This window comes from Staphylococcus microti (genome assembly GCF_000934465.1).
In the GTDB taxonomy this organism is placed as follows: Bacteria; Bacillota; Bacilli; order Staphylococcales; family Staphylococcaceae; genus Staphylococcus; species Staphylococcus microti.
In genome coordinates this window covers 1-57,669 of the sequence record NZ_JXWY01000007.1, presented here as the reverse complement: position 1 = coordinate 57,669, position 57,669 = coordinate 1, and the positions used below count along the sequence as shown (strand labels likewise).

The window sequence follows — 57,669 nt, the reverse complement described above, 5'->3', positions numbered from 1 at the left end:
ATTTTTATTCTCTATATCTTGAATATTGTTTAAACATTATATATAGCTTATTTTAGGCTTCAAAAAACAAAAAAATTAAAAAGATTTTAAATTTAGGGTTGACACATCGCCAACAATAAAAGAGAGACATCACAATTTTTATCACTTTGTGACATCTCTCAATTTATAATTTCTACCACAAACTACGATCACTTGTTGTGATATAAGTCGCACCACTGACAATGGCGCGTTGTACTTCCTCTTCCGTACTAATTAAACCACCCGCAATGACACGAGCGCCCGTTTGTTGCTGAATTTGTTGAATGACTTTATCTGCAATGCCGGGTAATACTTCCACGTAATCTGGTTCTAAACGTTGAATCAATTCGATACTGCGCTCTAATGCGTGGCTATCAATAATAAACACACGAAAAATTGTTGCGACGCCGAGTGCTTTTGCTTTTTTAATGACTTTCATTTTTGTAGATACAATGCCTCTCGGGCGGTACTGTTGCACAATGTATTCACAAGCAAATTCATCGTGACTCATCCCTTTAATTAAGTCGATATGCACGTAAGGTTGTAATTGTCGTTTTTGCATAAATTGCATAATGCCTTTGAGATGCCCAATATGTGTGTCCAATAACACACACGTTTGATAATCTGTTTGAGCCAATTTTTCCAAGTCTTTCATTGATCTAATAGCTGGTAAAATATGTGGTTTCACGCGTCGTTGATTCCTTTCAATTATGTTTACTGCACGCGTTTAAATAAGCGTTCCAGTTCATAGTTTGTAAAGTTAATAATAATCGGTCGCCCATGTGGACAAGTAAATGGATCTTGCATGTCTCTCAATTGATCAATTAAATCTGCCATCTCTTCTTTTTTCAAATAATGATTGGCTTTAATCGATTTTTTACAACTCATCATAATCGCTGCTTCTTCTCGAAACTTGGCGATATTAATAGTTTTATGGGACAGTACATACTCAATCATATCTTTAATAATCTCTTCTGCTTCTTGTTGTGGGAACCAAACGGGATAACTATTCACAATATAATCATAGCCGCCAAATGGTTCTAAAAAGATGCCTGCCTTTTCCAATTCATCTCGAAATTGTTCAATAATCAACTGCTCATCTTTTGAAAAATTAAATGTGAGTGGAATGAGCAAACTTTGATTTTCGTTCGTTACTTCGCCAATTTTATCTCGGAAGTATTCGTATTTAATTCGTTCTTGTGCCGCATGCTGATCGATTAAATACATACCTGTATCATTTTGTGCCACAATATACGTCCCATGCACTTGACCGACAACTTCCATATATGGCACACGGGGTTGTGCTTGTGTTGTTTTTGGTTGATCCGCTATTACACTTGGTTCATCTTGTTCGTCAATCATTGGCGCCGGTTCATGTGTTGATTCCATATCCTGTAATAATGCGCGTTGTGCTTCGGCAAAATCATCGTTAGTCCTTGTTGAGGTGTCAGACGTACTTACCTCTTGCTGTGGTGCTGGATTGTATGTTGGCGCCGTTTCTTGAATAGCTGTTGGCTGTTCTAAATCAAATGCTAACGTTTCCGAATGGCGTTGCGCTTCACCATTTGACGTGTCAGTTGAAACTGCAGATTCAGCATGCGTTTGCTGGCGTTGCTCAAATGCCATTTTTTGCTGTTCAAATTTTTCAAGGACTTTTTTCGGTTGTTGTTTATCAAAGTCATTTTTCGGAATTAAAACTTTATCTTTAAAAGCTTCACGGATTTTTTCAACTATCAGTGCATACAATTGTTCTTCTTTCGATAAACGCACTTCTAATTTGGTTGGATGGACATTTACATCGACTAAAATCGGGTCCATTTTAATGTTAAGATACACTATTGGATAGCGCCCTATCGTCAATAATGTGTGATATCCTTCAACAACCGCTTTATTTAATACAAAGTTTTTAATATAACGTCCGTTAATAAACAGTGAAATGTAATGACGGTTGCTGCGAGAATGTTCTGGCTTAGCGATATAGCCTTCAATTTCATAATCGCTTGTTTCCCCAGTAATATGCAGTAAATCACGTGCCACTTTCATACCATATATTTCTGCCATTACTTCATTCGTACGACCTGACCCGTTCGTTTGAAGTATTTTCTTACCGTCACTCATTAATGACATACGTATATCTGGATGACTCATCGCCATACGATTCATAATATCTGTAATCTTACCTAATTCTGTATATAAACTTTTTATATATTTTAATCGTGCCGGCGTATTGTAAAAAAGGTTGCTGACTGTAATATCTGTCCCTTGGCGTGCTTTCGCTGGTTTTTGCGACAAAATTTCGCCTTCTTCAGCGTACACTTCATAGCCTTCAATACCGTCTGTTGACGTTTGCATCGTTACTTTGGCGACAGAGGCAATACTTGCCAAAGCTTCACCACGGAAACCGAGCGTTCGTATATGAAACAGATCATCGTCATCATATAGCTTGCTTGTCGCATGGCGATGAAACACGAGTGATAAGTCATCCGCTTCAACGCCTGAACCGTTATCTACAACGCGAATTGACGTTACACCGGCTTCTTGCACTTCTACATTGATTTCTGTTGCACCTGCATCGATACTATTTTCAAGCAACTCTTTAACAACCGAACTCGGACGTTCAACCACTTCACCTGCCGCAATTTTATTGGCAAGTGAGGTTTGTAATGCTTTAATTTTACCCATCGTGTCACCTTCTAATTCAATCGATTTTGCAGTTCACTTAACTTCACTAAAGCGTCTAATGGCGTCATTTGCGAAATATTGAGTTTTTTAATTTCTTGTTCAATTTCACTCTGTGCTGCTGGTTCAAATAAATCAAATGTCGGTTGTTCAAATAATGTTTCTGTCGTTTGTTTTAAAGGTGTTTCTGTCTCACGTTCAGAGCCAGTCGTTGTTTCTTCCGCTTGTACGGAGACGATGGCTGTTGGCTTATCGTGTGACTCGAAAGCATCAAGAATGACTTTTGCACGTGCAATCACTGGCTCTGGCAAATCCGCCAACTGTGCAACTTGTATCCCATAACTATTTGCGACCGCACCCTCTTTCACTTTATGCAAGAAGATGAGCTCGCCTTTATATTCGTTTGCTGCGACATGGACGTTTTTCAAGCATGATAATGATTGATCTAATTCTGTTAATTCATGGTAGTGCGTTGAAAAGAGTGTTTTCGCTTGTGACGTCTCAGCAACATATTCAATCATCGCTTGCGCAAGTGCTAAACCGTCATATGTCGATGTCCCACGCCCAATTTCATCAAAAATAATTAAACTATCAGCTGTCGCATAACGCAATGCTTTTTGCGCTTCCAACATTTCGACCATAAACGTACTCTTGCCTGATACAAGGTCATCCGCTGCCCCTATACGTGTGAAAATTTGGTCGAAAATAGGCAGTTGGGCAGACTTACAAGGAACGAATGCCCCCATTTGTGCCATAATGCTAATAATCGCCACTTGTCTCATATATGTTGATTTACCAGACATGTTCGGCCCTGTAATTAAATAAATATACGTATCATCATCTAAATGACAATCGTTCGGCACGTAGTCATTATAGTCCATCACACGTTCTACAACTGGATGACGTGAATCGACAAGTGATAATGTACGATCTTCGCTAAATGTCGGACGTACATAATTGTATTGTTGTGCAATCTCAGCAAAACTTTGTAAACAGTCTAGTTCGGAAATGATTTTTGCTTGTTGTTGTAAACGTTCTGTATATTGCTTCACATATTGACGTAACTCTGTAAACAATTGATATTCTAGTTCGATTGCTTTATCTTGTGCGCCGAGAATCATACTTTCTTTTTCTTTTAATTCATCAGTGATAAAACGCTCGGCATTCGATAATGTTTGTTTACGTTCATACCCAAAAGCTGCCGGATCAAACTGTGTTAAGTTTGCACGTGTAATTTCAATATAATACCCAAACACTTTATTAAAACTGATTTTTAGCGACTTGATACCTGTACGTTCACGTTCTCTCGCTTGCAATTCTGCCAGCCACTTCTTCCCATTGCGTGACGCATCTAGATAACTATCAAGCTCTTCATTAAAGCCTGTTTTAAATAGTCCACCTTCTTTAACTGACAGTGGTGGCTCATTAACAAGACTTTTGTCTAAAACTTGTAACAAATCATCCAAAGGCTCCAACGCATTAAAATGCGCGATGGCTTCATGATCAATGGATTGAAGCAATGCTTTAATTGATGGGATTTGCGCAATCGAGTGTTTCAACTGTACAAGATCTTTTGCATTCACATTACCGAAACTCACACGGCCGACCAAGCGTTCAATGTCATACACTTCTGTTAAGTAGTCTCTTAACGTAGAACGCTCGATAAAATAATTTAAAAATTGTGAGACGGCTTCGTGACGTTTTTCAATTTCTGAACGCTGAATCAGTGGGCGATCAATCCACTGTTTCAAACGTCTTGCGCCCATCGGTGTTTTCGTCTTATCCATGAGCCAAAGCAATGTCCCTTTTTTCGACTTCAATCGGATACTTTCCGTTAGCTCCAAATTACGTTTCGCATAGTAGTCCATCTTCATATAGTCGAGTGCGCGATATACAGCTGCTGATTCAATGTGTGACATATCACGCTTTTGCGTATCATAAATGTAGTCCAATAAAATTTGAACTGCTTGTTGCATTTTTGGATGATCTAGTTGATTCACCACGTATTGTGTTTCGGATAAAGTTTCTCGCACAGTAATTGTTTCAGTAATCATACTGAACTGGCGTTTTAAACTATCCGATAATGGTTGTGTTACAACAATTTCATTCGGCTTAATCGTTGTCACTTCATTAATTAACGTACTTTCATCTTCAAAATGCGTGACTTTTAATTCACCTGTTGAAATATCACAGTAACTGAGCGCATAATCGCCATCATACACAAAACTTAAAATATAGTTATTTTGTGAATCATCCACACCGCCTTGTTCCATCACAGTCCCCGGTGTCACAATGCGGACGACTTCCCGCTTAACCATGCCTTTGACTTGTCTTGGGTCTTCCATTTGTTCGCAAATTGCCACTTTATAACCATTTTGAATCAGCGTTTCGATATAGCCGTCTGCTGAATGAAACGGAACGCCTGCCATCGGAATTGGGTTCGCTTTTTTCGCATCGCGTTTTGTCAAAGTGATTTCTAACACACGTGCTGCCGTAATCGCATCATCGTAAAACAATTCATAGAAATCGCCTAATCTAAAAAACAGTAATGCATCTTGATGTTGAGATTTTATAGAGAGATACTGTTTCATCATCGGTGTAACATTTGTCATTTTTATCACAATCCTTTAAAGCTCTATTTTTATATTCTGTGAGACATTTTAAACAGATCTCATCAATTTTATGTATAAAGGCTAGACGATACGCAATATTCGATTCGCCTAGCCTATTCGTCATTTTGACTTATGTTTCGTATATTTTTGTAAACGACTTAACAACCCACGTTTTTTTAGTACGATGAGCATGCCGTAACTGACCGCTGCACCAATCATACTTGAGACGATAAACGCCGCCATCAAAGGTTTGATCAAAAAGCCGTCAATATGCAGTATCCAAGCGAGTGGAATACAGACTAAACTGCCGATAATCCCTGTTCCAATGACTTCCCCAATCGCTGCGACAAATAGATGGCGATTGATGTAATAGAATAAGCTCGCCAATAACACACCAATCATACTGCCAGGAAATGCGAAAGCCGTACCTGTTCCGAACATAACACGAATCGTCGATGATAAGAATGCTTGTGCGAGTCCATACCAAGGTCCTAACAACACCGCACTGAGTACATTGATAAAGTGCTGAACGGGTGCTGCTTTAATCGGGCCAACTGGTATGATGATTACCGTACTTAAAACGACATTTAGCGCAATAAAAAGTGCTGTTAATGTCAACTTTTTATGATTCATTGCCATCCTCCTCACTGTCGTGTGATGTCGTTGATTGTGCGACATCAATCCCATCTGTGAGTGTCTCGATGATAAATTGAATCGTATCATTGGCTTCTCGCTGTGCATGGCGAAACTCTGAAACAATCGGGATATGATCAATTTCCGTTTGAATAGATTGGATCGTCGCTTCAGAACGTTCATACGCAATCGGCTTATGATAGTTTTGTAAGTTCACAGATTGTTTTTGTTGTTGTTTTAATGTCTGCATATGTTGCGCAATTTGCTCATTTTGATGAATTTGTTGTTCGACTTGTTGATAGTATCGAACGGGCTCGAGCGCTTGAATTGCTTGTTGCAGTTCACGTGCCTTTCGCAATACATCATCTTTGCGCGTCATTATTGACTCACCAATGCTGTATCACTCACACCGACAAATTCACCATTTAAAGAATATTGTTTTGCTTCAACAATTTTGACATCTACAATTTTACCAATCATTGATTTAGGCGCACGGAAGTTTACAAGTTTATTACGTTCTGTATAACCTGCTAACACTTCTTCGTCTTTTTTACTTGCACCTTCGCACAATACTTTGACTGTTTTGCCTTCATATGCTTTCAATGCTTGTGCGGAATATGTGCCTACTAATTGGTTCAAGCGTTGTAAACGTGCTTTTTTCACTTCTGTTGGTACGTTATCTTTCATTTTTGCCGCTGGTGTACCGTCACGTTGTGAGTATAAATATGTGTAAGCATGCTCAAATTGCACTTCTTCATATAAAGAAAGTGTTTCTTCAAATTGTTCTTCCGTCTCATTCGGATAACCGACGATAATATCTGTTGTAAGTGCGACATTCGGAATCGCTGTTTTAATACGATTAACAAGATCTAAATAGCTTGCACGTGTATATTTACGTCCCATAATTTTCAACACTTGGTCATTCCCAGACTGCACTGGTAAATGAATATGTGGCACGATATTACCGCCTTGCGCGATCACTTCAATCATACGATCTGTGAAATCCCAAGGGTGGCTTGTTGTAAAGCGTACACGTGGAATATCAATTTTCGCAATATCTTCTAATAAATCACCAAGCCCATATTCAATGTCATCAAGGTCTTTACCGTAAGAGTTAACGTTTTGACCGAGTAATGTTATTTCTTGATAGCCTTGACGTGCTAAATCACGCACTTCATCAATAATATCTTGTGGACGACGGCTACGTTCTTTCCCACGTGTAAACGGCACGATACAGTATGTACAGAATTTATCGCAACCGTACATAATATTCACCCATGCTTTAATACGGCCTTCACGTACTTTTGGCAAGTTTTCAATAACGTCCCCTTCTTTAGACCATACTTCTACGACCATTGCTTTAGAAAGATACGCTTCTTCTAAAATTTGCGGTAAGCGATGAATATTATGTGTTCCAAAAATCATATCGACATTTTGGTAAGATTTTAAGATTTTGTTAACGACAGACTCTTCTTGCGACATACAACCACATACGCCAATTAAACAATCTGGACGTTCTTGTTTAATATGTTTCAAGTTACCGATTTCACCGAATACTTTGTTCTCCGCATTTTCACGAATCGCGCACGTGTTTAATAAAATAACGTCTGCCACATTTACATCTTCAGTTGGCGTATAACCGAGCGCCGTTAAAATACCCGCCATCACTTCCGTGTCATGGGCGTTCATTTGACAACCATATGTTTTAATTAAAAACGTACGACCTTTCCCCATACCACGATATTTTTCGTCGATTTGGAAGTCACGATTATAAACAGTTTCTTCTTTACCACGTTTTTTCGCTTCTTTTAAACTTGGTGGTTGATAAACGTGATCAAAATATTTACTGTAGTCTTTTTCCGTTGCTTTATCTTTACGATTTGCCAGTACGTCTAACGTCCCAGCTTTTCTTTGTTCTTCATTCACATGCAAAACCCTTTCTGCCTTATATCATCTCTACATTATATTAAAAAAAATCGCAAAGTGCAATTTGTCCCATACGTCCTGTGCCCAATTCAAGACGCGACACCTACTACACAACGACTATAAGATAAAAAGCCGAAGCACCGTCTTTTTGGCACTCCAGCTTGATGTTTTTAGACAAATTGTTTCGTTAATGATTCAAATTGTGCTTCTGTTAATTCGATGTTTTGATGTGCTAATGGCGTTTCACCTAACGTCTCAATTTGTGACTCGTATGATGGTGTTTCAGTGTCTTGGTATACAATACCTTTCACTAGCGAGTTATGTTCAACAACTGTTTGAATCGCACGTTGTTTATCAGACGTGTCGTAGTCTTCAATCTCGTTCAAGTCAGTCAAATGTTCTTTAAACCAGTCATACGTATTCACTTTGTTATAAGTGACACATGGTGAGAATACGTTGACGAAAGAGAAACCGTCATGATTAATCGCGTCTTCAATCATTTTCGTTAACGCTTTAATATCACTTGAGAAACCTTGTGCGACAAATGTTGCACCTGATGATAACGCAAGCTCAAGCGGTGCGACATTTTGTTCGATGTTGCCTTTTGGCGTTGTTTTCGTTACAAATCCCGGTGCTGATGATGGCGATGTTTGCCCTTTTGTTAAACCATAAATTTGGTTATCCATAACAATGTATGTGATGTTCATGTTTCGACGTAACGCATGAATCGTATGTCCCATACCAATCGCATAGCCGTCGCCATCGCCACCAGATGCGATAACAGTTAAGTCACGGTTTGCCATTTTAACACCTTGCGCAAGTGGTAACGCACGACCGTGAATCGAATGCACACCATATGAATTAACATAACCTGAAAGACGTCCAGAACAGCCTATGCCAGTAATGAGTGCAACTTCGTCAGGCTCTAGGCCAACGTTCGCTGCTGCTTTTTGAATCGCTGCTTGAACTGAGAAATCACCACACCCTGGACACCAGTTTGGTTTGACATTATTTCTAAAATCTTTAAATGTAGCCAATTAGAGTCTCTCCTTTTGTGAATTTAAAAGTGTTAAACCTTTCGTTTCGATTTCATGTGGTAAAAATGGTGTACCATCATATTTCGTTTGGTTTACTAATTTATCGCCTAAATTCACGTTCATTTTAATAATATTTGCGAGTTGTCCTTGATAGTTATGTTCCACGACCACAACTTTATGTGCACGATCAACCGCTTCTTGAATCACATCTGTTGGGAATGGATGCAATTGACGAATTTGTAAATGCTCTACTTTATGTCCAGCAACTTCTAAACGTGCGGCACCTTCTTGAATGGCACCTTTCGTTGAGATAAAGCCGAGATAAAGAATATCAGCTTGTTCGTGTTTTAAAGTGCCTTCAACTGGTTGTTCGATGCGTAAGTTCGCTGTTTTACGCATACGTTTGTCCATTTGATCTTGGCGGTTTTGTGCCGCTTCACTCGGCTTACCTTGTTCATTATGTTCAACACCTGTGACGTGGTGAATGCCACCTTTAACACCCGGTACAGGTCTTGGTGATACACCTGATTCCGTCACTTCATAGCGTTTAAAGTAGTCTTTATCTTCTGGATCACGCGTGATATCTTCTAATACCGTTGCGCCACGGTTAATTTTAATTTTATTGTAATCTAATTGTTTCACCGTTTGTTTACCAAGTGATAACTGTAAGTCACTTAATAAAATAACTGGACATTGATACATTTCTGCCAAGTTAAAAGCTTCAACAGTAAGATAGAACGCATCTTCTGCGTCAGTTGGTGCCAACACAATTTTCGGGATATCCCCGTGTGTGCCATAGATCATTTGCATTAAGTCAGATTGTTCTTGTTTCGTTGGTAAACCAGTTGATGGACCCCCACGTTGTGTATTCATAATCACAAGTGGTGTTTCAGTCATACCGGATAAACCGATTGCTTCCATCATCAATGATAAACCAGGACCTGCAGACGCAGTGAACGCTCTCACACCGCCATAGTTCGCACCAATTGCCATCGTCGCTGCCGCAATTTCATCTTCTGTTTGAATAACTGTACCGCCCACTTCTGGTAAATGTTCAATCATGTATTCCATAATTTCAGATGCTGGTGTAATTGGATATGCCGCCATAAAACGTGAACCACCTGCAATGGCACCTAGACCAATTGCGTCGTTACCAATCATATAAAGATGTGGTACGTTTTCGCTTTCAGCCAAATCAAAATCACCATTGATGTTTGATAATTCATCTTGCATTAAGCGATAACCTTCATGCAATGCTTGCACGTTCAATTCAACAACTTTATCGCCTTTTTTCTCGAACATATTCGTAATCAACGCTTCAAATGGTGCCGTATCTAATGACATCAATGCAGCAGTCGCACCAATCGCCACCATGTTTTTCATTAACGTCGTGCCCAGTTCTTTTGCAGTTTCTGTAAATGGCAATACAATTAACTGTGCTTTACAGTCTTCTGGCTTTTCTGGTTTTGCTTTACTATCCGCTAAAATAACACTATCTTCGCGCATTTCATGATGATTTAATGCGATCGTTTCTTGATCAAATGCAACTAATATATCTAAATCATCACTAATCGCATGTACTGGTGTTGTTGACACACGAATTTTATTATTGGTATGTCCACCTTTAATACGGCTAGAAAAGTGACGATACCCGTATAAATAATAGCCTTTACGGTTCATGGCAGTGGCAAAGATTTCACCCGTAGATTCAATTCCTTCACCTTGTTGTCCGCCCACTTTCCACGATATTTGTGATTTCATTCGTTTAGCCTCCTACACGTTTAACTTCATTGTTTATCATATCAAAATAACCCACTATATGTGCAATAAAATAGTGGGTTTTATTAAAAATCATACTAATGGACGATAGTCTCATTTTTAGAAATTCACCTAAAAACGTGCTGGGTGATCTTCGTTAATCAACACACGCTCAATATGTTTCGCTGTTCCATCAGGACGTAATTCAACAAAGACACCTGATAACACACTGCGCCCTTCATCTGGCACAACATGGCGTTGTGGCAAACTCGTAATAAAACGCTCAATCACTTCATCACGATTAATGCCAAGAATCCCATCGTAATAGCCCGTCATTCCGACATCTGTAATGTAAGCTGTGCCTTGCGGTAAAATACGCTCGTCTGACGTTTGAATATGCGTATGCGTGCCAACGACAGCCCCTACACGACCATCTAAATACCAACCCATCGCATTTTTCTCTGATGTCGTCTCCGCATGGAAATCGACGAAAATATAATCCGTTTCTTGTTGGGCTACTTTAATCAGTTGATCCGCTTTTTTAAATGGGTCGTCAATATCTTGCATAAACGCACGACCTTGTAAATTGATCACCGCAAGCTTTTTATCGTTCAGCTGAATAATACGCATTCCGACACCCGGTGCTTCATCTGGAAAGTTTGCAGGTCTTACCATGCGTGTTGCATCTTGAATAAAATCATAAATTTGACGTTGACCATATGTATGGTTACCCATCGTCATAAAATCGACACCTTCACGCAAAAGTTCTTTATATATCTTTTCGGTAATCCCTTTGCCGTGTGCCGCATTTTCAGCATTCACAATTGTAACTGTCGGGCGATAATGCTGCTTCAATTGCGATAGATGATCCGTAATTGCCTGTCGCCCTATCTTACCGACAATATCTCCAATAAATAAAATTCTCATTCCTTACGTCCTCTCTATACATTGACACACATCATAACAGTCCATTGGCAATGACAAAAAGCTTTTGTCGCCTCACTTCGTAACTGGAAGTTTGCTAAAGTGCAGTCTCATTTCTGACATCTAACGTCTTCCCATGATTTACTTTATTGCGTCAGCTTTTGCTATGTTACAGTCCCAAATGAAGTTAATGTCATATCGCTTCAACACTACTTGTCTTGCCGACCAAACATCACGTGCTACTGTTATCTATGCATTGTGTCATATGTCCGTTTACGATACTCACTTGTCTATTTTAGCGTGCTGACATATGTTGTCAATGCTACGAGACATCTTTCACATATAAAAGACGCATTGCATTTAACGTTACAAGAAGCGTCGCACCCATATCAGACATAATTGCAATCCATAACGTCAACCAACCTGGGATTACCAACAGTAATGCAATCACTTTGAGTCCAAGCGCAATAGCGATATTCCATTTAATCGTGCGCATCGTTAAATGACTCAAACGTATCGCATACGGTAATTTTGACATATCATCGCTTAACAACGCTACATCAGCCGTTTCGAGCGCTGTATCTGTACTTGCACCGCCCATCGCAATTCCTACATTTGCACGTGCGAGTGCAGGGGCATCATTGACACCATCTCCAACCATTGCAACTGGATGTTTTGCAGAAAGTTGTTCAATATGTGTCAGTTTATCTTGTGGCATCAAATCAGCATAAACATCTGTAATCCCGACTTCATCAGCAATTGTTTGTGCTGTAAATGCATTATCCCCTGTTAACATCACGCGCGATGTCACACCAAGTTCTGCTAATTGCGTAATGACTTTTTTAGATTGTGGACGTACTTTATCTTGTAGTGCAATTAATAATTGTAAAGTGTCGTCTGCCATGACGAGCACCACCGTACGTCCTCGTTGCTGTTGATTTTCAATCAATGTGCGTGTTTCAGGTGTTAAAACTGCTTCAAATAGTTGCGGTTGTCCAATTGTCATCGTTTGCTGTCCGAACGAACCTCGAATACCTTGTCCAGTTAAGGTTTGAACATTTTCGACCGGCTCTGTTAAGTCGATGTTTTGCATTTCCGTATAATGAACGATTGCACGTGCTAACGGGTGTTGTGTCGTTTTCTCTAATGTAGTGACACGTCCTAATAGCTGATTATGATTTACATCTGAAGTTAAGTTAATGACATCAACAACACTCGGTGCCCCCACCGTCAACGTTCCTGTTTTATCAAAGGCTATTGTTTTGATATGACTTAACTGTTCGAGATGAATACCACCCTTAATCAACACACCATTTTTAGCAGCGGTACTAATACTCGACACAATAGAAATCGGTGTTGAAATAATAAGTGCACACGGACAACCAACAACGAGTACAGATAACCCTTGATAAATCCACGTGTACCAGTCAGCACCTATCAATAAAGGCGGTATAATTGCAACACCAGCCGCAATCAACATAATCAAAGGTGTATAATAACGTGCAAAACGTTCAATAAATGCTTGTGCAGGCGCTTTTTTCAGTTGTGCGGCTTCAACAAGTTCAATGACTTTTGCAATCGTTGTATCATCTGCCGCTTTCGTCACTTCAACTTCCAATAAACCGTCGTTGTTTAACGTTCCCGCAAACACGTCATCACCGATTGCTTTATCTACTGGAATAGATTCCCCTGTTATCGCTGCTTGGTTCACAGACGCCTGTCCTGAACGTACAATACCGTCTAACGCAATTTTCTGTCCTGCTTTAATATATAAAATGTCGCCAACATATACCTCTTCAACAGGTAATTCAACATGTTTGCCGTGACGCAATACAGTCGCTCGATCCGGTGCGATACTCATTAACGATGCCATCGCATCACGTGCTTTACGCATCGAAAACGCTTCTAACGCCTCACTCAATGCAAATAATACGACGACAACTGCCACTTCACCCCATTGACCAATTAAAATACCACCAATGACCGCAATCGTCATCAATGTACGCATATCGAACTCCAAATGTACTAAGTTTTTGAATCCTTCTTTCAGTAATGTCACACCACTGATAAGCACCGCAGATACAAATAGTATCGGTGTTAAAATCGAACCATCGCCATGCAACCATTCTGAAATATAGCCAAAAACGATAAGCAATGTCGCAAACCATAACGTCTGATTTTTAACAAAAAATTGCTTCATTTTTTCAAATGTTGTTAAAGTTTCTAATGACTCACCATCATCTTGTTGCTTCGTTTTTTGATCATCATAAACCGAAATATTTTCAAATGCCCCTGCTGCTTCGATTTCTTCTTTTGTCGGTGTACCCGTTACATAAATTTTAGATGCGCCAAAATTCACTGTCGCTGATGTTACAGATGGCAGTGCCGCAACATTACGCTCAAACTTGGCAGCACAGTTAGCACAAGACATCCCTTCAACACGATACGTCGTTTGTTTATTCGTCATCATTCATCACTTCTTCCTTATGCGCAATTGAAATCATCATAATTTGACGAATATGTTCATCATAAATACGATAAAACGCACGTTTGCCCTCTTTGCGATAAGTAACCACACCATTTTTATATAACAAACGTAAATGATGCGATGTATTCGCAACGGTTAACTGTAAAATTTCAGCTAAATCGCAGACACATAACTCGTCATGTACACATAACAAGTATGTGATTTTGGCACGGTTAATATCCGCAATACTTTTAAACATGAGGCTCACACTCTCAACATTCTTTTGCGCTAACGTTTCTTTCACCTCACGCACATGTGCTTCGTCGATCATAAATGCATCGCACCCCATTGCTGAATTTGTCATTTTAACACCACACCTTCATTCAAGTATTTACTCGAATATAATATAACGCAAAAGCGATTATTATTCAAATATTCACTTGAATGATATGACAGAATTTGAAAAACAGTATATCGTGATTTTTAGCGTATTAATGGCTAACTAATCAAGAAATTCAGAAATGCTTAATTTAAGCGTGGACATCGCGAAACCTACTCAGCTATTTCTACGCATAGGAAATAATAAAACTAGGTACTTTTAATGATTTATCCACCACAGAAGATGGACGCCTTTATTAGTTCGAGCGAGGCCTGCAGGAAAGCGAGCAATAAAGTAACGATGGTACCTGAAAAAGCGCACACCCCATCAAGATTGTACACTTCGACATGCCTAGCTATTTCTACGTATATGAAATTATAATAAAAAACAACCCCAATAATGAGGTTGTTTTTTATTATTTTGCATATTCAACTGCTCTCGTCTCACGAACAACTGTCACTTTAATATGACCTGGATATTGAAGTTCTCCTTCAATTTGGTCTTTAATATCTCTTGCTAATCGATGAGATTGTAAATCATCAATATCTTCTGGTGATACAATGACGCGAATTTCACGTCCTGCTTGAATCGCAAATGCTTTTTCAACACCATCGTAGTTTTCTGAAATGGCTTCTAAACGTTCTAAACGCTTGATGTAGTTTTCTAATGTTTCTTTACGTGCGCCTGGACGTGCTGCTGATAATGCGTCAGCTGCCGCCACAAGAATTGAAATAATCGATGTCGGTTCAACATCACCATGATGCGAATGAATCGCATTGATGACAGTTGCTGACTCGCCATATTTTTTAGCAAGCTCCACACCAATTTCTACGTGACTACCTTCCACTTCATGATCAATTGCTTTACCAATGTCATGCAATAAACCTGCACGTTTCGCGATTGTTACATCTTCATTCAATTCAGCTGCTAGCATACCTGATAAATGTGCCACTTCGATTGAGTGCTTCAATACGTTTTGACCGTAACTTGTACGATAATGCATACGACCTAATATTTTAACGAGATCCGGATGCATATTATGCACATTCAACTCAAACGTTGCATGTTCTCCTGCGTCACGAATGATTTCATCTACTTCACGTCGTGCTTTGTCAACCATATCTTCAATACGTCCCGGATGAATACGACCGTCTGATACTAAATTGATCAATGCCGTTTTTGCAATTTCTCGGCGAATCGGATCAAAACCAGACAAGATAACTGCTTCTGGCGTATCATCAATAATCAAATCAATACCCGTTAATGTTTCTAACGTACGAATATTACGGCCTTCTCGACCAATAATACGCCCTTTCATTTCATCGTTCGGTAAGTTGACGACTGATACTGTAGACTCTGATGTATGTTCTGCTGCAAACCTTTGCACAGTCGTAGCAAGTAATTCTTTAGCCGTTTGGTTGACTTTCTCTTTCGCTTCACGTTCTTTTTCCTTAACAAGTACTGCAATATCCTGTGACAGTTCATTTTCAACACGTTCCAGTTGTTCATTACGTGCTTCTTCTTGAGTGAGACCGGAGATGCGTTCTAATTCTTGTTCGTGTTTCATTATTATTGATTGAACACTACTCTCTTTTGCATCTACTTGTTGTTGTCTTTCTTCAAGTTTAGATTCTTTTTGCTCTAAAATCTCATCTTTCTTGTCTAATAGATCAGATTTACGCTCCAAGTTTTCTTCTTTTTGAAGAAGTCGGGATTCTTGTCGCTGAAGTTCACCACGACGTTCTCTGAGCTCGCTTTCCGCTTGCTCACGAATTCTTTGGTTTTCTTCTTTCGCTTCGAGTAACTTCTCTTTTTTTAGATTTTCGGCGTCTTTCTTCGCTTGTTCAACAATATCTTCAGCTGTATTTTTCGCTTGCACTTGCTGTTGATATATGAAATTTTGAGCGATAAAGTACCCCGCAACAACTCCTAGAATAATACCCAGCAAAATGAGTAAGAGGGTTAATAAATTCACACAAACACCTCCTTTTCTAGGATTTGATTCTGTATATTAACAAATCAATATGATTATATGAATATAACTTAAAATCATACATGTCTAATTGTACGTTTTGAAGTAAGAAAAATCAAGACTTGTGTCATGAATAGAACACGTTCCTTAGAAACATAAAAGTGCAAGAAATATGCTTACAAATCATAAAAAAGACGGAACAGCCGTATGCCATTCCATCTTTGATTATCTTTCACAAATGACTATGCATCAAAAAGCGTCTCTGCTTCTTTTGATGTTTCTTCGTTCGCTGTTGCATCTTCATCGGCGATACCGAGTTTCTCACGCAATTTACGATCAATTTCTGCTTCAAGTTCTGGATTTTCTTTTAAGAACAGTTTTACATTTTCTTTACCTTGACCCATACGCTCGCCATTGTAAGAATACCAAGCACCTGACTTGTCCACAATATCATGTGCGACACCTAAGTCGATTAATTCACCTTGACGTGAAATACCTTGTCCGTACATAATGTCTACTTCTGCGACTTTGAATGGTGGTGCAACTTTGTTTTTAACAACTTTAATTTTCGTACGGTTACCAACAATATCTTGACCTTGTTTCAGTTGTTCTGCACGGCGTACTTCTAAACGTACTGAGCTGTAGAATTTTAGCGCACGTCCACCCGGTGTCGTTTCAGGGTTACCAAACATAACGCCGACTTTTTCACGAATTTGGTTAATAAAGATGGCTGTTGTTTTAGACTTCGAAATGGCAGCTGAAAGCTTACGTAATGCTTGTGACATTAAACGCGCTTGTAAACCGACATGTGTGTCACCCATTTCGCCTTCAATTTCAGCTTTTGGTGTTAATGCAGCCACTGAGTCGACAACGACAATATCAACGGCACCACTACGTACAAAGGCCTCAGCAATTTCTAAACCTTGTTCACCGTGGTCTGGTTGCGAAATATATAAGTTGTTAATATCCACACCTAATGCTTCGGCGTACACTGGATCTAACGCATGCTCAGCATCAATAAACGCCGCAACGCCACCATTTTTTTGTACTTCAGCAATGGCATGTAGCGTCACTGTTGTTTTACCTGAACTTTCAGGACCGTATACTTCAATAATACGACCTTTCGGATAGCCGCCCACACCTAGTGCGTGGTCCAATGTCACTGATCCTGTTGAAATCGTAGACACATTGCGATCTTTATTGTCGCCCAACTTCATAACGGCACCTTTACCGAAAGATTTTTCCATATTTTTAATAACTGTATCTAATGCTTTTTGACGTTCATTCTCCAATGATTGTACCTCCTACTATCATCTATCTCGTTAAATATATGTTTCACATGTTCATTGTGTTGTTTCCATTGATTTATTTATACTATACAAGGTTCAGCTCAAAATTACAAGCATTTTACCGAATATTTGTTCGCTTATTTTTAGATACACTTCTACTTTTTACGAACAAACGTACTTTTACTTATTTTGATACCTGTTGCCGTTTCAACCAATCGAGCCACTCAATAAGTACATAGTTTTGGCTACGGTCTCTCATAAGATTGCGTTCTGTTGCCATCTTAAATGTCGTCATCTCAAAGTGATCGTCATTTAAAAATCCGACATACACTGTTCGATCCATTGCTAAAAGACTAACAGCTTGTTGCGTTTCATACAATGATTGTACAAACATTGCTGCTATGCGTAAATTGTCTTCTACCGACAAGTCTGCTTGTAAAAATGAATCGTGATGTAACATATATCCTTTTAATGTTTGATGGCGATCTGCTTGTTTCAAACGTGCATTTAATAAGCCATCTGTGACAGCATCGTAAACCGCAAACGACGCATGTTGTGCGTTCATTACTGCCTGTTCTGGCGTTATATTATCGGATCCATAATAGTAATGTCCTACGCGCGAAAGAATTTCTGCTTTGATAGGTGCAATGAGCGTTTGACACGTTGCTGTATCTTTCCCACTTGCCGTTAAGCGAATCGTCACTTCATGCTTACCTGCTAATGGTGCAATCGTTGGATTCGTTTGTGCTTCAATGAGATCTAACAGCTCCGTCTCAACTTGTGACTCGCCAATGCCACAAAAACGCAGTACTTCTGAAAAAATGGTTTGGTCAGATTGCATAAAGTATGGCATCAACTCATTATCTACCATTGGACGCATTTCACTCGGTGGTCCCGGTAACATCACAACATGCGTCTCTTCATGAACGACATACATGCCTGGTGCCATACCGACACGATTCGCCAACACATGCGAACCTTCAATAACAAGTGCTTGTTGCTTATTATTCGGCGTCATGATTCTATCTTGTGCCGCAAAATATGACTCAATATAATTTAATGCCGCTTCATCCATCACAAGTTCCTTGCCTAAAATTTGTGCCACCGTCTGCTTTGTGAGGTCATCTTTGGTTGGTCCCAAACCACCCGTATAGATAACCGCATCGTATTGTGCCAACGCACGCTCCGTAACACGTGCTAAACGTTCTGGGTTATCGCCGACTACAATATGTTCTAGCACATGGTGCCCTGCTTCATTTAACACACGTGAAATATATTGCGCATTCGTGTTTACAATTTGTCCTAATAATAATTCTGAACCGACAGCGATAATACATACTTTCATTGCTACTTCCTCCCAAACAAAAATCAGACGTATACATCATTATGCCAAACATATTATACCCTACAACGCGCTTGAACAATCAATATATGCCCAAATTCCATTCATTACTTCCACAAAAAATGGTACACCAAACCTTTATAGCAAAAGATTTGATATACCACTTTGACTTATAATTGCTCAAGACGCCGCCATTCTTATTGTTTGTCTTGTAAGAAAACGTCGCGTCCTTTATAGAAATATTCCACACCGGATAGAATTGTAAAGAAGACACCGATGTATAATAAAATTTGACCGAGTGAGAAACCGATCCATTGACTCAACGGTTCACCTAATAAAATAAAGACGAGTGCCACCATTGTAACAGCCGTTTTAATTTTACCGAGTTGTCCAGCCGCACTTACAAAGCCTTGCTCGATTTGTAATAAACGTAAACCTGTAACGGCAAATTCACGCGCGATAATAATAATCGCTACGACAGAGTTGGTTAAACCAAGTTCTACTAATACAATTAATGCAGCTGATACGAGTAACTTATCTGCAAGCGGGTCTAAGAATTTCCCCATGTTTGTAACAAGTTGCCATTTGCGTGCTAAGTAGCCGTCAACAAAGTCACTAATGGACGCTAAAATAAAAATGAAGCCACTGATTAAAAATTCAATGCGTACTTCTTGTCCTCCAAGCAATGCGACTTGTCCCATACCAAAGTCAACAAGTGCAAATAACATAAAGAGAGGAATTAATATCACACGAAACAGCGTGATTTGATTTGGTATATTCATTATTCATCCTCATTTCACTATTTCTTTTTATACCGACTTATTATAACACAAGACTCAAAACAGCCCAAAGCCCTGCAGACGCCAAGATAAAACCTGCAATAACAACCGCCACTTGCTTCGGCTCATTATCGCGTTGCTGATATGCGAGCGATTGGTTAGACGTTGCTAATTGATGCAATGCTGTAGACACAAATTGATTTGTTTCAGGTAATTCCTCCTGATGTTTTTCAATTAAATGTGTGCCATCCAAATTAACCGCTTGTGCATATTTACGTATAAAACCAACAGCATATGCTGGCTGATTGAGCGTATCAAACGCATTCCGTTCAATCGCAATCAATGTATCACGTTGAATATGCGTGCGCGTTTCAAGTTCAGTCAGCGTCATACCTAAACGCTCTCGCTTACTTTGTAAAACTTCTCCGATCAATTTCAATGTGTTAACCTCCTAGCTAAAATCCACCAAAGCCGTCTCCAAAACCACCGAATGGATCGCCGCCACCAAAATCTAAATTATTTTTACTGCGTACCGTTTGTTGTTTCATATCATCATAGGCAATTTCTTGATTTTCTTCCGCACGCAACTCGATAATATAATCAAAATCTTCCATTTGATAGTCACCAGATTCTACAAATAAGTCTGGATGTTCAACCACTTTAATAGACGGTAATGCCATCACTTCTCTTACAAGCTGCTGATGTTTCGGATCTCGTTCACGAGCAGTCACTGCACCATCAATAATATACACATGATCGGCGTCATATTCCCCTTTGATCAATGAACTGCGCACCGTTTGTTTAATCAGTGTTGAACTAATAAACAACCAACGCTTATGTGCCGATACACTGCCTGCTACGATAGATTCTGTTTTACCAACACGCGGCATCCCACGAATACCGATTAACTTATGTCCATCTTCTTTAAATAACTCTGCCATAAAGTCGACGAGTAATCCAAGATCATCGCGTTCAAAACGAAAGATTTTTTTATCTTGCTTGTCTTGTTTTAAATAACGACCGTGCCGCACTGCCAATCGGTCTTTTAATTCTGGCGGTCTTAAAACACGCAATGAAATATCATCAATTTCTTTTAATAATGTTTCAAAGCGTTTCACCTTTTCTTCACTATCTGATTTGATAATAAATGCACGTCTTGATGTCTTAATCCCGTTAATCGATCCGATATTAATGCCCATCATACCGAGCAAACTCGACACGTCTCCAAGCAAGCCTGCACGGTTCGTGTTAATATCATACTCCAAATACCATTCTTTCTTTTCAGCTGTCGACATATGTGCTCACCCCTTCAAGCGCTTATCTCTTTGTTCGTATTATAACAATTATAAATACCAGCCACCATTAATACGTTGCACGGTTCCTGTAATACTTTGGGATAATGGCGATAGTAAATGACCGACAACATGTGCCACTTCTTCAGGTTCTACCAAGCGATTTTGTGGCAGTTCTGCTAATAAGGCTGACAAATCTTCATCACTCAGTTGATTGCTCATTGCACCTGCAACAGCACCCGGTGCAACAGCATTCACTGTCACATTCGTCAGTGCGAGTTCTTGACTCAACGCTTTTACAAAGCCAATTTGCGCTGCTTTCATCGCAGAATAAACCGTTTCAAAACTCGCCCCAGTTTCACCCCAAATAGAAGAAATCACAATGATGCGACCGTGTGGACGTGCCATCAATTGCCCGACAAAATGTTGACTCAGCTTAATAAAATTAAAAACATTGATACGGTATGTTTCATCAATTTGTGTATCCGTCATATCTTGCAACATACCGAATAAGCTTTTACCGCTTACATAAATCAAAGCATCTAAATTTTGAATAAATGCCAAACGTTCAAATGCAATCGGTTGTGAAACATCCAATTGCAACAGTTGCACGGGGTGACCGTCATATAACTTCGTCAATTCTTCGTGTGAGGCTGTATGGTACGTCAAAATGACTTCGTATCCACGAGAAAGAAGGTCATGCACGATCGCACGACCTATCGTTCCAGAGCCACCTACAACGAGCGCCTTCATGATGTTTTCATCTCCAAGCGACTGTCTACTACATTATCCAAATCTAGACGTTGACGTACCGTTTCATTCATGGAATCTAATGTGATGTCGTCAATAATTGCTAATAAGTCAAACAATGCCACACCGTCAAAGTAATACTTTGTCGCTTGATTTGCAATATATTCTGGAGAGTTCAAGCTTGAAACGTACTCGCCGATAAATTGACGTTTCAATAGATCAAAAGCTTCTTGATCATCTACTTGGCCCCACTTGTTCTTCAACTCATCAAGTAAGCACGCTTTCAACTTATCTGGTGCTTCTGTCGTTGAAGTGACAATTGAAAAACTGTACGTCGGCTCGATGACCGTTTGATAACTAAATGTCGTATCGATTAAATGATCATTCAATAATGATTGATAAAACGCTGTTTCTTCCCCAAAAACTAATTCAAAGAAAAACGACATTTCAATATCTTCTTGAACGCGACGACGATTTGACACATCTTGCTGATAATTTTTAAAACCGAGCATTAAACGTGGTGACTGAATATGCATCGCTTCACGCACTTCCGTCTCGACCGTTTCATGTGCCTCATGTAGTGGGTCACGAACAATCTCAGGTTGTGCAGCAATTTGACGTGCATCTTCATGTGTTTTTACAAGTTGATGAATATGTGTTGGATCCACATCGCCAACGACAAACAACACCATATTTGACGGATGATAAAATGTTTCGTAACAAAGATATAAATCATCTTTCGTTATCTCATAAATACTTTCAACACTGCCTGCAATATCAACTTTGACAGGGTGTTCATGATATAACCCACGCAAAGTATTGAACATTAAGCGATAGCCCGGTTGTTCTTGATACATCTTAATTTCTTCAGCGATGATCCCTTTTTCTTTTTCAACAGATGCTTCTGTAAAATACGGTGACTCCACCATTTTTAACAAACGAATAATATTTTCATCAATGTAATTCGTTGCGCTAAAAAGATAGCTCGTGCGATCAAAGCTGGTAAACGCATTGACTTGTGCGTCATATTCCGCAAACTCAGTAAATAAGTCGCCTTCTTCTTTTTCAAACAATTTATGTTCTAAAAAATGTGCAACGCCGTCTGGAACTGTCACAAATTCATCTGATTGGTGCGGTTTGAATCGAGAATCGAGCGAACCAAATTGCGTTGTATATGTGACGTATGTTTTTTGAAACCCTTCTTTAGGGATAACAAAGAGCGTCAAACCATTGTCTAACTTTGTTTGATACACTGTTTCATCAATTTGCTGGTAGTATGTTTTACGCATCTTCATCCACCGCCTTTGTCATAATATAAATGGTATCCAATTGCGCACGTTGACATAGTGCTTGAATATCAGCTTTCGTCACTGCTTGAATGCGTTCGATAAATGTACTTTCTGACTCCGGATTTTCTACTAAAAGTCGATTGTGCATCAACTCAATCATTTGCTTCGGACGATCTTTCAATTCTTTGCGATGTGATAAAATAATCTTTTTCGCTAATGCCATTTTTTCATCGGTAAAGTGACCTTGTTTGAACTGTTCAAACGCATCGATAATTGTCGTCTTTGCAGCTTCATACGCATCGCTTGAAACACCACTTAAAACGAACAGATAGCCATTTTTACCATCGATTTGTGAATGAATGGAATAAGCGAGACTTTGTTTTTCACGCACTTCATTAAATAACACTGAAGACGGATCACCACCGAACATCATATTAAAAACAACGAGTGCAGGGTAATCTTCTTTACCATATTGCGTTGGAAAACGGAAGCCCATATTCAATTTCGTTTGATCAATCTCTTCCGTTTCTACGACTTCATTCACCGGCTGATCTGGATGAATTGGTTGTGCGTCGTCTGTCGATTGATATGTAAATGGTTGAATGTTAAAAGCTGAAGTTAACTTCTCAATTGTTGTCGCTTCATCAACATTACCAACCACATAAACAGAACAACTATCATTTTGTAACATACTTTGATATGTATCGAACAATGACTGGGCGTTAATGCGTGCTAAATGCTCACGTTGTCCTACAGCTGGGTAACTATAGGCATGATCGCCAAACATATTTTTTAATAAATTCAAATACGACAATTGCGTTTTATTATCCTCAATCGCCGCTAACTTATTCTGTAGCAAGCGTTTTTCTTGTGCCAAAAATGTCTCATCAAATGCACCATCGTGAACAAGTGGGTTCATGATTACTTCTTTTAAAAGTTGAATCCCCTCATCCAAAAGTGACATGTCGTCTTGTAAGTATCGTTCATTGACGATTTCTAAACTGATTGTTATAACGTGACGATCTTTAAATTTAGTGACATTGCTATTTAAATATGCACCATATAAATGTGATAAGTGTTGATTGAACGCCTTATCCGTTGGGTATTTTTTCGTCGCACGTACAAGCATTTTGCTTAACAATGAACGCTCCGTCATCGTTTCAATATCGAGTGGTGCCATTAATTTAAATGTGATTGTTGTCGTTTTAAATTTATCAGTTGGTAAAACATGTATCGGTATATCTGAATGTAAAGTCATAAACATCGCTCCTTTAAAGCTATCACTATAGTCGCTTTCTAACTGCTCGGAATTTTACGAGACTACTTTTAAAATAATTTAATGAGTATAAAACAGGTTTTCCTTCTGTTGTGTAATGCACTTGGCGAAGTAACATTAAGCCTTCATGCGGATCAGCATCAAGTGCTTCAGAAATATAAGGTTCATAGCTGATGGCTTCAATCTCTGTTTCAGCATAAGCAACTGTTTGTGCTGTCGCTTGCTCAATCGCTTTCAGTATAGATGTCTGTTGGTCATGTGTACCAAAATATTGCAACACATTCTCAGCAACTTTATCTAAGCAATAGACGACAGGTTGATCATCCGCTGTACGAATACGTTCAATAACTGTAATCATCGTATCTTTTTCAAGATTCATGACGCGACAGTCATCTTTTGATGCGACTTCTTCGTCTAAACTTAAAAAGACTGTGCCTTCGCGATACCCTTTTTCTCTAATCATCGCACCGATACTCATCAATTCGTCAAGCGGATAAAAGAAAGGTTGTGGTGTTTTCACACGCACACCTTCCTCAAAATTTTCTGTAACAATTTGCTCTGTCACTAATTCATGAATCGCTACTTGTACATTGTCTGTTTTAACGTCACATGCACGTGCCATCGTTAATAAACTAGGCAACGATTCCCCTGGTTTCAATTGTTGTTGTTCAATTTCTGTTAAAATCCATTCTTTTACTTTATTTACATCAGGATTAATGGACACATTTACACCTCATTATCGTTTAAATCAACTAATATTTGTCTTGGTTTACTGCCTTTTTGCGGACCGATGACTTGATTGCGTTCAAGGTCGTCCATAATACGGGATGCACGGTTATAACCAATTCTAAATTGGCGTTGTAACAATGACGTGCTCGCTTTTTGCTGTTCTATCACAAAGAGATATGCTTCTTTATAAAGTGGATCATCGCTCTCAGTCGCTTCCGCACCTTCTGGCTGTGCATCAGGTGTCATCTCTTTTACATAGTTCGCACGTTGTTGTGCCACGACGTAGTCCACGACTTTTTGAACTTCATTATCACTTAGAAATGCACCTTGTACACGTGTACGCGTTGAACCACCATTTTTAATAAACAGCATATCGCCCTTACCTAATAATTTTTCCGCCCCACCGCTATCGATAATCGTTCGCGAATCCGTTTGTGAACTAACCGCGAATGCGATACGTGATGGGATGTTGTTTTTAATAAGTCCTGTAATAACATCCACAGATGGTCTTTGTGTCGCGATAATCAAATGAATTCCCGCTGCACGTGCCATTTGTGTAATACGTGTAATGGCTGTTTCAACATCTTTACCTGCTACCATCATTAAGTCTGCCAACTCATCGACAATTACGACAATGTATGGCAATAACGGATGCTTTTCATTAAGTTCCTTATTTTGTCGCTCAATATAAGCATTATACCCTTTAATATTACGTGTACCTGAATGTTGGAACAAATCGTAACGTCGCTCCATCTCAGCAACAACCTTTTCAAGCGCTTGTGCTGCTTTATGCGGGTTCGTTACAACAGGTGTTAATAAATGTGGAATGCCATTGTACACATTCAATTCCACCATTTTCGGGTCAATCATCATCAGTTTAACTTCATGTGGTTTCGCATTTAATAAAATACTCGTGATCATACCGTTGATACATACCGACTTACCGCTCCCTGTTGAACCTGCAACAAGTAAATGCGGCATTTTATCCAACTCCGCAGTAATCGGTTCACCTGAAATATCACGACCCAGTGCTACTTCAAGTTTATTAGACGCTGGAAACTTCTCATCTAACACTTCTTTCAATGTAACGAGCGAAATATGGTCGTTCGGCACTTCTATCCCAACCGCTGACTTTCCAGGAATTGGAGCTTCAATACGAATATCTTTCGCTGCCAATGCAAGTGCTAAATCGCTATGTAAATTCACAATGCGACTCACTTTAACCCCTTGTGCAGGCTGAATTTCATACTGTGTTACAGCCGGACCAATACGAATTTGCGTCACTTTCGCATTAACACCGAAGTTTTTAAGCGTCGTTTCTAACAACTTCCCTTTACGTTGCACATCTGCTTTAGCAACAGACTGCTGTTTCTTCGGCGCATTTAACAATGAAAACGGTGGTAACTTGTAAGCTTGGTTCGCCACTTCACCTGCTTCTGAAATTGATCCCTCAGCAGGCGTATCATCATCCGCTGGCGGTTCTTCAGTACGTACTGTTGGTTTTCTTTTCGGCATATCGTTCGATAAATGCATCGGTTCTTGAGACGATGCCGTATCAGGCATAGCTGGTTCTGGTTCGTGTGACGCTTGATGTCTCAAAATCGGAATAGATGGAACATCTGATTCATCTGTAGCACCATGTACTTCTACAAAATCAGACACATCTTTCGGTTCATTTGCCTGTACTTCACGTTGCTGACGTTTCTGCGCTTTCTTCTCAGCACTTGCCATACGTCGCTGTTCGCGGAATTTCGTCAGTTTGAAATAACTGTTCGTCGTAAACTGTTTAAGATGCTCGAACCATTGTTTCGCAACATCACGATGACGTTTCTTCATTAATAAAATACCACTAGAAATCAATAGTAAAAGCGTGAGTAACACAACGCCCGCCCATGAAATCAATGGTGCAAACAATTCGATAAGGTAGTAACCAATCACACCCCCACCAAAATTCGGAAACGCTTCAGTATCATACTGTTTAAATACGTATGATAACACTGGTTCACGTTGTGCTTGAACACCACCAACAACGCGATAATAGAGTTGTGCAACAAACAACAATGCGACTTGTAACACGATTGAACCTGGCACACGTCTCGTTTTTGGCAGTTTACTATTATAAGCTAAAAAGCCAGTCGTTAATAAAATTAAAATATATGTCACATAGCGTGTCAGTCCGAATAAATAATTGAAGAAACTATCAATCCCAACACCGACTAAACCTAATTGAAAAATGCCTAACATCACGAGTACAACGACAGCAATCGCTATGACAAAGCGTAACGGCGAATCTTTTTGTTTTTTCTTTGGCGTGCGCTTTTTACTACGCGACGTTTGTGTTTTACGCTTCTTCGTTTGCGCCATACATCGTCACCTGCTTCTTTCTTTGAAAATAAATTATGTATATAAGCATGATGTAAAAAAGCGAATCTGCTCTTTAAAACTAACGACCATTTTAAAGAGTAAGATTCGTTTTTTGTAACACTCACACTATTGACGTATCAAAACTAAATTTCAGAAATGACTGGTATAATCATCGGACGTCTGCGCGTACTTTCAAACAATAACTTGCTAATTTGATCGCGCATATTTTGTTTAATTTCTGACCATTCGATACGTTTTTCTTGAAGACCTGCTTCAACAATTTCACGCACTTTTTCTTCAGCTTCTTTGAGCAATGCTTCACTCTCACGGACGTAAACAAAACCACGTGATTGAATTTCAGGCCCTGCAGCAATACGTCTATTTTTCGGATCAAGTGTAACAACAGCAATGAAAATACCGTCTTCCGCTAGTAAATGACGATCTCGTAATACGATATTACCGACATCGCCAACACCGATACCATCAATTAAAATATTACCAGCGTTCACTTTTTCATTTAATGTCATATCTTGACCATCAAAATTGATCACATCGCCAGACTCCACTAAGAAGATTTTTTCTGGCGCAACACCCGCTTCGCTTGCAAGCTTCGCATGGGCAATTTGCATTTTAAATTCACCTTGAACCGGAATAAAATATTCAGGTTTCATCATGTTTAACATCAATTTCAATTCTTCCATGCAACCGTGACTGGATGCGTGGATTTTTTTATTATTTGGGATCACAATCGCACCTGCACGTGCAAGTTCATTCAATGTGTCACCAATAATCACTTCCATGTTCGCTGAAGCAGTAATCGCTAAGAACACTGAGTCACCGCGTTGAATATTCATGATTTTATGTTTGTTTTGTGCCATTTGACTCAACGCTTCAACAGGCTCACCTTGCATACCTGTCGCAATAATGATGACTTCATTTTTCGGGTAGTTTTCAACTTCATTAATTGGAATTAATAAGTCTTTTGGAATGTTAAAATAGCCCATTTTACGCGCAATATTAAATGAACTTTCAAGCGAACGACCTAAAAATGACACTTTACGATTTAACTTGCTTGCGATATTCAAAACTTGTTGGATACGAATAAAGTTAGAAGCGTAACATGATACGATAATGCGTCCTTGTGCTTTCGTAAACGCATCAAACATATGGCTTTCAATGACATTTTCTGGCGTATTATAGCCTGGTTTTTCTGCTTCCGTTGAATCACTCAACAACGCAAATACCCCTTCGTCACCAATTTCAGCCATTTTTTTCAAATCCGGTGCATAGTGACCGTGTAAGCTTTGATCAAACTTAAATTCACCTGTGTATACAATGGCACCGTAAGATGTATGAATACATACACCTAAACTATCTGGAATACTGTGCGTCGTACTAAAGAATGTAACATTGACACTCTTAAAGCGCATCACAGACTCATTATTCACAACGTAGTAGCGAATCTTTTTGTCAATTTGACGTGCACGCATATTCTCTTTAATCAACGCAATTGTTAACTTTGAGCCATACACTGGCGCATCCACTTGTTCTAAAACATAAGAAACCGCACCAATCGCGTGTTCGTGACCATGCGTTAAAAAAATCCCTTTTAACTTGTGCTTATTTTCAATGACATATTGGATGTCTGGAATAACGATATCAATACCGAGCATTTCATCTTCTGGGAACTTCAATCCCGCATCCAACATAAACATTTCATCATCAACTTCAACGATATACATATTCTTGGCAATTTCGCCTACACCACCGAGTGGGATGATGCGTATATTTTTATTTTTCTTTTTTACTAAATTCAAAATGTTACCTCCTAATAAATATAACCCGTCCATATTACAGTCATACTTTATTATAGTAGATATTGCCAACTCTGTACACTGTTAAAGAATTAGTTAGGCTGTAAAGTTTAGTCTGATTGCGTGAGATAATCAGATCTCATCTATTACTTAGAATAGTATCTCGTTCTTATGACTAATTTATTTTATCGACTCACAGATATTTAGTTAATAGAAATACTATGAATCTCCATTTCTAAATTCTCAATAACATACATAACTTCTGTGAAAGAGGGATAATCTTTAAAGAACATTTCTTTCATGTTCCGATAATCAATTTCTATTTCTTTTAGTCTATAATCATCTGGCATTAGTCTAATTTTATCAAGTGTTGCTTCATGATAATTCGCCCATTTTCTAGGATAAAACTTATCCTTAAAAGCAACAACCTTCTCCAATAAATGTTTGTTTTGAAAAGCCCTATCTTTATATAATGATCTTCCAATACAATACATATCATAATAGTGGCGTGCATATCTAATCGGCATCTTGCTCAATTTAGGGCGATTTGCTTCATGATGTAAGATTGTAGCTTTCTCCCAAAATGTCCGTTCAGGTAAAACCGTTCTAACAGGAATGCTTTCCCCTTCAAAAAGTATAGAATAAACATTCATTAAATCAGGTTTTACTTCAACAATTTCTGATGGAGTCCATGCTGCTAAAGCCCCTATTTCAAGGCGAACAACTGGTTGAACATACTCAGAATGAACATTTGTCGGGTATTCAAATAATATTGTCTGAGGTTCATTAGTATCAATAAATAGTCTAAAGTCATCTATTAATATACTAGAGAAGTCGACTATCATTTTTGGTAATAACTCGTTTTCGAGAAATAATTGAGCTTTTTCATTTGATCCTTTATTAAACTTATTTTGTTTAGTATTTGAGCGATCTTGCCAAGGTTCATTTGTTTCATATCCCAGTGCTCGCCAATCCAATATTAAATCAATATCTTCCGAAAACCGGTCAATAAGTCCATAGCATTTGGACAAGCTAGTTCCACCTTTGAATGTAAAACTCTTTTTCCACTGGCTTTTAGTAAAAAGGTAGTTCAAAATAAAACATACCCAGTAATCTTTTTCTAAAATAACCTCATTCACATCTAAACTACTTGAAGCATTTCGAATAATTGCTTGTAAATCTGATTTGGGAATTTGCTTAAATTTAAACATTAATTTGGTTCACCTAATTTCTTAATAATGCGATAAATCCAAGTAGTGGTCATTTTACTTTCTTCAACTATACGCAACCTATCTTTTCTATCTAACCCCTCTCTCAACAATTCGATATGCTTCTCTGTAACATGCTCTTTTCCTATTGCTTTAATAGCTTGAATCACTGTAGCTGTCAGTGTAGACATTTGAGAAATCTCATTATTCCTTGTTTTTTTAAAAGTTATTGTTGTATTACCAACCATATAATCGACATACCGTCCATCCGAAATATATATCCATTTTGATGGGATTTGTGTGGATAATCCTAATAGATTAAGGGCTGTATTTCCAGAAGGCGCAATCGTCCAATGATGTTTACGAGCAATCGCTTTAGCTACTTCATTGGTATCTGCCATCTCGTACTCATCAATAATCTCGATATATCTCGGCTTATAATAAATCCCTTTTAAAACACGTTTAATTTCCCCTTTTTCTACCATGCGGTTCAAATTTTTTCGTACCGTTTCATAATCAGCTATATCAAAAAAGTCATTTGCAATAAATACTGTGTTTTTTGGGAAACCATCGATTTTATCTTTTATTTCTAATCTATAGTTACTCATTTATTCCACCTCTTGCCCCAAATATTATACACTTTTTGGGACAAGTAATCTAGATAAAAATACTTAATTTTAACCAATCGCTCTAATTAACAGTCTCAATGAGGCTAATTCAGCATTTAATCATCTGATTGAGACAGCTCAGTTAGTTAACTCATAAAACTAAAAATGGAACAGCAACTGCCATTCCATCACTTCATTATATTTAATCAAAAAAGACGTTAATCTCGCCATTTTCTATAAACTTTACCGTACAATTTACAAAATGATTGTCATTACGTTCATATTGCTTGAAGAATTCCCTATAGTAAAATGGAATATCTACGTTAGTTGTGAGTTCATCACGCTTCGTCCATTCAGGCACAACTTTATCAGGTTCTCTCGTTTCCACATTTCCAGTATAAGCTTCTGACCAGTGCATAAAACAAACATTATGACTGCCGTCTACATCTGAAATAAATGTTATAACGCCGATGAGTTGAGGCTCAATCATTTGAACGCCGGTCTCTTCAGCCATTTCTCTTACAACCGCTTCACGCAATGATTCACCTAATTCTACATGACCGCCTGCAGGAATTAATTGCATATAAGTGTGCGCCTTCTTTTTAACCCGTCGAATCATCAACACACGGTTATCGTCTTTCAAAACACAACTCACTTGAACTTTTGGTTGATTCATTGTGATTCCCCTTTTTCTTTTTCATTTGATCCATTCAAAATGATGATAGCAAATATAAACGCCTTTTGAAAAAATAAATTATGACGTTTATGGTTAATCTCGGATCTTTATTATAATTTATTAATTGTAAAACTGCTTCATTCTGCATAGACGTAGCTTTTTTCCTTTATACCTACGCAAAAAGAAAGCCATTCAAGTTCTCATTTATGCGATTTGCATCTCTTTTATATCAATTTTATTTGTAATTTTCCACTAAAATTATGGCGATATGTGATTTTAAGTCGAAAAAAAACAGGCAAATGAGCAATTCAGCCATCCATTTACCTGTTTCTTATAATTTATTAATTGTGTTTATAATAAAGCCTTATGCGATGCGTTCACACGGCCTTGTTTATCAATCTCAGTGACTTTAACTTTTAATGTATCACCGATTGCTAATTTATCTTCTACTTTGTCGATGCGTTCTTTCGCAATTTGTGAGATGTGTACTAAAGCGTCTTTGCCTGGGAACAACTCGACGAATGCACCGAACTTTTCAATGCGTTTTACTTTCGCGTCGTAGACTTGACCTACTTCTGCTTCACGTACAATGCTTTCAATCCATGCACGTGCTTCGTTAATCATCGCTTGATCCACAGAACCGATATAAACCGTACCGTCTTGTTCAATATCTAATTTAACGCCTGTTGCATCAATAATTTCGTTAATTTGTTTACCACCTGGTCCAATAACGTCACGGATTTTTTCAGGTTTAATTGTCATAATTTCAACTTTAGGTGCATAAGCACTTAGTTCTGCACGTGGTTGATCAATTGTTGCTAACATATGATCAAGAATCGCTAAACGACCTTTACGCGCTTGTTCTAAAGCTTCTTCAATCACTTCTTTTGTTAAACCGTCAATTTTAATATCCATTTGAATGGCTGTGATACCGTCTTTGGTACCTGCTACTTTAAAGTCCATGTCACCTAAAGCGTCTTCCATACCTTGAATGTCAGTCAAGATTGTGTAGCTTTCTTCACGTGTCACAAGACCCATCGCAATACCAGCAACTGGTGCTTTAATCGGTACACCGGCATCCATTAACGCAAGTGTTGAACCACAGATTGACGCTTGCGAAGATGAACCGTTTGATTCTAATACTTCACTCACAATACGTACTGTGTAAGGGAATGTTTTCTCATCTGGAATAATGTATTTCAACGCACGTTCCCCTAACGCACCGTGTCCAATTTCACGACGACCTGGCGCACGTACTGGCCCTGTTTCACCTACTGAGAAGTTCGGGAAGTTGTAGTGATGCATAAAGCGTTTTTGCTCTTCTTCGCCTAAACCATCAATTAATTGATATTCAGAAATTGATCCGAGTGTTAACACAGAAAGTGCTTGTGTTTGACCACGTGTAAAGAGACCTGAACCGTGTGCACGTGGTAACAAGCCAACTTCAGATGACAACGGACGAATTTCATCTGGTTTACGGCCGTCTGGACGAATCTTTTCATCCGCAATTAAACGACGAACTTCTTCTTTAATGAGACGGTTAATTGTCGCGTTGACTTCTTTCAATACCGCTTCATTTTCTGGATCTGTTTCATCTTCAAATTGTGCAAGCACACGTTCTTTAATCGCATCTAAATTCGCTTCACGTTCTTGTTTATCGAATGTAAGAATCGCTTGGTTTAAGCCTTCTTGTTGTGTTAATTCAACAACACGTTCAATCAACGCTTCATCTTTTTCTTCTGGTACAAAGACTTGTTTTTCCGGTTGAATTGTATCAATAATTTGTTGTTGGAATGCACATAAACGTTTAATTTCTTCGTGACCAAATAAAATGGCATCAAGCATCTCAGCTTCTGTAATCTCACTCGCACCTGCTTCAACCATGTTCACAGCGTCTTTATGACCTGCTACTTCTAAATCTAGACGTGATACTGCCTTTTGTTCTAGGTTTGGATTAATTACATATGCCCCATCAACATAGCCAACATTCACACCTGCAATCGGCCCTTGGAATGGAATATCTGATAAGCTAAGTGCCATTGATGACCCAATCATTGCCGCCATTTCTGGTGAACAGTTAGGATCTGCACTTAATACGATATTCATAATTTGAACATCATGGCGATAACCATCTGGGAATAATGGACGAATTGGTCTGTCGATTAAACGTGCTGTAAGTGTTGCTTCATCTCCTGGACGTCCTTCACGTTTTTTGAAACCGCCCGGAATTTTACCTGCCGCATACATTTTTTCTTCGTAGTTAACCGTTAATGGGAAAAAGTCCCCGTCACGTGGTTCTTTTGATGCTGTTGCTGTAGATAAAACGACCGTGTCGCCATAGCGAACAAGGACAGCACCGTTCGCTTGTTTTGCTAATTGTCCCGTTTCTATTGTTAACGGTTGGTTCGCCCACTCCGTTTTAAAAACCTTTTTTTCTTGAGACATGATGAATCTCCTCTCCTACATTTAAACATTTCGTACGTTTTTTATACATAAAATCATTATATCTTACATTATAGGTATTTAATAGTAAAAAAAGAAAGAAACCAAGTTATTGGTCTCTTTCCATTTAACTTTATCTCTACAGATATATCGCGTGAAAATTAACGACGAATACCTAAAGACTTGATAAGTTCACGGTAACGTTGGATGTCTTTGTCACGTAAGTAGTTTAATAAGTGACGACGACGACCTACCATTTTTAATAAACCACGACGTGAATGGTGGTCTTTTTTGTGTGTACGTAAGTGCTCGTTTAATGCATTGATTTCTGCAGTTAAAACAGCGATTTGTACTTCAGGTGAACCTGTGTCTGTTTCGTGTGTACGGTATTCTTTGATTAATTCGTTTTTGCGTTCTTGTGAAATTGCCATGTGTCAATTTCCTCCTTTAATTTTGTAATATGCCTTAATCTGAGTAAGGCGTCGGAGTCTCAACCTACCAAGACTAAGGTCTCTATCAATTTAAATCAATAGACTTTATATATTATATGATACATCATCTTCAAAATCAACAGCTAACAAATACTTCGCGCGTTCTTTATCCTGATTAATCTGAGCAACAAGCGGATCAATGCCATTGAATTTCATTTCAGGACGGATATAATGATGCCAAGTAACCGTCACGCGCTCTCCGTAAATATTTTCTTCAAAATCAAAAATATTCACTTCGATCACAATCTGCGGTAAATCATCATGGAATGTTGGTTTCACACCCACATTACATACACCTCGATACACTTTGTCATTTGTACCAATCTTCAAACTCACGGCGTACACACCTTTTGCAGGTAGTACATAGTCATCACTCAATTGAATATTGGCAGTTGGGAAACCGATTGTACGTCCACGTTTTTCGCCTTGCACAACAGTCCCTTTTACTTGGTAACGATAGCCAAGCGCTTCATTTACTTCTGTAAGCTTGCCTTCTGTTAAGTCACGGCGAATCGCAGTTGTTGAAATTTTTTCGCCATTTAAATCTTGCTTGCCAACCGTGATACATTCAATATTATCCGTATATTCTTGTAACATCGCCATATTGCCTTTACCGTATTTGCCGAACGTAAAGTCAAAACCAGCAACTGCAACTTTCACGCGGTTGTTCACTAAGTATTCATGAATAAACGTCTCAGGTGGCACTTCCGCAAAACGACTTGAAAAATTAACAACGATACAATAATCAATGCCTTTCGCACGCAATAATTCAATTTTATCATCAAGTGGTGTTAAATACGTTGTACGCTTTTGTTTCGGATTCAACACAACAGATGGATGGGGGTCAAAAGTCATGACAGCCTTCTTCAAGCCACGCTCTTTAGCGACTTCATCCAAACGTTCGAATAACGCTTGATGCCCACGATGTAAACCATCAAAAAAGCCGAGCGCAATCGCAATATCTTCTTGAATGTATTGATCATTTTGAATGGGATGTGTAATCTCAATCACTTTCATGTTACGTCAATCTCCTTTAGTTAAATACCTTTTTCGGTTTAATTTCATTATCACGTGACGGATGCACTTCGTATATTGCCAACACCTTTTCAGCTTTAGGGTCATACATCACAAGTGTTTGTTCAAAATCAATATCAAATTGATGACGTTCAAACTTTTGTCCATTATTAATACGCTGAATTAACTTTTCGTCACGTACTTCATATATCGGTAAAGCTTTTAGCCCATATAATAAAGGAAGCAAAGCGTCAGTAAGATTTCCTGCATCATGGCGTTCTTGAATCGTTTCTAATGTTAACGCTTGTGCCATATCGAAACCACCACTATTCGTTCGCGTCAATCGTGACATATGCGCTGGATAGCCAAGTGCCTTTCCAATATCTGTTGCCAACGTTCGAATGTACGTCCCTTTACCACACGATACAATGATTTCAAATATCGCTTGATCATCTGAAAATTTTACATCAGATACACGCTGAATGTCACGAATATGAACTTGGCGCTCTGGACGTTCAACCGTCTCCCCATTACGTGCATATTCATAAAGTTTTTTGCCATTGACTTTCACGGAAGAATACATCGGTGGAATTTGTGTAATCCAACCTTTAAACTGTTCCAAGACTGTGTCCACTGCTTCATTCGTCATAGTTGTTTCATTTATTTGTTGTTGCGCAATAACGTCTCCCGTCTGGTCTTCAGTCGTTGTAGAAACACCTACCGTCACTTCAGCATGATACGTTTTCCCCATGTCCATGACATAATCGCTAACCTTCGTTGCTTGTCCAATACAAATTGGTAAGACGCCATCCACCTCAGGATCTAGCGTACCTGTATGCCCCACCTTTTTTGTCTTAAGAATTTTACGCAGCTTGAACACAACATCATGACTCGTTAAACCACGTGGCTTATACACCGGCAATATACCGTTATACATAGGCGTTACTCCTTTATCATTCGTGTTTTATATATTTAAAATAAATATATGCGTTCCTATTATTTTTATCATCTTTACCTATAGTAAAAGCTAGGATATTCGTCTTCATCGGTTTAGACCGCACGACATATCCTAGCCTTATCACTGTTAATCTTTTTTGTGTAAACCTTGAATTAATTGTTCAATACGATTACCGTATTCAATCGATTCATCATATTCAAATTGTAACTCAGGAATAATGCGTAATCGCATGCGTTGTCCAAGCTCTGATTTCAAAAATCCTGTCGCCTTTTCAAGCCCTTTGAATGTATCTTGACGTTCTTTATCATTACCAAGCACTGTGAAATACACCTTTGCTAATGATAAATCATTCGTTGGTTGTACATCTGTAATTGTTAAAAATCCAACTCTAGGATCTTTCAATTTATTGTTGATGATATCCATTAATTCTTTTTTCATCTGTTCACCAACACGTTCTGCTCTCATGTTCATGTTTTCACCTCTTTACTAAAGTGTTACGTCATTCACTTCAATATCTCATTATATATGACCATAACAAGATGCGTCAACGATAGGTGCTTTTAGAAAAAGATTGCTTGTGCTAAGTTCCCACTTAATACGATGAGCGACTTCAATATGATAAATGTAATAACTGCTACTTTGACTTATATATAAACTATTGCTCTACAAATAAAAAATGACCCTTTCAGCATTTCATTTATTCAATGTTTGCTACGAAAGGATCATTCAACTATTTTATTTCTTTCATTTACAGATATTATGGTAGGTAAAAGTATGCAACAAACTACTATTGTAATAATAATACCGATATTCATAGACCATCAGCCTTCCTTTTATTCTCTAGTATATTTATGAACGCTACATTTTGAAATGAGCAAGTCTATTTTAGCTAGCTTAAAACATCTTACTAAATTTGGTATTACTCCATAATTGCTAAAAATTAGGTACACACATGCGTTACCTACTTTATTAAAGTGTTGCATATTATATTGTTAAACAAATTCTTGTTCATTATAACTTTCACGCTATTTTTCACTGCCTGTCAATGGAATCATTCAGTAAAACAACTCAAGTAATATCTCTCAATCTCATTTATTCAGCATAACTTTCTAATAATGACGCTATTTTTCAGGATCCTTAACAACATCAATTGGCAGGGCTTCAAACTGTTGTGCATTGTTTACACTTTGTCTTTCTAGTGCTTCTAACAAATTAGGTAACGTTTCTTCTGTGAATATATATTCTGATAAAAAACTTTCTGTTGCCATACTACCCATCTCCTCCGTTCTTATTATAATGTCATAATAATATTTTCAAAGCAGATGTTCAACAAGATTTAATATGTTATTAAAAACTCACCACCTTAACCAAAAAGAGTTTGTCTAACTTATTTATATCTGAATTATTAAGATGACTTACCATAAAAAGTGAATGGTATAATATATTTGTAAATAAGAACTTTAAATCAAGGAATGGTTAAAATGAAACTGCATATCTATGGTGGACCAGGAAGTGGGAAAACAACGCTTTTTAACATGATTACTAGGAATTTCTACTGTCTAAAACTTAATCCAAAAAACTCCTCACTTGAATTTATCAAATGAAGAGTTTTGGGATATAGCTATATATGTCTATCTTTCAATTTCAACCATAACGTAAGCTTCGATAACGTCGCCTTCTTTAAGGTCATTGAATTTTTCGATGGTAATACCACATTCGTAACCTTGTGCAACTTCTTTAGCATCGTCTTTGAAACGTTTTAATGAATCAAGTTCGCCTTCAAAGATAACGATACCGTCACGGATGACACGTACGCTTGCGTCTCTTGTAATCTTACCGTCTGTCACGTAGCTACCTGCAATCGTGCCGACTTTAGATACTTTGAATGTTTGACGTACTTCTGCTTGTCCGATTACTTTTTCTTCATATTCAGGATCAAGCATACCTTTCATCGCTGATTCGATTTCTTCGATAACGTTGTAAATAACGCGGTGTAAACGCATATCTACGTTTTCTGCTTCAGCTGCACGTTTTGCACCTGCATCTGGTCGTACGTTGAATCCGATAATAATACCGTTTGATGCGTTTGCTAATGTAACGTCTGATTCGTTGATTGCACCTGTTGCTGTATGAATGATACGTACGTTTACGCCTTCAACATCAATTTTCATTAATGATGCAGCTAATGCTTCAACTGAACCTTGAACGTCCCCTTTAATAATCACATTTAAGTCTTTCATTTCACCTTGTTTCATTTGTTCAAACAAGTTATCAAGTGAGACGTTTTTGCTTTCTTGACGTTGTTGAATAATGCTTTCTTGTTCACGTGCTTCACCGATACGGCGTGCTTTTTTCTCGTCTTTGAAGACTACGAAACGGTCACCGGCTTGTGGTACCGCACTTAAACCAGTGATTTCAACTGGTGTTGATGGACCTGCTGTTTTAATACGTTTACCTAAGTCATTTACCATTGCACGTACTTTACCGTGTGTGTTACCTACAACGATGGCGTCACCTACGTGTAATGTACCGTTTTGAACAAGTAATGATGCAGCTGGTCCACGTGATTTATCTAATTCCGCTTCAATCACTGTACCAACGGCTGGCTTGTCTGCGTTTGCTTTCAATTCTTGGACTTCAGAGACAAGGACAAGCATTTCTAACAAGTCGTCAATCCCTTCGCCACTTAATGCTGAAAGTGGTACGAAGATTGTGTCGCCACCCCAGTCTTCAGGGATTAAGTTATACTCTGCAAGTTCCTGCATAACACGGTCAGGATTCGCAGTTGGTTTATCAATTTTGTTAACCGCAACGATAATTGGTACTTCTGCTGCTTTGGCATGGTTAATCGCTTCGATTGTTTGAGGCATGACACCATCGTCAGCTGCTACAACAAGAATTGTAATATCAGTAACTTGGGCACCACGCGCACGCATTGTTGTGAATGCTGCGTGTCCAGGTGTGTCTAAGAATGTAATCTTATTACCTTTATTTTCAATTTGGTAGGCACCGATATGTTGTGTGATACCGCCCGCTTCTCCTGCTGTCACGTGTGTATGACGAATTGAGTCTAGTAACGTCGTTTTACCGTGGTCAACGTGTCCCATAATCGTAACAACGGCTGGGCGTACTGTTGCGTCTTCATCTTCTTCAACGTCTTCAAAATAAACGTCTAAGTCGTTTGCATCGATCACAACTTCTTCTTCAATTTCAACACCGTAATCTGATGCAACAAGTTCTAAAGCTTCAACGTCTAATGCTTGGTTAATGTTTGCCATAATGCCAAGTAAGAAGAGTTTTTTAATGATCTCAGAAGCGTCTACGCCTAATTTACCTGCAAGTTCGCCAACGGTAATACCTTCAGTGTAAGTGATCTTTGATGGCATTTCTTTTGGCTCAGCTGGTTTTGGCTGTTGTTGCTGCTGCTTTTTATTGTTGTTGTTTTTGTTGTTACGTTTATTTTTCTTGTTATTTGGTTGATTGCCTTTATTATTTTTAGGCTGTTGCTTCCCTTTACCTTGTTGGTTATTCGCTTTCGCTTGTTTGTTATCTTTTTTAGGTGCCTCAGCTTTTTTGTCATTGGCAGCTTGCTTATTGAACGCTTTGTCCAAAATTTTCACATGGTCTGCTTCTAACGTTTGCATGTGATTTGATACTTCTACACCATTTTTCTTTAACTCATCAATGGCGTCTTTACTTTTGATGTTTAATGATTTTGCATATTCATAAATTCTTTGTTTACTCATTCAACCACTCCTTACTTATCTTCATCGATCATTGCTATTAGCTTTTTCGCAAAGCCACTATCTGTTATACCGATATTCACACGCGCTTCCTTGCCAATCGCCACACCGAGTTCATAGCGATTGCTTACCACTCGATAAGGTGTTTTGTAGGTTGTACATTTGTTCATTAACGTTTTCTTCGTGTTATCTGATGCATCCTCTGCAATCAACACAAGTTTCAATCGATGTTTTTTCAATTCTGCTATCAGCACAGATTCTCCGGTTTTCACCTTACCTGCACGCATTGCTAGCCCTAAAAAATTTAAAAATTGTTGTTGGTTCATTTTGTAGGTATCTCTTCCCGATAAATTAATCGAATAATCTCTTTATACACAGGTTCTAACGTTTCTTGAGATGCTTTGAAAAATTGCTCAAGTTTTTGTGCTTTCTGTGCTTGTTCCACTAAAGCGACGTCTTTGCTTACATATGCGCCACGTCCTTGCATCTTACCTGTCGCATCTGCAGCGATGTCACCTTCTTTATTTTGTACAACGCGAATCATTTCTTTTTTCGGTTTCATCTCGTTTGACAAAATACATTTTCGCATAGGAATTTTACGTTTTTTCATGAAAATCCCCCCTATTTTTCTTCTGTTACATCCTCTTCTACAACAACATCGTCAGCAACGTCTTCTGCAAGTGCATCGTCAACAATTGCAAGTTCTTCATCTTCAAAAACAACAGCTTCTTCTTTTGCTGGTTGTGGTTGATCTAAACCTAATGCTTTGGCATCTGTTTCAGACTTAATGTCAATCTTCCAACCTGTTAATTTTGCTGCAAGACGTGCGTTTTGACCACGTTTACCAATCGCAAGTGATAGTTGATAGTCTGGTACGATTACTGTTGTTGATTGATTTTCTTCATCAACGATAACATCTACAACTTGTGATGGGCTTAATGCATTACGTACAAATACTTTTGGATCAGCATCCCATTGTACGATGTCAATTTTTTCGCCACCAAGTTCTTCAACAACCGCTTCAACACGTGCACCTTTTGCACCAACACATGCACCAACCGCGTCAATGTCTGCATTTTCAGCGTACACACTGATTTTTGAACGATCGCCTGCTTCACGTGCTACTGACTTCACTTCAACAGACCCTTCAAAAATTTCTGGTACTTCTTGTTCAAACAAACGTTTCAACAATCCTGGATGACTACGTGATACGAAAATTTGTGGTCCTTTTGTTGTTTGTTCAACTTTGTTTACATACACTTTGATACGTTCGTTCGGCACATATGATTCATTTGGGCTACGCTCTGCTTCTGACAATACAGCTTCTGTTCTGCCAAGGTTAACGTAAACATAGCGATGATCTACACGGTCGATAACACCTGTCACGATATCGTCTTCTTTGTCGATAAATTCTTCATACAAAATTTCACGTTCTGCATCACGTAAGCGTTGCATTACTGCTTGTTTTGCTGCTTGTGCGCCAACACGACCGAAGTCTTTTGGTGTCACATCTTCTTCGTAAATATCGCCAATTTCATACGCTGGATTTTTCACTAGTGCTGTTGAAAGGTCGATTTCTTCACGGTCATCAAATACCTCTTCAACAACTTCTTTACGTGCGATAACGTGGAATGTCCCGCTGTCTAAGTTCAATTCAACACGTACGTTACGTGCACTTTCATAGTTCTTTTTATATGCTGTGATTAATGCTGCTTCAATCGCATCCACTAATACGGCTCTTGGAATTCTTTTTTCTTTCTCTAAATACTCAGTCGCTAATAATAATTCATTACTTTTCACGAATCTTCCTCCTTACGTCCATTAAAGCATAACCGCATGACGTGCTTTCGCAATTTTATCTCGCGGAATTGTAATGACTTTCGTTCTTGCTTTAATCTTCACTGACATATCAATTGTGTCTTCAGTTACAGCCGATAACGTACCTAACCATTCTTTGTCACCTTCAATTGGTGCATATAACGATACGAATACGGGTTGTCCAATTGCTTTTTGATAATCTTCCTCTTTCTTGATAGGTCTTTCTGCCCCTGGCGATGCAACATCTAAATAATACGCTTGTGTAATTGGATCATGTTCGTCCATCACGTCGCTAATGTGTTCAGATGCACGCGTGCAATCATTTAAATCCACGCCGCCCGGTTTATCAATTGAAATACGCAAATAATGATCGCGTCCTTCTTTCGCAAATTCAACATCTACCAATTCATACCCTAAGTCGTCAAGGACAGGTTGTATCAACGCTTCTACTTGCTCTGTAATTTTACTCATACGTGCCCCCTATCAGTGACATACAAACAGAAAAGAGCGGGTAACACCCACTCTTTCTGCTTGAGTCCATTTTTATAAGCAACATTATTATAGCACATAACTGTCATGACGACAAATGTGAATCTACATATCGAAAATTGACAGTTGTGCTTTGTCTGGCATGTTTGGAAGTGAACCGAGTTCGTCGAGATACTCGATAATCTTCGCCGAAACACCTGCCTTTTTGTTAAGATCTTCTTTTGATAAAAATGGCCCTTCTTCACGCGCTTCAACAATACGGCGTGCAACGTTTTCCCCAAGTCCTGGCACGGCGATAAATGGCGGAATTAGCGTGTCGCCTTCGATTATAAAATCAAATGCTTGGCTCTTCTCGAGGTTCACAGGTTGCATTTTGAAGCCACGATGTGCCATTTCATTCATAATTTCCAAAACGGTTAACACGTCTTTTTCTTTTTTACCTAAGTCCATATAACGACTGTACATATCTTTCACTGTATTACGAATGCTATCTTTGTCTTTAATCATTGTTAATAAATCAAAGTCTGATGCACGTACTGTAAAGTAACTTGCGTAATAATATAACGGATGATGCACTTTGAAATACGCAATTCGCACCGCCATTAATACATACGCAGCAGCATGGGCTTTCGGGAACATGTATTTAATTTTCTTACATGAATCTAGATACCATTCAGGGACTTCGTTATCGCGCATCGCTTGTTCAAAGTCTTCGGTTAATCCTTTCCCTTTACGCACGGACTCCATGATTTTAAAGGCGAGTGATGGTTCAAGACCGGCATACATAAGATATACCATGATATCGTCACGACAACCGATACAGCTTGATAATGTACATGTACCACTTCGTACGAGATCTTGTGCATTACCTAACCATACGTCTGTTCCGTGTGACAGTCCTGAGATTTGTACTAACTCAGAGAATGTCGTCGGCTTCGTATCTTCTAACATTTGACGAACGAATCCAGTACCAAACTCTGGCACACCGAACGTACCGGTTTTCGCTAAAATTTCTTCTTCAGTGACACCTAGCGTTTCAGGTGAACTAAAAATACCCATCGTTTCTTTATCATCGACTGGAATTGTTTTAGGGTCAATACCTGATAAGTCTTGTAACATACGAATCATTGTTGGATCATCGTGTCCGAGTATATCGAGTTTCAAGACGTTATCGTGAATCGAATGGAAGTCAAAGTGTGTCGTCATCCATGCGGAATTTTGTGCATCGGCTGGATATTGAATTGGCGTAAAGTCATAAATATCCATATAATCCGGCACAACGATAATACCACCCGGATGCTGACCGGTTGTACGTTTTACGCCGGTACAACCTTTCACTAAACGATCGACTTCTGCACCTCGTTTATGAATACCTTGATCGTTCAAATAACCTTTGACGTAACCGAATGCTGTTTTCTCAGCGACTGTACCAATTGTTCCTGCTCGGAAAACATAATCTTCACCGAACAGTACTTTCGTGTAATTGTGGGCATGCGGTTGATATTCCCCACTAAAGTTCAAGTCAATATCTGGTACTTTGTCCCCTTTAAATCCTAAGAACGTTTCAAACGGAATATCTTGTCCTTCTTTAATCAACGGTGTGCCACATTCACATGTTTTATCTGGCAAGTCAAAACCTGAACCAACTGAACCGTCATTAAAGAATTCACTTTTTTTACATTTTGGACAAATGTAATGCGGTGGCAATGGATTCACTTCTGTAATTTCTGTCATCGTTGCAACAAAGCTCGAACCGACCGAACCACGAGATCCTACAAGATAACCATCTTCTAATGATTTCTTAACAAGTCGTTGTGAAATAAGGTAGATAACCGCAAAACCGTTACCGATAATACTGTCCAACTCTTTTTCTAATCGATCAATAACAATTTGTGGCAAGTCTTCACCGTATAACTTTTTCGCATTGTTATAACTCATTTCACGAATTTCTTCATTGGCACCTTCCATATTCGGTGTATACAGTTTATCTTTAATCGGCACGACTTCTTCAATACGTTCTGCTAAAGCGCGTGTATTCGTCACAACGAGTTCTTTTGCTTTTTCTTCACCTAAAAAATGGAAGTCAGCAAGCATTTCATCCGTAGTACGGAAATGTGCTTCCGGTAACGTCGTTCGATTAAGCGGGTTCCCCGGTTGAGATGCGATTAAGATTTTACGTGCAATACCATCATGTTCATGTAAATAATGGACATTCCCTGTCGCAATGACTGGGATGTTATTGGTTTCACCGACAGCTAAAATACGCTCGTAAATTTCAAGTAATGTTTCATTATCACGAATTAATTCTCTATCAAGCAAATCTTGATAAAGGGCTGGCGGTTGCACTTCAATATAATCATAATATTTCGCAATGCGTTCTACTTCTGATTGATCACGTTGCATCACCGCAGTAAAGACTTCCCCTTCATCACATGCTGTCCCGACGAGTAATCCTTCACGATGTTCATCTAATACGGAACGTGGAATACGTGGTGTTCGATAAAAATATTTCACAAGAGATTGGCTGACGATTTTAAATAAGTTTTTCAACCCTTGTTGGTTTTGTACGATCAATGTGACGTGTTGTGGACGTGCACGTTTGTACGCATCTTCATTCGATAATTTTTTATTAATTTCTTGATGATTGTGTACATCCAATTCTTTTAATTGTGCCAACATCTTTACAAAAATATACGCTGTTGCTTCTGTATCGTATATCGCTCTATGGTGCTGCGTAAGTTCCACACCATACTTCTTCGCTAGGAAGTTCAAGCCGTGCTTCCCATAGCTTGTGTTAATCGTACGTGATAATTCCAGCGTATCAATCACACCATTTGTCGACGGACCAAAGCCTAAACGCTCGTAACCCGTGTCGATAAAGCCCATATCAAAAGACGCGTTGTGTGCTACAAAAATGGCATCGCCAACCCATTCTTTAAATTCCGTTAATACTTCTTCAATTTCAGGCGCATCACGTAACATATCATCTGTAATATGCGTTAAGTTTTTAATCGTCTCAGATAACTTTTCGTGTGGATTGCTGAAACGTTCGAACTTATCAACAATTTCGCCATCTTTCACTTTCACAGCGGCTAACTCAATAATTTTGTCATATTGGTTGGAAAGACCTGTCGTTTCAACGTCAAATACGACATACGTGGCGTCTGCCAATGCAACATCAGTCGGTTTGTAGGCAATCGGTACACCATCATCAACGAGCATACCTTCCATACCGTAAATCATTTTAATGCCATGTTTTTTCGCAGCAGCATAAGCATCTGGATATGCTTGTACAACGTTATGATCTGTCACCGCAATCGCATCATGTCCCCATTTTGCTGCTTGTGCAACATAATCGCCAATGTTGGACACACCGTCCATTTGGCTCATTGCTGTATGCAAGTGAAACTCCACACGCTTTTCTTCCGCTTTATCTTGTTTCGCGGTATGTTTCACTTCTTCAATATCTGACATCATCATCACAAGGTCACGAATGTACATATCTTCTTCGATACGCCCTTGTGCACGCACCCATTTACCTTCTGACAATGCTTTGAAATGTTCTAAGTCATCTTTATTTTTACGTGTGAACATTTTGAGCACGAGCGAATCTGTATAGTCCGTCACTTTTAATTCGACAATGTGACGGCCGCTTTTCAATTCTTTCAAGTTAATGTCGAAAATAACCCCTTCAATCGCTACTTTAAACTCTTCTTCGATAATATCTGAAATAGGACGGATATTTTCAACTTGAATCGGTTTTCCGATTTGACACTTCTCAACTGTGACACCATTTTCTTCTTGTTGCGCGCGTTGCTCTTTCATTTTTTCAATTTTTTCTGTCGCTTCTCTTGCACTTTGTTCATCTTCTTGTTGAATATGTGCTTCTAAAGAGGCTAATTCTTCATCGTGACCGACTGTATCCGTTTCAAATACCACTTTATCAATATCAAAACCACATTGCTTCAAAGCTTTTACAAGACTCCCGTTGCACACTTTATCAAAATGGTCACGTTCCACATCATTTTGTACGAGTACTTTGACCACATTTCCTGATACAATGATTCGTTTTTGACGCAACTGCCCTTTCACTTTAGGCGATAAAGCCGTTTGATCAATACACGAACCAAAGTATTTCAACAAGTGCTCATCTTGATTCGCTGACGATGCAACACGAATTTGCCAGTTCACTTGCGCAATATCTTTAAATGTCTCAGTCATCGCATGTGTAAACACGGCATAATCTTCATAAGGAATTACATACGGTAATGTAATGTGAAACGTCCATGCGCGTGTTTTCTCTGACACATCGACACGTGTTAATTCACTGTTTTCAACGATCTCAGTATTAAAGTGATCGAGCATATTCAATTGTTTGAGTAGAATTTTGAACTTTTCTTGATTTTGTAGGTCCATATTTCAATCCACCTTATTGTTCAAATAAAATCATTTTACATTATGTATAAAATATGAATAGGAGTGGGACAGAAATCTTAATATGACTAAAGAGTTCATTGCCCCACCCCCGTAAGGATGTCATAAGAGTCCTCTGTGTATTTCACGGTAAAAATACAAATCATACACATCGTTCTCTACAATTATATTCTATTATAGCAAAAGCTGACACTTTAAAACTTAGAGTTGCTCATAAAGACGTTCAATGTATGCTACGAGTTCATCTACCGCAACGTCTTCACTATCGCCTGTATCACGGCGTTTCACTTCAACAATACCTTCTTCGGCATTTTTACCAACTACAACACGAATTGGTAAACCGATTAAGTCTGCATCATTAAATTTTACGCCTGCACGTTCTTGACGATCATCATACAACACATCATATTTCTCTTGAAGTGTTGTATAAAGTTTTTCCGCCAATTCAAATTGCGCTTCTTTTTTAGGGTTTACTGTAATTAAGTGCAAGTCATACGGTGTAACGGACTTAGGCCAAATAATACCATTATCATCGTGGTGCTGTTCAATTACGGCACTCAATGTTCTTGATACACCGATACCGTAACAACCCATTGTTAAGTTTTGTTCACGACCTTGATTATTTAAAATCGTCGCATTCATTGCTTTAGAATATTTTTCGCCAAGCACGAAAACTTGTCCTACTTCAATCCCTTCAGCAAATTTTGCATTGCCAGAACCGTCAGCCAATGGCTCGCCTTCTAAAATAAATCGGAAATCGCCATAACCATCAATTGTAAAGTCACGGTCTACTACTGCATTCACGTAATGGTAGCCGTCTTCGTTTGCACCAACTGGAATGTTTACTAAGTCTTGTACAGAATTGTCGGCGTACACTTTAATCTCACTATCAGTCACTGGACCTAATGAACCAGGCGCCGCGCCAAGTAAATTACGAATCTCATCTTCTGTCGCCATCGTAATATTGTCTGTATTAAAGTAATCTTTTAATTTCACGTCATTGATTTCATGATGACCACGCACTAATACCATCACAAATGCGTCGTCTACTTTGAATACCATTGATTTTGTCGTTTGATCAAGCGGTTTAACTAATAATTCCGCAAGTTCTTTTGCCGACTTCACATTCGGTGTCGCAATTTTTTCTAACGCTTGTGGTGCTTCTTTCGGTGCCTCTGAAGGCGTGTACACAACTTCAGCTTTTTCAATATTCGCTGCATAGTCACTGTTATCACTATACACGATTGTATCTTCACCGATCGCACTCAACGCGTGGAATTCATGTGTGTAGTTCCCACCAATTGCACCTGAATCAGCAACAACTGGACGCACATTTAGTCCAACACGTTTGAAAATACGTTTATATGAATCATACATATCTTGGTACGTTTTCATTAACGATGCTTCATCTGCATGGAATGAATACGCATCTTTCATAATAAACTCTCTACCACGAAGCAATCCAAAGCGTGGACGTTTTTCGTCACGGAATTTCGTTTGAATTTGGAATAATGTTAATGGTAATTGTTTGTATGAACGTAACTCATCACGAATTAATGATGTTACAACTTCTTCGTGTGTCGGTCCAAGGGCAAATTCACGTTGGTTACGATCACGTAAACGCATTAACTCTGAACCGTATGCTTCCCAACGTCCAGATTCTTGCCATAACTCCGCATGTTGTAATACTGGCATTACAACTTCTACAGCATCAATACGTTCCATTTCTTCACGAATGATGTCTGAAATTTTGTGTATAACACGTGTTGCAAGTGGTAAATAGCTGTAGACACCTGCTGTATTTTGTTTAATGAGTCCTGCTTTTAATAATAATTGATGACTTAACGCTTCAGCTTCAGCAGGAACTTCACGTAATGTCGGTATAAAGACTTTTGATTGCTTCATCTTTATGTGTGCCTCCTTGTTATTTAGTTATAAAAAATACCTTTGAATATCATTCCATGTGACTAAGACCATAATAACCATGACAAACACAGCACCAGCTGCAATGATAATCGTCTCAGCCTTTTTATTTGCTGGTTTTCTAAAAATCGCTTCATAGATAACGAATAAAATACGTCCACCATCTAATGCTGGGATTGGTAATAAGTTCATAATCCCTAAGTTAACACTTAATGCTGCGGTCCAAACGATTAAATTAACAATACCTGTTTTTACAACTGTATCCACATTTTTATAAATACCAACCGGGCCATTGAGCATATTGAAGCTAAAATCACCTGTGAATATACTACCAATCATGCCAACTACAGCGATAAAAATTGTTTTACCGAAACGCAATGTTTGTTCACCTGCGTATATAAGTGGTTCAATTGATGCACGCTCTTTCTTAGGAATAAAACCTAGTTGGTAATCCGTCTCTTTTTGGTTTTTAGAAATTTTTACTTCATTCTTCTTCGGTGTAAATGTTTTAGTTAATATTTTGCCGTCACGTGACACTTTGATTTGTGCCTCTTTGCCGCCTGTTTCTTGCAACGCGCGTTTCACATCAGAAAAACGATTGATTTTATCGCCGTTAATTTCAGTAATCTTATCGCCTTTTTGCAGACCGATTTGTTCTGCAGCCATTCCTTTCGCTACTTGATCAATCGTTGTCGTCGGTGCACCTTGATAGTACGCTAAACCAACTAACAACACAAAAGCAAGGATAAAGTTAAAGAGCGGCCCCGCAAACAATGTTAAAAACTTTTGAAACGGCTTTTTATGTGTAAACTGACGATCACGTGGGGCGATTTGAATCAAGCTCCCATTTTCAACAAAGAATGCTTTACGTGCAATTGGGTAGCAGTGACGTGCGTCGTCGTATCCCGCAATCCCTTCGATAAACATGTCTTCCGATAAGTCGACTTGTTTCACTTCTAACGCTTCAATTTGTTGAAACTTATGTTGATCATCCAAAATAACGTGCGTAATTTCATCTTGCTCATTTAATTTAATACGGATGTGCATACCTGGTTGAACAGGTGCTTCTTCCAAACCATCGCCTGCCATGCGGACATAACCACCTACTGGCAACAAGCGAATCGTATATAACGTTTCATTTTTACGGAAACTTAAAATCTTAGGTCCCATGCCGATTGCGAATTCCGGACACATAATACCTGCACGTTTCGCAAAAAACATATGCCCGTACTCATGCACAGAAACAAGCAAACCAAAAACAATAATAAATGCAATAATGGTTATAAACACAGATAGCTACACCTCATATTCCTTAGATTTATAGTGTTTATCAACAGCTAAAATTTGTTCGAGTGTCGGATGTTGAATGACTTGGTGTGCATCCATTTCTCGTTCAATCAATCGTTCAATGTCTAAAAAGCCGATTTCACGGTTTAAAAACTTTGCGACAGCGACTTCATTAACCGCATTTAATACGACTGGCATCGTGCCACCAGTTTTTAACGCATCGTACGCATATTTTAAACATCTGTATCGATCAAGATCCATTGCTTTAAAGTTTAACTGTGCCACTTCTGCAAGATTTAAAGAAGGTGCCTGATGTTCTAAACGGTTCGGATACGTGAAAGCATATTGTATCGGCATACGCATATCCGGCGTTCCGAGTTGTGCCATCACACTTGTATCAACAAACTCAACCATTGAATGGATAATACTCTCTTTATGCAAAATCGTCTCAATTTGATCAATCTCCAAATCAAATAACCATTTTGCTTCAATCACTTCAAACCCTTTATTCATCATCGTTGCAGAGTCAATCGTAATCTTCTGACCCATTGACCAGTTTGGATGATTTAACGCGTCTTCCACCGTCACGTTTTCCAGTTGATCACGTGTTAAATCTCTAAACGAACCGCCACTTGCTGTAATTGTAATTTTTTTCACTTGGCGACGGTCTTCACCGTTTAAACATTGGAAAATGGCCGCATGCTCCGAATCTACTGGTAAAATGTTAACGCCATGTTTTTTGGCATGCGCCATAACAAGTTCACCTGCAACAACAAGTGTTTCTTTGTTAGCAAGTGCAATGTCGATGCCATGCTCTATCGCTGCTATCGTTGGTGGGAGTCCAACACTTCCAACTAAAGCATTCAGTACAAGGTCGTTGTGCGCTGCTGTTGCCACTTCTTTTAATCCATCTGCACCGAAAACGACTTTAACGTCAAAATCTGAAAAACGTGCCATATCTTTTTCGTACTGCACCGAAACAATATCCGGTTGCAGTCGTGATACAATATCAATCGCTTCATCTACGCGCTTACCTACAGACAAACCGACTAAGTTGAATTCGTCGGGATGGCGTTCAATTACATCAATGGCTTGTTGTCCAATTGAACCCGAAGCGCCTAAAATCGCTATATTTTTCATTACTTGTTCACTTCACTTTACATTTGAATTAAGAAAATGTTCATTAATGGTAACACGAACATAAAACTGTCAAAGCGGTCTAAAATACCACCGTGTCCTGGCAATAGACGACCTGAATCTTTTACACCGAAGTGGCGTTTAAACCCTGACTCTACTAAGTCGCCAAGTTGACCAAATGCACTAAGTACAACTGTCAACACAAGAATCCAAATCATGCTATAACTGAACGGCATAAAAAACATAAATGCAAGTGGTACGACTAAACTACAGAGTAAGCCGCCAATAAAACCTTCAATCGTCTTGTTAGGACTAATCACTGGCCAAAGTTTGTGTTTACCAAATGAGCGCCCAAATATGTATGCGCCTGTATCTGTTAACCACACGATTAAAAGTCCGAATAAAATAAATTGCAGACCTGCTTCACGTGTTTCGTAAAAATACATAAAACCAATACCTACGTATGCGACTGACATTAGACAAAATGCAGCGTCCATAAAGCTGAAGCGGTTTTTAGACATTACCGTATAGCTAAGAATGATAAAACTTAGTATAATGAGCCCTTTTTGTTGCAACAAGGGTACCCATGCGCCGAACTCTTCTGGCAACATAATAATGACTAAGCCCGCTGCACTAATGAATCCGGGAATTGACAAAAAGCGAATACGATTCATATTCAATAATTCTTTTAAGGCAATTAATGCGAGTACGAATGTAAAATACATCCAAGTCGCGCCACCCACTAATAATATGGGTAAAAACACAATAAGTGCAATTATCGTTGTAATCGTTCTGACCTTCATCTCACTGCTCCTATCTACAATCCTCCAAAGCGTCTTTGGCGAGATTGATATGTTTTGATACATGATTTTAAATCTTCTTCATTAAAATCTGGCCACATCTTCTCATTGAAAATAAATTCACTGTACGACAACTGCCAAATTAAAAAGTTACTAATGCGTTGTTCTCCTGATGTACGTATTAACAAATCCGGATCCGGAAACTCGGCGGTCATTAAATATTTAGAAAATTGTTGTTCAGACAGTTGCTCAATATCACTATCTGAAGCATGCTTATAATTTTTAATGACATTTTGAATGCCATGCATAATTTCTGCTCTACCGCCATAGTTAATCGCAAAAATAAGCGTCAATCCGGTATTATCAGCTGTCTTCAACTTCGCTTCTTCAATCGCTTGAATTGTTTTCGTTGGTAACTCATCAATAAAACCAATTGTTTCCACTTTTACATTTTTTTCAATTAACTCTGGTAAAAATGTGTTCAAGAAATTAACTGGGAGCCCCATAATATAGTTAATCTCTTCTTGTGGTCGCGACCAATTTTCAGTGGAAAAAGCATACAGCGTCAAATATTTCACATTCAAGTCACTCGCTGCACGCGTAATCGTTTTAATCGTTTCCATGCCTTGATAATGCCCTTTAATACGCGGCATTTTGCGCTGCTTTGCCCATCGCCCATTACCATCCATAATAATCGCAATATGTTCTGGTATATGATGCAAGTCTAATGTATCAGATTGCGCTTGTCTATCGTTGTTTCTTTTAAATTTCTTAAACATGCGTGTTCCTCCGAGCCTGTAGTGTCTCTTAAATATTATCATCTTACTAGCAAACAATCATCTATCATTTTATCACACTCAAAAGACGCTTAAAATAAACATAGAAAAAAACTGTACCAAAGTCTGATTCGGTACAGTTCGATTTCTCCATTATCGTTCAGTTGCATCACTCGCGTTCATTACAGATAAACACGTGCTTCTATGACACACACTGCGCAAATAGTTAAAATGGATGATGACATAACATGTGTTACACAGACATAATATCTTTTTCTTTATCTGCAACGAGTTGATCAATTTCTTTAATGGCATCATTCGTAACATCTTGAACCTCGTCAGAAGATGAACGTAATTCGTCTTCTGAGATTTCGCCGTTTTTCTCTTGTTTTTTCAATGCGTCGTTGGCATCACGACGAATGTTACGAATAGATACTTTCGCATTTTCACCCGTTTTCTTCACTTGTTTCACGAGCTCTTTACGGCGTTCTTCAGTTAATGCCGGTACAGTAATACGAATGACTTCACCGTCACTTGTTGGGTTCACACCTAGGTTTGCAGCGATAATTGCACGTTCGATTTCTTTCAATGATGTTTTGTCATAAGGAGAGATTACAAGTAAACGTGCTTCTGGCACATTGATACTTGCTAATTGTTGTACAGGTGTTGGCGCACCGTAGTAGTCCGCATTGACACCTGCTAATAAGTTTGAGTTCGCACGACCAGCATTGATTTGTGCTAGTTCACGTGACAAACTTTCAGCAGACTTTTTCATACGCGCTTTCGCGTCTTTAATAATTGCATTCATGATCAGGTCACCTCTAAATTATTTTGTGATAATTGTTCCGATATCTTCACCTAATACAGCACGTTTGATATTGCCTTCTTCCATAATTGAGAAGACTTTTAAAGGAATATCGTTGTCCATACAGAATGAAGAGGCTGTTGAGTCCATTACTTGTAAACCTTCTTGTAAAAGTTGAATATAAGTTAGGCGCTCATATTTTTTCGCAGTTGGATCTACTTTTGGATCTGCTGAGTAAACACCATCTACATTGTTTTTACCCATTAAGATCACTTCTGCTTCTACTTCAGCGGCACGTAAAGCGGCTGTTGTATCTGTCGAGAAGTATGGGTTACCAATACCTGCTGCAAAAATAACAACACGTTTTTTCTCTAAATGACGAATGGCACGACGACGAATGTATGGCTCAGCCACTTGTTTCATCTCGATTGAAGTAAGCACACGCGTATCACAGTCAAGCTGTTCAAGACTATCTTGTAATGCCAATGCATTCATTACTGTCGCAAGCATACCCATGTAGTCTGCAGTACCACGGTCCATACCAAGGTCACTACCTGTTTTACCACGCCAGATATTACCGCCACCAACGATAACAGCAACTTCTGTATCTAATTTTGCTACTTCAGCTACTTGTTCCGCAATGCTTTTAATAATAATTGGATTAATACCAAATCCTTTATCTCCTGCCAATGCTTCTCCACTAAGTTTCAATACTACTCGCTTATATTTTGAAGTTTCAGTCATTATTTATTAACCTCTCTATTCGTATTATATGGAACAATACAAGTAAAGAAGACACAATAGGTATCTTCCTTACACACGGCTTCAATATCAATGCATTGAAGTCATGCAAAGGAGGACACAACAGGTGTCTTCTTTCTTATACAAAACCGTGTTGATTATTTCATTTGTCCTTTTACTTCATCCGCAAAGTTTTCTTCACGTTTTTCCATACCTTCACCAACTTCGTAACGTACGAAGTCAACTAATTTACCACCTTTAGATTTAAGGAACTGTTCAACAGTTTGGTCTGGATCTTTAACGAAATCTTGGTTAACAGCACAAATTTCTTGTAAATATTTGCGTAAACGACCTTCAACCATTTTTTCAACGATGTTTTCTGGTTTACCTTCGTTTAATGCTTGTTGTTTTAATACTTCTCTTTCGTGAGAGATTTCTTCTTCACTTACTTGGTCAGAAGAAACATATTTAGGGTTGATTGCAGCGATGTGCATTGCTACGTCTTTAGCAGCTTCTTCGTCAGTTGAACCTTCAACAACTGAAAGCACACCAATACGTCCACCCATGTGTAAGTATGCACCGAATGCATCGTTGTCAGTTTTAGTTCTGATTTCAAAACGACGTAAGCTTAATTTCTCACCGATTGTAGAAATTGCTTCTGTCATGTGTTCAGAAACTTTTTTACCGTTAGGCATTGTTGTTTCGTTTAACGCTTCAACAGTGTCTACTTTTGTCGCAAGAATTTGGTTTGCGATGTCTTTTACTAACTCTTGGAAACCTTCGTTACGTGCTACGAAGTCTGTTTCTGAGTTGATTTCAACGATAACTGCGTCGTTACCTTTAACTTCTACGTGTGTAATACCTTCTGCAGCAATACGGTCTGCTTTCTTAGCTGCTTTTGCAATACCTTTTTCACGTAAGTAGTCAATTGCTTTATCGATGTCACCATCAGTTGCTTCAAGCGCTTTTTTACAGTCCATCATACCTGCGCCTGTTCTTTCACGTAATTCTTTTACAAGTTTAGCTGAAATTGCCATTCACTATTCCTCCAATATCAATACATAGTTTATTTTAAAAAAAGGGAGATAAGCATCAATATCTTATCACCCATTTTAAGCTTCTACTTAGTTAGATTCAACAGATGCTTATGCTTCAGCTTTGTCTGCTGCTTCAGTTGTTTCTGCTTTTTCATCTTCATTTAAGTCGATGTTTTGTTCAGCAGCTACTTCATCATTAGATACACCTTGTTGTCCTTCTAAGACAGCGTCTGCCATTTTACCAGTTAATAATTTAACCGCACGGATCGCATCATCGTTAGCTGGGATAACATAGTCGATTTCATCTGGGTCACAGTTTGTATCAACAATACCAACGATTGGAATGTTTAATTTGCGCGCTTCTGCAATCGCATTACGCTCTTTACGTGGGTCAACTACGAATAATGCTTGAGGCATTGATTTCATATCACGAATACCGCCTAAGAATTTGATTAAACGGTCATATTCTTTTTTAAGTTCTACAACTTCTTTTTTAGGAAGTACGTCGAAAGTACCGTCTTCTTCCATTTTTTCAATTTCTGAAATGCGGTGTACACGTTTAGAAATTGTTTTGAAGTTTGTTAAAATACCACCTAACCATCTTTGGTTAACGTAGAATTGTCCAGCACGTTCTGCTTCAGCTTTCACTGATTCTTGTGCTTGTTTTTTAGTACCTACGAATAAGACTTTACCGCCTTCTTCAGATACTTGTTTGATGAAGTTGTACGCTTCGTCAACTTTTTTCACTGTTTTTTGTAAGTCGATAATGTAAATACCGTTACGCTCAGTGAAGATGTACTTTTTCATTTTTGGGTTCCAACGGCGTGTTTGATGACCGAAGTGAACACCAGCTTCTAACAATTGTTTCATTGAAATAACTGCCATAATAAAATTCCTCCTATTGGTTATGTTCCTCCACGTTAACCCATATAAAAACGATAGCTTGTATCGCACCCATTTATATGCTCGTTAAACGTGTGTGTTTTGGCTTTTAATAGCCGCATATAAATATAACATAATGCCTTTTCATATGCAACAGTAAAGTTTACTATTCCATGCGATCTAATTCGTCTAAGAATGCACGTTTTTTAACTTTAATAAACGTCCCTTTCATACCGAGTGAACGTGACTCGATAACACCAGCACTTTCAAGCTTACGCAACGCATTTACGATCACTGAACGCGTAATACCTACACGGTCTGCTACTTTAGATGCGATTAATAAACCTTCTGTGCCACCTAATTCTTCAAAAATATGGTCAATCGCTTCTTTTTCTGAATATGATAAAGAGTTAATCGCCATAGAAATAGCTGCTTTATCACGTGCTTCCGCTTCAATTTCAGAATGTTTCTCACGTAAAATTTCCATACCAATCACTGTTGCAGCGTATTCACCTAATACAAGGTCATTTTCATCAAATGGATCTGATAAACGTCCAAGCACTAATGTACCGAGGCGCTCGCCACCACCGATGATTGGGAAAATTGTGGTCTTAGAGTCTTCAAACAGACTTCTGCTCTCTAGTGGGAATACTGACAACGGATCTTCAATATCAATGTTAGATGTTGTTTCATAGACGTGCATTAATTTTTCAGTGTAAGCATCTGGAATATGATGATCATCTAACATTTTGTTAATGCGCTCATTTTTTAACAATTCGTTTAGGCAAGATCCTAGAATCTTACCGCGTCTCGAGACGATAAATACATTTGTTACCGTCACTTTGCTGATTGTATGTGCAACATCTGTAAAGTTTACTGATATTCCTTTATGTTTTTGTAATAAGCTACTAAGTTCTCTTGTCTTTGTTAATAAGCTCATGTCACTTCTCCTTTTTATAGGCGATGTGTCAACCCTAAATTTAAAATCTTTTTAATTTTTTTGTTTTTTGAAGCCTAAAATAAGCTATATATAATGTTTAAACAATATTCAAGATATAGAGAATAAAAATG

Annotated in this window: 48 protein-coding genes; all 48 read right to left on the bottom strand. The window is 38.6% G+C overall.

Annotated elements, in window-relative coordinates; translation table 11 throughout:
• Positions 1-172 precede the first annotated feature (172 nt).
• Positions 173-706, bottom strand: a complete 534-nt coding sequence (locus TP70_RS01510) for a glycerol-3-phosphate responsive antiterminator (protein ID WP_044358830.1) — start codon at positions 704-706, stop codon at positions 173-175.
• 26 nt (positions 707-732) lie between these two features.
• Positions 733-2,700: a DNA mismatch repair endonuclease MutL gene (gene mutL, locus TP70_RS01505; RefSeq protein WP_044358829.1), complete on the bottom strand. Its 1,968-nt coding sequence runs from the start codon at positions 2,698-2,700 to the stop codon at positions 733-735.
• A gap of 11 nt (positions 2,701-2,711) precedes the next feature.
• Positions 2,712-5,309, bottom strand: coding sequence for a DNA mismatch repair protein MutS (gene mutS / locus TP70_RS01500; protein WP_044358828.1), 2,598 nt, complete (start codon positions 5,307-5,309; stop codon positions 2,712-2,714).
• Between the two features lie 120 nt (positions 5,310-5,429).
• The gene (gene thiW / locus TP70_RS01495; RefSeq protein ID WP_044358827.1) at positions 5,430-5,942 is read right to left on the bottom strand and encodes an energy coupling factor transporter S component ThiW; all 513 of its coding nucleotides are present in this window, start codon (positions 5,940-5,942) and stop codon (positions 5,430-5,432) included.
• Positions 5,932-6,321 carry a YlbF family regulator gene (locus TP70_RS01490; protein ID WP_044358826.1) on the bottom strand — a complete coding sequence of 130 codons (390 nt, stop codon included), beginning with the start codon at positions 6,319-6,321 and terminating at the stop codon, positions 5,932-5,934. Before TP70_RS01490 ends, thiW begins: the two co-directional genes overlap by 11 nt.
• Complete coding sequence (gene miaB, locus TP70_RS01485) at positions 6,321-7,868, bottom strand: tRNA (N6-isopentenyl adenosine(37)-C2)-methylthiotransferase MiaB (protein WP_044358825.1); 1,548 nt, start codon at positions 7,866-7,868, stop codon at positions 6,321-6,323. The genes TP70_RS01490 and miaB overlap by 1 nt, the downstream gene beginning before the upstream one ends.
• 170 nt (positions 7,869-8,038) lie before the next feature.
• A complete protein-coding gene (locus TP70_RS01480; RefSeq protein ID WP_044358824.1) occupies positions 8,039-8,905 on the bottom strand; it encodes a 2-oxoacid:ferredoxin oxidoreductase subunit beta in 867 nt (288 codons plus the stop codon).
• Positions 8,906-10,666, bottom strand: coding sequence for a 2-oxoacid:acceptor oxidoreductase subunit alpha (locus TP70_RS01475; RefSeq protein ID WP_044358823.1), 1,761 nt, complete (start codon positions 10,664-10,666; stop codon positions 8,906-8,908).
• A gap of 129 nt (positions 10,667-10,795) precedes the next feature.
• The gene (locus TP70_RS01470; RefSeq protein WP_044358822.1) at positions 10,796-11,590 is read right to left on the bottom strand and encodes a TIGR00282 family metallophosphoesterase; all 795 of its coding nucleotides are present in this window, start codon (positions 11,588-11,590) and stop codon (positions 10,796-10,798) included.
• Positions 11,591-11,909: 319 nt separating this feature from the next.
• Positions 11,910-14,057 carry a heavy metal translocating P-type ATPase gene (locus tag TP70_RS01465; RefSeq protein ID WP_276307492.1) on the bottom strand — a complete coding sequence of 716 codons (2,148 nt, stop codon included), beginning with the start codon at positions 14,055-14,057 and terminating at the stop codon, positions 11,910-11,912.
• Positions 14,044-14,385, bottom strand: a complete 342-nt coding sequence (locus tag TP70_RS01460; RefSeq protein WP_240626965.1) for an ArsR/SmtB family transcription factor — start codon at positions 14,383-14,385, stop codon at positions 14,044-14,046. The genes TP70_RS01465 and TP70_RS01460 overlap by 14 nt, the downstream gene beginning before the upstream one ends.
• Positions 14,386-14,848: 463 nt before the next feature.
• Positions 14,849-16,408, bottom strand: coding sequence for a ribonuclease Y (gene rny / locus TP70_RS01455; RefSeq protein WP_044358819.1), 1,560 nt, complete (start codon positions 16,406-16,408; stop codon positions 14,849-14,851).
• A 239-nt stretch (positions 16,409-16,647) separates the two neighbouring features.
• Positions 16,648-17,697 carry a recombinase RecA gene (gene recA / locus TP70_RS01450; RefSeq protein WP_044358817.1) on the bottom strand — a complete coding sequence of 350 codons (1,050 nt, stop codon included), beginning with the start codon at positions 17,695-17,697 and terminating at the stop codon, positions 16,648-16,650.
• A gap of 181 nt (positions 17,698-17,878) precedes the next feature.
• Positions 17,879-19,039 (bottom strand): CinA family nicotinamide mononucleotide deamidase-related protein, encoded by a 1,161-nt coding sequence (locus TP70_RS01445; protein ID WP_044358816.1) that lies wholly within the window; start codon positions 19,037-19,039, stop codon positions 17,879-17,881.
• 194 nt (positions 19,040-19,233) lie between these two features.
• A complete protein-coding gene (pgsA, locus tag TP70_RS01440) occupies positions 19,234-19,818 on the bottom strand; it encodes a CDP-diacylglycerol--glycerol-3-phosphate 3-phosphatidyltransferase (protein WP_044358814.1) in 585 nt (194 codons plus the stop codon).
• 40 nt (positions 19,819-19,858) lie between these two features.
• Entirely contained in the window at positions 19,859-20,254 is a 396-nt protein-coding gene (locus TP70_RS01435; protein WP_044358812.1) for a helix-turn-helix domain-containing protein, read from the bottom strand.
• 16 nt (positions 20,255-20,270) lie between these two features.
• The gene (locus TP70_RS01430) at positions 20,271-21,110 is read right to left on the bottom strand and encodes a YmfK family protein (protein ID WP_044358810.1); all 840 of its coding nucleotides are present in this window, start codon (positions 21,108-21,110) and stop codon (positions 20,271-20,273) included.
• Positions 21,111-21,158: 48 nt separating this feature from the next.
• On the bottom strand, positions 21,159-21,860 hold the full coding sequence (ymfI, locus tag TP70_RS01425; RefSeq protein ID WP_044358808.1) for an elongation factor P 5-aminopentanone reductase: 702 nt from the start codon (positions 21,858-21,860) through the stop codon (positions 21,159-21,161).
• The gene (gene yfmH / locus TP70_RS01420) at positions 21,857-23,146 is read right to left on the bottom strand and encodes an EF-P 5-aminopentanol modification-associated protein YfmH (protein ID WP_044358806.1); all 1,290 of its coding nucleotides are present in this window, start codon (positions 23,144-23,146) and stop codon (positions 21,857-21,859) included. The genes ymfI and yfmH overlap by 4 nt, the downstream gene beginning before the upstream one ends.
• Complete coding sequence (gene yfmF / locus TP70_RS01415) at positions 23,139-24,404, bottom strand: EF-P 5-aminopentanol modification-associated protein YfmF (RefSeq protein WP_084207626.1); 1,266 nt, start codon at positions 24,402-24,404, stop codon at positions 23,139-23,141. The genes yfmH and yfmF overlap by 8 nt, the downstream gene beginning before the upstream one ends.
• A 25-nt stretch (positions 24,405-24,429) precedes the next feature.
• Positions 24,430-25,146 carry a GntR family transcriptional regulator gene (locus TP70_RS01410; RefSeq protein ID WP_044358802.1) on the bottom strand — a complete coding sequence of 239 codons (717 nt, stop codon included), beginning with the start codon at positions 25,144-25,146 and terminating at the stop codon, positions 24,430-24,432.
• 2 nt (positions 25,147-25,148) lie between these two features.
• Positions 25,149-27,515, bottom strand: coding sequence for a DNA translocase FtsK (locus TP70_RS01405; RefSeq protein WP_044358800.1), 2,367 nt, complete (start codon positions 27,513-27,515; stop codon positions 25,149-25,151).
• Positions 27,516-27,658: 143 nt separating this feature from the next.
• Entirely contained in the window at positions 27,659-29,332 is a 1,674-nt protein-coding gene (gene rnjB / locus TP70_RS01400) for a ribonuclease J2 (RefSeq protein WP_044358798.1), read from the bottom strand.
• 200 nt (positions 29,333-29,532) lie between these two features.
• Positions 29,533-30,540 carry a nucleotidyl transferase AbiEii/AbiGii toxin family protein gene (locus TP70_RS01395; RefSeq protein ID WP_044358796.1) on the bottom strand — a complete coding sequence of 336 codons (1,008 nt, stop codon included), beginning with the start codon at positions 30,538-30,540 and terminating at the stop codon, positions 29,533-29,535.
• The gene (locus TP70_RS01390; protein ID WP_044358794.1) at positions 30,540-31,145 is read right to left on the bottom strand and encodes a DUF6088 family protein; all 606 of its coding nucleotides are present in this window, start codon (positions 31,143-31,145) and stop codon (positions 30,540-30,542) included. The genes TP70_RS01395 and TP70_RS01390 overlap by 1 nt, the downstream gene beginning before the upstream one ends.
• Positions 31,146-31,347: 202 nt before the next feature.
• Positions 31,348-31,821, bottom strand: coding sequence for an NUDIX domain-containing protein (locus tag TP70_RS01385; RefSeq protein ID WP_044358792.1), 474 nt, complete (start codon positions 31,819-31,821; stop codon positions 31,348-31,350).
• 351 nt (positions 31,822-32,172) lie between these two features.
• Positions 32,173-34,266: a polyribonucleotide nucleotidyltransferase gene (gene pnp, locus TP70_RS01380; RefSeq protein ID WP_044358790.1), complete on the bottom strand. Its 2,094-nt coding sequence runs from the start codon at positions 34,264-34,266 to the stop codon at positions 32,173-32,175.
• Between the two features lie 158 nt (positions 34,267-34,424).
• Positions 34,425-34,694: a 30S ribosomal protein S15 gene (gene rpsO / locus TP70_RS01375; RefSeq protein ID WP_044358789.1), complete on the bottom strand. Its 270-nt coding sequence runs from the start codon at positions 34,692-34,694 to the stop codon at positions 34,425-34,427.
• Positions 34,695-34,799: 105 nt separating this feature from the next.
• A complete protein-coding gene (locus TP70_RS01370) occupies positions 34,800-35,771 on the bottom strand; it encodes a bifunctional riboflavin kinase/FAD synthetase (RefSeq protein WP_044358787.1) in 972 nt (323 codons plus the stop codon).
• 16 nt (positions 35,772-35,787) lie between these two features.
• Positions 35,788-36,705, bottom strand: a complete 918-nt coding sequence (truB, locus tag TP70_RS01365; RefSeq protein WP_044358785.1) for a tRNA pseudouridine(55) synthase TruB — start codon at positions 36,703-36,705, stop codon at positions 35,788-35,790.
• Between the two features lie 147 nt (positions 36,706-36,852).
• Positions 36,853-37,197, bottom strand: a complete 345-nt coding sequence (gene rbfA, locus TP70_RS01360) for a 30S ribosome-binding factor RbfA (protein ID WP_044358784.1) — start codon at positions 37,195-37,197, stop codon at positions 36,853-36,855.
• A gap of 650 nt (positions 37,198-37,847) precedes the next feature.
• Positions 37,848-37,994: a hypothetical protein gene (locus tag TP70_RS12140; protein WP_156962251.1), complete on the bottom strand. Its 147-nt coding sequence runs from the start codon at positions 37,992-37,994 to the stop codon at positions 37,848-37,850.
• A gap of 363 nt (positions 37,995-38,357) precedes the next feature.
• Positions 38,358-40,472: a translation initiation factor IF-2 gene (gene infB, locus TP70_RS01355; RefSeq protein WP_044358782.1), complete on the bottom strand. Its 2,115-nt coding sequence runs from the start codon at positions 40,470-40,472 to the stop codon at positions 38,358-38,360.
• Positions 40,473-40,483: 11 nt separating this feature from the next.
• Complete coding sequence (locus tag TP70_RS01350) at positions 40,484-40,795, bottom strand: YlxQ family RNA-binding protein (RefSeq protein ID WP_044358781.1); 312 nt, start codon at positions 40,793-40,795, stop codon at positions 40,484-40,486.
• Positions 40,792-41,079, bottom strand: a complete 288-nt coding sequence (gene rnpM / locus TP70_RS01345; RefSeq protein ID WP_044358780.1) for an RNase P modulator RnpM — start codon at positions 41,077-41,079, stop codon at positions 40,792-40,794. Before rnpM ends, TP70_RS01350 begins: the two co-directional genes overlap by 4 nt.
• Positions 41,080-41,090: 11 nt before the next feature.
• Positions 41,091-42,269, bottom strand: a complete 1,179-nt coding sequence (gene nusA, locus TP70_RS01340) for a transcription termination factor NusA (protein ID WP_044358779.1) — start codon at positions 42,267-42,269, stop codon at positions 41,091-41,093.
• Positions 42,270-42,290: 21 nt separating this feature from the next.
• The gene (gene rimP / locus TP70_RS01335) at positions 42,291-42,758 is read right to left on the bottom strand and encodes a ribosome maturation factor RimP (protein ID WP_044358778.1); all 468 of its coding nucleotides are present in this window, start codon (positions 42,756-42,758) and stop codon (positions 42,291-42,293) included.
• A 123-nt stretch (positions 42,759-42,881) separates the two neighbouring features.
• Positions 42,882-47,192 carry a PolC-type DNA polymerase III gene (locus TP70_RS01330; protein ID WP_044358776.1) on the bottom strand — a complete coding sequence of 1,437 codons (4,311 nt, stop codon included), beginning with the start codon at positions 47,190-47,192 and terminating at the stop codon, positions 42,882-42,884.
• A gap of 219 nt (positions 47,193-47,411) precedes the next feature.
• Entirely contained in the window at positions 47,412-49,115 is a 1,704-nt protein-coding gene (locus tag TP70_RS01325) for a proline--tRNA ligase (protein ID WP_044358775.1), read from the bottom strand.
• A gap of 27 nt (positions 49,116-49,142) precedes the next feature.
• On the bottom strand, positions 49,143-50,423 hold the full coding sequence (gene rseP, locus TP70_RS01320) for an RIP metalloprotease RseP (RefSeq protein ID WP_044358774.1): 1,281 nt from the start codon (positions 50,421-50,423) through the stop codon (positions 49,143-49,145).
• A 6-nt stretch (positions 50,424-50,429) separates the two neighbouring features.
• Complete coding sequence (locus tag TP70_RS01315) at positions 50,430-51,560, bottom strand: 1-deoxy-D-xylulose-5-phosphate reductoisomerase (RefSeq protein ID WP_044358772.1); 1,131 nt, start codon at positions 51,558-51,560, stop codon at positions 50,430-50,432.
• Positions 51,561-51,577: 17 nt separating this feature from the next.
• Positions 51,578-52,360, bottom strand: a complete 783-nt coding sequence (locus TP70_RS01310; protein ID WP_044358771.1) for a phosphatidate cytidylyltransferase — start codon at positions 52,358-52,360, stop codon at positions 51,578-51,580.
• Positions 52,361-52,374: 14 nt separating this feature from the next.
• Positions 52,375-53,136, bottom strand: coding sequence for an isoprenyl transferase (locus TP70_RS01305; RefSeq protein ID WP_044358770.1), 762 nt, complete (start codon positions 53,134-53,136; stop codon positions 52,375-52,377).
• Between the two features lie 250 nt (positions 53,137-53,386).
• Positions 53,387-53,941, bottom strand: coding sequence for a ribosome recycling factor (gene frr / locus TP70_RS01300; protein WP_044358769.1), 555 nt, complete (start codon positions 53,939-53,941; stop codon positions 53,387-53,389).
• Between the two features lie 18 nt (positions 53,942-53,959).
• Positions 53,960-54,682 carry a UMP kinase gene (pyrH, locus tag TP70_RS01295; RefSeq protein WP_044358768.1) on the bottom strand — a complete coding sequence of 241 codons (723 nt, stop codon included), beginning with the start codon at positions 54,680-54,682 and terminating at the stop codon, positions 53,960-53,962.
• Between the two features lie 155 nt (positions 54,683-54,837).
• On the bottom strand, positions 54,838-55,716 hold the full coding sequence (tsf, locus tag TP70_RS01290) for a translation elongation factor Ts (RefSeq protein WP_044358766.1): 879 nt from the start codon (positions 55,714-55,716) through the stop codon (positions 54,838-54,840).
• A 108-nt stretch (positions 55,717-55,824) separates the two neighbouring features.
• Entirely contained in the window at positions 55,825-56,601 is a 777-nt protein-coding gene (gene rpsB / locus TP70_RS01285) for a 30S ribosomal protein S2 (protein WP_044358765.1), read from the bottom strand.
• Between the two features lie 163 nt (positions 56,602-56,764).
• Complete coding sequence (gene codY, locus TP70_RS01280) at positions 56,765-57,538, bottom strand: GTP-sensing pleiotropic transcriptional regulator CodY (RefSeq protein ID WP_044358764.1); 774 nt, start codon at positions 57,536-57,538, stop codon at positions 56,765-56,767.
• Positions 57,539-57,669 lie beyond the last annotated feature (131 nt).

Excerpts from the sequence above, each read along its gene's own strand:
- TP70_RS01470 (WP_044358822.1), bottom strand. The coding sequence starts at position 11,590 with ATGAGAATTTTATTTATTGGAGATATTGTCGGTAAGATAGGGCGACAG.
- codY (WP_044358764.1), bottom strand. The coding sequence starts at position 57,538 with ATGAGCTTATTAACAAAGACAAGAGAACTTAGTAGCTTATTACAAAAA.
- pyrH (WP_044358768.1), bottom strand. The coding sequence starts at position 54,682 with ATGACTGAAACTTCAAAATATAAGCGAGTAGTATTGAAACTTAGTGGA.
- rbfA (WP_044358784.1), bottom strand. The coding sequence starts at position 37,197 with ATGAACATGAGAGCAGAACGTGTTGGTGAACAGATGAAAAAAGAATTA.
- TP70_RS01465 (WP_276307492.1), bottom strand. The coding sequence starts at position 14,057 with ATGATGACGAATAAACAAACGACGTATCGTGTTGAAGGGATGTCTTGT.
- infB (WP_044358782.1), bottom strand. The coding sequence starts at position 40,472 with ATGAGTAAACAAAGAATTTATGAATATGCAAAATCATTAAACATCAAA.
- TP70_RS01430 (WP_044358810.1), bottom strand. The coding sequence starts at position 21,110 with ATGTCGACAGCTGAAAAGAAAGAATGGTATTTGGAGTATGATATTAAC.
- pgsA (WP_044358814.1), bottom strand. The coding sequence starts at position 19,818 with ATGAATATACCAAATCAAATCACGCTGTTTCGTGTGATATTAATTCCT.
- TP70_RS12140 (WP_156962251.1), bottom strand. The coding sequence starts at position 37,994 with ATGGCAACAGAAAGTTTTTTATCAGAATATATATTCACAGAAGAAACG.
- yfmF (WP_084207626.1), bottom strand. The coding sequence starts at position 24,404 with ATGACTTTACATTCAGATATACCGATACATGTTTTACCAACTGATAAA.
- TP70_RS01325 (WP_044358775.1), bottom strand. The coding sequence starts at position 49,115 with ATGAAGCAATCAAAAGTCTTTATACCGACATTACGTGAAGTTCCTGCT.
- TP70_RS01370 (WP_044358787.1), bottom strand. The coding sequence starts at position 35,771 with ATGAAAGTGATTGAGATTACACATCCCATTCAAAATGATCAATACATT.
- TP70_RS01460 (WP_240626965.1), bottom strand. The coding sequence starts at position 14,385 with ATGATCGACGAAGCACATGTGCGTGAGGTGAAAGAAACGTTAGCGCAA.
- mutL (WP_044358829.1), bottom strand. The coding sequence starts at position 2,700 with ATGGGTAAAATTAAAGCATTACAAACCTCACTTGCCAATAAAATTGCG.
- TP70_RS01315 (WP_044358772.1), bottom strand. The coding sequence starts at position 51,560 with ATGAAAAATATAGCGATTTTAGGCGCTTCGGGTTCAATTGGACAACAA.
- TP70_RS01475 (WP_044358823.1), bottom strand. The coding sequence starts at position 10,666 with ATGAAATCACAAATATCGTGGAAAGTGGGCGGACAACAAGGTGAAGGA.
- TP70_RS01385 (WP_044358792.1), bottom strand. The coding sequence starts at position 31,821 with ATGAATCAACCAAAAGTTCAAGTGAGTTGTGTTTTGAAAGACGATAAC.
- rimP (WP_044358778.1), bottom strand. The coding sequence starts at position 42,758 with ATGAGTAAAATTACAGAGCAAGTAGAAGCGTTGATACAACCTGTCCTT.
- TP70_RS01445 (WP_044358816.1), bottom strand. The coding sequence starts at position 19,039 with ATGAAAGTATGTATTATCGCTGTCGGTTCAGAATTATTATTAGGACAA.
- tsf (WP_044358766.1), bottom strand. The coding sequence starts at position 55,716 with ATGGCAATTTCAGCTAAACTTGTAAAAGAATTACGTGAAAGAACAGGC.
- rnpM (WP_044358780.1), bottom strand. The coding sequence starts at position 41,079 with ATGAAAAAACGTAAAATTCCTATGCGAAAATGTATTTTGTCAAACGAG.
- TP70_RS01395 (WP_044358796.1), bottom strand. The coding sequence starts at position 30,540 with ATGTTTAAATTTAAGCAAATTCCCAAATCAGATTTACAAGCAATTATT.
- frr (WP_044358769.1), bottom strand. The coding sequence starts at position 53,941 with ATGAATGCAATTATTAAAGACGCGAAAGCGCGTATGAAAAAGTCTGCT.
- TP70_RS01390 (WP_044358794.1), bottom strand. The coding sequence starts at position 31,145 with ATGAGTAACTATAGATTAGAAATAAAAGATAAAATCGATGGTTTCCCA.
- TP70_RS01330 (WP_044358776.1), bottom strand. The coding sequence starts at position 47,192 with ATGGACCTACAAAATCAAGAAAAGTTCAAAATTCTACTCAAACAATTG.
- pnp (WP_044358790.1), bottom strand. The coding sequence starts at position 34,266 with ATGTCTCAAGAAAAAAAGGTTTTTAAAACGGAGTGGGCGAACCAACCG.
- TP70_RS01405 (WP_044358800.1), bottom strand. The coding sequence starts at position 27,515 with ATGGCGCAAACGAAGAAGCGTAAAACACAAACGTCGCGTAGTAAAAAG.
- truB (WP_044358785.1), bottom strand. The coding sequence starts at position 36,705 with ATGTATAACGGTATATTGCCGGTGTATAAGCCACGTGGTTTAACGAGT.
- rpsO (WP_044358789.1), bottom strand. The coding sequence starts at position 34,694 with ATGGCAATTTCACAAGAACGCAAAAACGAATTAATCAAAGAATACCGT.
- TP70_RS01350 (WP_044358781.1), bottom strand. The coding sequence starts at position 40,795 with ATGAACCAACAACAATTTTTAAATTTTTTAGGGCTAGCAATGCGTGCA.
- TP70_RS01310 (WP_044358771.1), bottom strand. The coding sequence starts at position 52,360 with ATGAAGGTCAGAACGATTACAACGATAATTGCACTTATTGTGTTTTTA.
- yfmH (WP_044358806.1), bottom strand. The coding sequence starts at position 23,146 with ATGCGTAAAACATACTACCAGCAAATTGATGAAACAGTGTATCAAACA.
- mutS (WP_044358828.1), bottom strand. The coding sequence starts at position 5,309 with ATGACAAATGTTACACCGATGATGAAACAGTATCTCTCTATAAAATCT.
- thiW (WP_044358827.1), bottom strand. The coding sequence starts at position 5,942 with ATGAATCATAAAAAGTTGACATTAACAGCACTTTTTATTGCGCTAAAT.
- rpsB (WP_044358765.1), bottom strand. The coding sequence starts at position 56,601 with ATGGCAGTTATTTCAATGAAACAATTGTTAGAAGCTGGTGTTCACTTC.
- ymfI (WP_044358808.1), bottom strand. The coding sequence starts at position 21,860 with ATGAAGGCGCTCGTTGTAGGTGGCTCTGGAACGATAGGTCGTGCGATC.
- TP70_RS01490 (WP_044358826.1), bottom strand. The coding sequence starts at position 6,321 with ATGACGCGCAAAGATGATGTATTGCGAAAGGCACGTGAACTGCAACAA.
- TP70_RS01305 (WP_044358770.1), bottom strand. The coding sequence starts at position 53,136 with ATGTTTAAGAAATTTAAAAGAAACAACGATAGACAAGCGCAATCTGAT.